The following is a 54,746-nucleotide window of genomic DNA, read 5'->3' on the forward strand; positions in this document are numbered from 1 at the left end:
ACCGCGCCGATCGGGTGGTGCGTCTGAGCGGCAGGGTGATCACGGCGAGTGGCGAGATCGAGGCGCTGGAAGTGCTGATCTATCGCGGCTTTTCCAGTTGCACCACCCATCCCACGGCCTTCGACCCCGACACCTGTGTGTTGCCTGAGGGTGGCGTGATCGATGCGGCCGAGTTGTTGGTTGGCCCTCTGCAGCCCCAGCAGGAGCAGCGGTTGCAGGGGCCGATTCCGGCTCAGGCGTTGCTGGATCCGACCCGGTGGTGTTGAGGGCAGGCTGCTTCAGCGCCGTTTGAGCACAGCCACGCAGCGGCCGCAGAGGCTGGGGTGATCGGCATGCTGGCCGATGTCGCTTTCGTAATGCCAACAGCGTTCGCATTTTTCACCGCGGGCGCGCGCCACCTCGATCACGGCGAGGGGATTGGCGTCGTCGCTGGCCAGCAGTTCTGCCCAGGGTTCGCCACCGAGTTGCAGCTGGGAAACCAGCAGCCAATCACGCAATCCATCCACCTCCGGATCGCCGTGGTCGGCCAGCCAGGTGAGCGCTGACTGGAGCGTTTCGGATCGGGCGTCGACCCGCACCGCTGCCTCCAACGAGGCGCCCAGCTCCTGATGACTACGGCATTCCTCCAGCACTCGGTTCACCGCGCCGCGCAGGTCGCGCAGCTGTTGCATCGGGGCGTTCAAGCTCTCGTCCCGCCAGGTGTCCGGCACCACGGGCCAGCCGCGCCGGAACACCGAGTCTTCAGCCACGGCGTAGGGCAGGTTCTGCCAGATGTCTTCGGCCATGTGGCACAGCACGGGTGCAATCGCTCCGGCAAGGCGTTCGATGATCAACGCCATCACCGTCTGGCAGCTGCGCCGCCGCCGGTCGTTCGGGGCACTCACGTACAGCCTGTCTTTGGCGATGTCGAGGTAGAAGTTGGAGAGATCGGCAACGCAGTAGTTCTGCAGCAGCTGGAAGAAGCGGAAGAACTCGTAGCGTTCGAAGGCTTCGCTGATCTCATCGAGCACCACGGCGGTGCGCTGCAGCATCCAGCGATCGAGCAGTGGCAGTGCTTCCACCGGGATGGCATCGCGGTCGGGATCGAAGTCGTGGAGGTTGCCAAGCAGGTAACGCGCGGTGTTGCGCACCTTGCGGTACACATCGGCCAGCTGGCGCAAAATGCCGGCACCGATCGGCACATCGGCGGAATAGTCGACGGAACTCACCCAGAGACGCAGCACATCGGCGCCGTAGGGAGGTTCCTGTTTCTGGTTCTTGCCACCCTCGATGATCACCATCGGATCCACCACATTGCCGAGGGATTTGCTCATCTTGCGGCCCTTCTCGTCGAGGGCGAATCCGTGGGTGAGCACCGTCCGGTAAGGGGCATGGCCATTCACCGCCACCGAGGTGAGCAGGGAGCTTTGGAACCAGCCGCGGTGCTGATCCGATCCCTCCAGATAAAGATCGGCCGGATAGCTGAGACCATCGCGCTGACTGGCGACGGCGGCCCAGCTGGAGCCGGAATCGAACCACACATCCATCGTGTCGGTGCCTTTGCGCCACTGCGTTGCTTCGCCCTGATGGCTGGGGGGGAGTAGCTCGGATTCGTCTTTCTCCCACCAAACATCGGCACCGTGTTCGGCGATCAGTGCCTGAATGTGGGCGATGGAGTCGGCGTTGAGCAGCACTTCGCCGCTGCTGCGGTGATAAAACACGGGGATTGGCACACCCCAGGTGCGCTGGCGCGAGATGCACCAGTCACCCCGTTCCGCCACCATCGCTTCGATCCGGTTGCGCCCGGAAGCCGGTAGCCACTCCACCGCGTCGATGGCGGCGAGGGCTTCGTTGCGGAAGCCCTCCACGGAGGCGAACCACTGTTCCGTCGCCCGGAAGATCGTGGGTTTCTTCGTGCGCCAGTCGTAGGGATAGCGGTGGCCGTAGCTCTCCTGCAGCAGCAGGGCACCGGCTGCTTCGAGAGCTTCGATGATTGCCGGGTTGGCGTCCTTGAGCACGTTCAGGCCCGCAAAGGGGCCGGCCTCCTCCGTGAGGGTGCCGGCTTCATCCACCGGGCAGAGCACCGGCAGGTCATGCTTGCGGCCGGTGTTGAAGTCATCCACGCCATGGCCGGGTGCGGTGTGCACCAGACCCGTGCCCGATTCGGTGGTGATGTAGTCGCCACCGATCACCACAGGGCTGTGCCGATCCAGCAGGGGATGGCGGTAGGTGAGCCCCGCCAGCAGAGCCCCTTGCACGACGGCTTTCGCCGCCAGCGGGCGCCCGAGTTTGCCTGCGAGGCTGTCGCGCAAGTCGGCGGCCACGATCAGCAAGCGACCCCTGCCGTCATCGGCCAGGCAGTACTCGAGCCGATCATTCACCGACACCGCCAGGTTGGCGGGCAGGGTCCAGGGGGTGGTGGTCCAGATCGCCACTTGCAGGGTGTCCTGAAGGCTGTCCCCATCAGCGGGTAGATCAACGCCTTGGTCCTGCAGTGCCGCACGAAGCTGCTGCGGTGCCTCAACAGCAGGGAACGCCACATAGACGCTTGGGCTGGTGTGACCGTCGGGATATTCCAGTTCGGCTTCCGCCAGCGCGGTGCGGGAGCTGGGGCTCCAGTGCACCGGCTTGAGGCCTCGGTAGATGTGGCCCTTCAGAGCCATGCTGCCGAACACCTCGATCTGAGCCGCTTCGTACTCCTTCTGGAGGGTCAGATAGGGGTAGTCCCAGTCGGCCCAGATCCCCCAGCGCTTGAAGCCAGCCATCTGGCCTTCCACCTGTTTGCGGGCGTAGGCGGCGGCTTTCTTGCGCAGCTTGAGTGGGGTCAGGGCCCGGCGTTGCTCCTGGTCCATCGCCTGAAGCACCTTGAGCTCGATCGGCAGGCCGTGGCAATCCCAGCCGGGCACGAAGCGCACCTGCCGGCCCTGCATCAGCCGGTGCTTGTTGATGATGTCTTTGAGCACCTTGTTGAGGGCGTGGCCCATGTGCAGGGCGCCGTTGGCGTAAGGCGGCCCGTCGTGCAGGGTGAACACCGGACCCGGGTTGCTTAGCCCCAGCTCGAGATCGATGCCTCGCTCGCGCCAGAGGGCTTGGAGTTCCGGCTCGCGCTGGATGGCATTGGCGCGCATCCCAAAACCGGTCTCCAGCAGGTTGAGGGTGTCCTTGTAGGACGGGCGCGCGTCAGCGTCAGGGCGCGTCTGTTCGGTCACGGTGGCGCTGCGGCAACCGGAATTATCCGTCCTTGCTGGCAGCTTCGGTGGATTGCGGCTCCGCTGTGGGTTCCGGATCGTCGGCAACAGACGTCCCTGGGTCTGATGGCGCTCCAGCGGCGGCGTCCTGTGCTGCAGGGGGTTCTTCCGCTTGTTGTTGTTCTGATGGTTCGGGCCTCACCCAGCGCTTGCCGCTGCGGTTGCTTCCCTCCGGACGGTCGGGAGCGGAGGTTGGAGGTTGGAGGCTGGCCAGGGCGCTGCCGGTGTTGCCGGCCAGGCGACGGATGGCAGCCAGCAACTGCTGCAGGCTGGTGCGCCAGCGTTCGCTGGACCGCAGTCGTTGGCGCTCCTCCTCGCCGAGTTGGTGCCAGCGCCCCTGACCAACTTCCACCCCCAATCGGGTGATCAGCAGCGTGGCGCAGACCACGGCCAGCATCGGGGCGCCGCGCAGGCGATCACTGCTGGTCACCAGCACCAGCCCGAGCAGGAGCACCAGGGCTCCCCAGGCGCTGTCGCGGGGGCGGCTCAGCTCGGTGGCGAGCAGGGGCAGCAGCAGCAGGGCCAGACCCGCCAGCAGACAGAGATCCCCTGTGAGGGTGGCCAGCATTCGAACATTCCGCCGCTTGGGTCCATTCTGGGTCGATGCCTAGAGTTCAGCCCTTGCCCATCTGGCGGAATTGGTAGACGCGCTGGTTTTAGGTACCAGTGGCTTCGGTCGTGGGGGTTCAAGTCCCCCGGTGGGCATCACTTGTCTCCTAGGGTCATAACGCTTCTGGCATGTTGAGAGGGTCGCGTCCACCGATGACACAGGCTTCCGTTCAGGCCATGGCGTCGTCCGGCGACACGCCCCCGCAGGCCGTCGCACCACGGCGGTCCGTGCCGAGGGAATTCCTGGATCCTCCTGGGGCCTGGAATCCCACCGTGGCGCTCTTCCTTGGCGGTTACGGCTTGGCTGCCCTCACGGTGTGGGGATGGTTTGTGGGGGGCTGGCCTCTGCCCTTGCTGCTGATCACCGGGTTTCTTGCTTTGCATCTGGAAGGCACGGTCGTGCACGACGCCTGCCATAAGGCGGCCCATCCGGTGCCCTGGATCAACCAGGCGATGGGCCATGGCTCAGCCCTGCTGCTGGGATTCAGCTTTCCCGTGTTCACCCGCGTGCATCTCCAGCACCACTCCCATGTGAACGATCCGAAGAACGACCCGGACCACATCGTGAGCACCTTTGGCCCGCTCTGGTTGATTGCACCGCGTTTCTTCTATCACGAGGTGTTTTTCTTTCAGCGCAAGCTCTGGAAGCGCTGGGAATTAATGCAATGGGGCTTGGAGCGTGCCGTGTTTTTCACGATCATCGTGGCGGCGGTGCGCTTTGGCTTCCTGCCTTTCATCTTCAATTGCTGGTTTGCCCCTGCCCTGATGGTGGGTGTCACGTTGGGGTTGTTTTTTGATTACCTGCCCCACCGCCCCTTTCTGTCGCGCAACCGCTGGTTGAACGCTCGCGTGTATCCGGGGCGAACGATGAACTGGCTGATCATGGGCCAGAACTATCACCTGGTGCATCACCTCTGGCCCTCGATCCCCTGGTTTGAATACAAGCCGGCCTATGAAGCCACCAAGCCGTTGCTGGATGCCAAAGGTTCTCCCCAGCGTCTGGGCCTGTTTGAGACCCGTCACGATCTGGTGAATTTCCTTTATGACATCTTTCTTGGAGTGCGCAGCCACAAGCCCCATGGCAGCAAGATGCGACCTCTGGCCCGGGTGATGCCGAGCCGTCGCATGCGACGTGGGTGGTTGAACTTGTTGCAACGCACGGCTGTGACGCCGTCCCGTCGGGGCTCCTGAATCAATCCGCCAGGATCTTCGGCACCCGGAAGAAATCCCCCTCCCGCTGCGGCGCCTGATCCAGCAATTCTTCGCGCACGTCAGTGGCCACAACGCGATCATCGCGGGTGGCATTGATCACCTCCACGGCGCGGGTGGTGGGGGGAACACCATCGGTGTCCACGGCCTGCAGCTGGTCGACGTAATCGAGGATGCGCTCCAGCTGGCCGGTGTAGGTGGAGATCGTGTCTTCAGGCAGTTCGAGACGCGCCAGCTGCGCCACCTTGCGCACGTCGTCAGCCGTGATCTTGCTCATGCGGCGTTGAGGAAAGTCTCCAGATCTTCGCGCAGGGCGGTGGCGGCCGCGTCGAGCAGTTCAGCGCCATGGTCTGGCGTGGCCAGGAAGGGATCGGATCCCATGCGGCCATCGGGGTAACGCGCACGGAAATCCACCGGACCATGGATGGGCCCGCAGGCAGCTGGCTCCGGCAGGGGGCGCTGCTTGCTCTGCAGGCAGTTGTGCAGATGCAGGGTGAGGGCAATCTCGCTCGGGGTGGCGTGCTGGCCCTCCCGTTCGCCGTAGAGCTCCCGTGCCCGACGCATCACTGGCCCGGCCATGAACCAGTTGGCCAGTTTGCAGCGCAAGCGTGGCGCCACCGCGAGGCCGCGGCTCGCAGCCGTGCCGTAGGCCTGGGCGAAGGCAGCCTTGGCCGTGGCGATGTTGCCGCCGTGCCCATTCACCACAAAGATTCGCTCGAAGCCATGGCTGGCCAGCGACAGCACCAGATCGTGCAACACGCTGAGGAGCGTGCTCGGCTGCAGGCTCATGGTGCCGGCAAAGCCCAGGTGATGTTCGGCCATGCCAAAGGCCTGGGTCGGCGTCACGAATACACCGCTGCGTTGGCCCAGTTCTAGAGCCACCGCTTCGGCGGTTAGGGCGTCGGTGCCGATCGCTCCGGTGGGGCCGTGCTGTTCGGTGGATCCCAAGGGAAGGATCACGCCTTTGCACTGCTCCAGGTAGGCCTCCACGTCGGGCCAGGTCTGAAGATCGAGGCGGATGGCGTCAGTGTTGGTGACGGGACCGGGCAGGGGTGATGTCATCACGCCAGTCTGAATGGCATCAATGGGCGGTGCCGTTGCCGTCGTATTGATCGGTGTTGTAGTAACCGCCCCGGGTGCCGAAGTAGAGCGTTGCCAGCACGAACAGACCACTGCCGAACAGCAGCACGGTGCCCAGGTTGAAACCGGAAAGAGCTGCGTCCATCAGACATCGTCCATCTCGTTGAAGCCTGGCAGGGATTAGGCGCTTGTCACGCTCCCCGTGCGCGGTTCGTCATCGAGATCGCCGCCGATTTCGCTCCCACGCCTGGGCACGTCCAGCCATTGGCGCAGCCAGCCGGTGAGCCAGATGAAAGGCATGGTGTCGGCGAGTGCGGCAAGGGCTTTAAACAGATAGCCACTGGCAATGAACGCGCCGAGCTGAGGCAGCACCGGTTCGCCGGCGCGCACGGGCAGCACGTGGGCGCCGTAGTGGCTGATCAGCACGACCGCACTGGTGTCGACCAGCTGGCTGATCAGCGTCGAGCCGTTGTTGCGAAGCCAGAGCGCTTGGCCATTGGTGCGTTGTTTCCAAAAATGGAAGAGGCGCACATCCACGAACTGGGCCGTGAGATAGGCCGCCATGGAGGCCCCCACCGAGCCGAAGGCGAGGCGTTGAATCTCAAAGAAGGTTGCCTCCGGCGCATCGGCCAGTCCTGGCAGGAGGCCTCCCAGCCAGAGGATCAGCACCACCCAGCCATTGAGCAATAAGCCCACCCACACCACCTGGGCAGCCCGTTGTTCTCCCCACAGTTCGCTGATCAGATCGGTGCAGAGAAACGTGATCGGGTAGGGAAGGGCGCCAACGGCGACCACGATCGGCCAGGAGCCGATGTGCCCGAGTTCGAGAAACCGTGTGAGGCCAAGAATGTTGAGCATCCCGAGGGTGCCGAGGAACAGGCCTGCCAGCACCAGGAAGCAGAGGTCGCGGCGTTGCTGGAGGGTGGCGTTGACGGGCATGGGTTAGCCGAAGGCCACTAGACACGGCCAGAACACCGAACGTCCGAAGGGAGCGATGCTTGAGAAGCGTTCGTTCATGGTTGAACTGAGACAGGCGGGCGGGCTGGACGCGTTGCAGGCATGATCGAGAGCACATGAGCATCTGTCCATCGCTTGCTCAGCCCTCCCCCGCAGCTTCTTCGCCCGCCCCGCCCAGCTGGTCGCCCCCGACCTGATCGGCTGCCGGCTGGTGAAACGCCAACCCGATGGCGAGCTGCTCTGGGGGGTGATTGTGGAAACGGAGGCGTATTCCCAGGAGGAGCCCGCCTGCCACGGCTATCGCCGCCGCTCCCCCAGCAACGAAACGCTCTTTGGTGAGCCTGGGCGGTTTTATGTGTATGTGAGCTATGGCATTCACCACTGCGTGAACGTGGTGACCGATCGCGCTGATTGGGCCAATGGGGTGCTGCTGCGGGCTGTGGCGCTTCCAGGCGAGCCAGAGCGGGTGGCGGCCGGGCCAGGGCTGCTGGCTCGTCGCTTTGGCATCGACCGAGCTCATGACAGCTGGTCCGTCTGTGGTGAGAATGGCTTTTGGTTGGCTCCCCGGCCTTCCGTTCTTGGTCAACCTGAGCTTGTGAGCACCACACGGATCGGCATTGCCCAAGGGCAAGATTGGCCCTGGCGCTGGTACCTCAAGGCCAGTCGGAGCGTCAGCCGGCGGGCGAGCGGCGATCGGATGCCAACGAAGGCAAAGGCCTGGAGCCCTGAGGGGACCAGCGCGGTATGAGCGCCTGGACCCATCGCCACATCCTCGATCTCGCCGCCTTCTCGCGGGAGGATTTCGCTGCTGTGCTCGAGTTGGCGCATCGTTTCCGGGCCCTGCCTGTGACCGGTGCCCGCAAGCTGCCCGCGCTTCAGGGTCGCTTGGTGGCCACCCTCTTTTTTGAGCCCAGCACCCGCACGCGCAGCAGCTTCGAGCTGGCGGCCAGGCGTCTTTCTGCCGATGTCTCGAGTTTTTCGCCAGGCAGCAGTTCTCTGAGTAAGGGTGAATCGCTGCTCGACACCGCCCGCACCTACGTGGCCATGGGCGCGGATGTGCTCGTGGTGCGCCATCAGTGCACCAGTGTTCCCCAGCAGCTGGCGGAGGCTTTGGAGGCGGCCGGTGAGCGCACCGTGGTGCTCAACGGTGGCGATGGACTCCACAGCCATCCCAGCCAGGGACTGCTGGATCTCTACACCCTGGCCCAGGTTTTCGATCCTCTGCACCCTTTGCCCGAGGCCTTGCGGGGCAAGCGGATTCTGATCGTGGGCGACATCCTCCATTCCCGGGTGGCCCGCTCCAATCTTTGGGCTCTGACAGCCTGCGGCGCGGAGGTGGTGCTTTGCGGCCCTCCGAGCCTGGTGCCGCCTCAGTTCGCCGCCTTCGTGGAGGCGCCCCCTCCAGGGCAATCTGGGGATCCGGTGCCGCAGCGGGGCCGGATCAGCGTGATCCATGACCTCGATGCCGCCCTGCCCGGGGTCGACGCCGTGATGACGCTGCGCTTGCAGAAGGAGCGCATGCGCCAGCACCTGCTGACGGATCTCGACCGTTATCACCGCGCCTATGGGCTGAGCCATGCCCGTTTGGAACGCTGCGGCAAACAGGTGCCGGTGCTCCACCCTGGGCCGGTGAATCGGGGTGTGGAGATGACCGGGGCCCTGCTTGATGATCGGCGTTGCTGCCTGGTGGAGGAGCAGGTGCGGAATGGCGTGCCGATCCGCATGGCCCTGCTCTATTTGATGGCGGCGGTGGAGTCTTCAGCCGAATCAGCGCTGGCTTCGCCGGCTTGATCCCCCAGGCCGGACACGTGATTGGAGTAGTAGTCGATCGCTGCTTTGAGGGCGGCATCGGGGGAGGCGATCGAGGGGCCACTGCCGCTCTTCATCGGGAAGGGCGCGTCCGGTGCATCCAGGCCCATGTGCTGGCTCGGCATGCCGGTGAGCAGCATGGAGGCTCGCTGCTGGGTCACCACAGCCACCAGCCACTTGTAGAGAAGCGACACCCGGTTTTCTCGATCCGGCATGAAGGCGAGGTGGGCAGCAGCCCAGAGCAGCCAGCCGATGCCGCCGGAGAATTTGAAGCCGCGCAGGTCGGCCACGGCTGAGACCCGATCGAGCACGGCCATGCTGCCGAAGTCAAACCAGCTGAAGTTGGGTCGGTTATTTCCGGCCACGATCGCGGCGATGTCTTTGCCGACGAAACCGCCGGCTTGGGTGGCGGGCCCTGCCATTCCAGGCAGTGGCTTGCCGTCTTTGGTGTGCTTGTAGCAGCAGAGATCACCGACCACCCGGATCTCCGGATGCCCTTTCACGGAGAAATCGGGCTCCACCACCACACGGCCGCCACGATCGAGCTCACACTCGATTTCCTCTGCCAACTTGCGCCCGAGGTGGGAGGGGCGCACGCCGGCGGTCCAGATCACCGTGGCCGCCTGCAGGCGACGATCACCTTCCGGTGTGCCAACCGTGACCTCCCCTGGACGCATGGTCTGAACGCGTCCCTTGAAGAGCATTTCCACCCCGAGGCCTTCCAGGGTTTTGCGGGCTGCATCCGAGAGCATCTCCGGCATCGCCCGGAGCACCCGATCCCCGGGATCCACCAGCACGATCCGCGTGGTGTCGGGGTTCAATTGCCGAAACTCCCGACGCATGGCGTTGCGCATCAGTTCCGACACGGCGCCGGCCATTTCGCAGCCGGTGGGACCGCCACCCACGATCACCACGGTCTGCAGGAACTGACGCACCTGGGGATCGGGAGTCTGTTCCGCCTGTTCCAGCGCCATCAGCAGTCGGCGGCGGATTTCCTCAGCGTGCTCGAGGATCTTCATCGGCGGCGCGAAGGTGCGCCAGTCTTCATGGCCGAAGAAGGTGCTGCCTGAGCCAGTCGCCAGTACCAAGTGGTCGTAGCTGTAGGCCTTGCCGTTGAAGACGATCTGTTTCCCGGCCGGGTGGATCTGGGTCACCTCGCCGAGCAGCACCTGCACATTGCGCTGACTCCCCACCAGCTGGCGCAGGGGCGTGGCGACATCACCGCGGGAGACCAGTCCGGTGGCCACTTGATAGAGCAAGGGCTGGAACAGGTTGAAGTTGCGTTTGTCGATCAGGGTGATGCGGACATCGGCATGGGCCAGGGCCTTGCAAGCGCGGACCCCGGCGAAACCACCTCCCACGATCACCACGTGGGGGGCATGGCGCAGCCGCTCCTCAGGGGGCTCCAGCTCCAGGAAGAAATGCTCACCAGCCATGGGGCTTCGCTTCGATGCTCTGTCTCCGCAGACTATGGAGAACCGTCCGTTTTGTCTGTGCCCTTCAACTGGGCCCGTCACAGCAGCTTGAAGCCCTCGAGCAGAAGGCCGTAAAGCAGGCCAATCCTGGCCATGTCGAGCATTTGCACACCCAGCACTCCGCGCAGGTTGGGGCGCCAAGAGCGGCGCAGGCGCACCATCACCTCCCAGATCACCACCGTGACCAGCGCGGCGATCGGATCCATCAAGCCATTGGCACCCGTGATGCTGCCAATGGCGTTGCCGAGGAAGAACCCCGTCATCAACACGATCAGCAGCAGTGAGCTCCGCCGCCAGGGGTTCTGCGCCCATTCACTCAGGCGCGTCGTCCACTCTCCAAGGCGGGTTTGCAGCCGGGTGGATTGCAGGCGGGAAGTCATCGACCTGCAAGACGCGCTGGCTGAAAAAGAAAAAGTGGCAGGGAATCGTCCCAAGGATCCCCATCACCCAGCCCGAAGCCCTGCCAACGCTTGTATACACCAAGTGCAGGGAATCTGCTGTCGCCAAACACTACCGATAGGGTTTCGCGATCGATCGATCCGATCACGTCGGGCTGAATGATGGGATTGGCATCAAGAAAGCCTTTGCCGACCGGTTTGGCAAGAGGGCTAGCGCAGGATCTCAGTCTGATTCAGCCTTGGCTTTGCGTGAACCCTTGCCTTCCAGCAGCTCCAGCAACGCTTCCATCTGGGCCATCACGCCGCGCACTTCTCCCGCTTCCGGCAGCAGGCCGTCTTCCATGACACCTTGATGCATCTCGCGCAATTCCTGTCGGATGTAGCGCAGATGACTCACCACCTGTTCCCGTTTGGACTGTGACATTGCTGCGGCGACCCTTCAGCCTCCCTTTTACCAAATTGCGGGTCAGGCCCTGCGACCCGCCCGCCCGAGTTGTCCGGCCAGGGCAATCAACCCGAAGGTGAGCAAGGCCGATGGTCTGGCGATCACGCTCAGGGTCGCCAGACAGCCCAGCCCTGTCAGCCAGGTGGATCGGCGCATCGCAATGGGCGAGGGGAAGGTCATGACTGACCGAAGCGGGCGCGCGCCTCTGTGTAAAAGCTGAGGTCGATCGGATCCTGCTCCGACTCCCGGGCCATCGCTTCGATGCGTTTCCGCACGGCAGGCCGCACGAAGAAAGGCACTTCTCTGAGAGCCTGCTCGGCTTCGCTGGTCCAGTTCATCCGCGCTGACGGATCCTCAATGGAGAATAGGAGATTCGAACTCCTGACCTCTGCGGTGCGATCGCAGCGCTCTACCAGCTGAGCTAATTCCCCGATGGAGGGAATGTAGCGCTGTCCTCCAGGCAAAATGAATGGGATGTCGAGGCTTCGGCTGTTCCATGACCAGCGGTTCAGGATCCAGCGCTGCCATGACGCAGGATCAACTCGACGCTTTTGATGAAGAGGCCGTCGCTGTGCTGGCGCAACGCCTTGAAGAGGACGACTACCCCTCGCCCTTCGCCGGTCTCGACGATTGGCATCTGCTTCGGGCTCTGGCCATCCATCGACCGGATCTGACGCGTCCCTACGTCCATCTGATCGATCAGGAACCCTTCGATGAGGACTGAGCCGTTTGTCCGGGCCTGATCGTTCCGTTGCGGGCGTACTGGCGGGCAGGCGTGTGCTTGTCGCGGCCAGCGGCAGCATCGCTGCCGTCAAGACCCCGCTGTTGGTGAGTGCTCTCGTGCGGGCCGGTGCGGAGGTGCGCTGCCTGCTCACCCCCAGTGCCGCCAGGCTGGTGAGTCCGGTGGCGCTCGCCTGCCTCAGCCGGCATCGCTGTTATCAAGACGCCGACCAGTGGCAGCCGAGCGAACCGCGTCCACTCCACATTGCCCTGGCCGAATGGGCTGAGCTGGTGATCGTGGCTCCCCTCAGCGCCACAAGCCTGGCCCGCTGGACGCAGGGGTTGGCGGATGGCCTGCTGGCCGGGGTGCTGCTGGCCTGCGAGCGGCCGGTGCTGGCGGCAGCGGCCATGAACACCGGCATGTGGACCCAGGCCGCCGTGCGCCGGAATTGGCAGCAACTGCAGGCCGATCCGCGGGTGTGGGCCCTCGATCCTGCCGCGGGTCTGCTGGCCTGCGATCGCATTGGCGAAGGACGGATGGCGTCGCCCGAGTTGATTGAACTGGCCGCCGCCCATGCCCTGATGCAGGCCGACCCGGCCGGGCACCTTCCCAGGGACTGGGCAGGGCGCAGGCTGCTGGTGTCTGCTGGCCCGACCGTGGAAGCGCTTGACCCGGCACGGTTGATCAGCAATCGCAGCAGTGGGCGCATGGGGGTGTTGATCGCGCAGGCGGCTCGGCTGCGGGGCGCTGCGGTCACGCTCGTGCATGGTCCGCTCAACCTGCCGCAGGCCTGGCTGGAAGGGCTGTGTTGTGAAGCGGTCGAGAGCGCCGTGCAGATGGGGCGGGCCCTTGAAGCCAATTGGCCTGAGGCCGACGCCCTGGTGATGGCCGCTGCCGTCGCTGACTGGCGGCGACGGGGTGGTCCGGCGGCGTCGAAAGCCAGCAAAGAGATCACGGCGTCGGCCCTCGTCGGCGACCTGGAGCTTGTGCCCGATCTCCTGGCGACCTTGGTGCACAACAGACGTCGCGACCAGGTTTGCCTCGGGTTTGCCGCCCTCAGTGGCGATGACGCCACACTTCAGGAGCGGGCCAAAGCCAAGATCAGGGCGAAGGGCTGCGACTGGCTGTTCGCCAACCCGATCGATCGGCCAGGACAGGGATTCGGTGCTGCCGCCAATGGTGGATGCTTGCTGGGGCTGGATCGCAGGCCGGGGGCGGAGCCGACCCTGGAATCCATCCCAACGATGGACAAATCAGGCCTGGCTCACGCGTTGCTGGACCGGCTGCTCGAGAGCCTGAATCAGGCCGCCATGCCCGCTGGATCCTGATCGAGCAGTTCGATGAATGTCTTCAGCTGAAGGCGAGGGATGTAGGGCCAACCGCCACTGCGTTCCATCGCCTGAAGCAGGGTGAAGAGCTTGTTGCGGTCTTCGGGAAGACTGCTCCGGAAGGGGCCGTCCTGAATGCTGCGATGCAGGCCCTCAATGCTGCGCAGGATCTCCAGCAGCGCTTCAGGCTGGTCGCTGCACTCTTCGGCAAGGTCCTGCAGGGCGGTGAGCAGGGGGACCAGCCGCTCCTGCAGTGCTCCCAGGGGAGTGGTGGCGTCGGGGCTGGACACGGGATCGCGACGGGTTGTTGAGAGCTGCAAAAGGCTAGCCGGACCTCCGGTTTGACCCCTGTAGGATCCGCCTGATCGGTGGATACCGTCGTCGTCTGGCCAATCGGCTTCCTTTCATGAGCATCCGTCCCCTGCTGGCCTTGGTGCTGGCTCTCTGTCTCACCCTGGTCACTGCATGCAGTGGTGGTGCCCAGGCGGTCGACCGTTCCAATGCAACCCGCTACGAAGACATCGTCAACACGGGCAAGGCGAACGATTGCCCGACCCTGTCTGATTCCGCCCGTGGCTCCATTGCGCTCGACATAGGCGGTTCCTATGAATTGCGCGATGTCTGCATGCACCCCTTACAGGTGTCTGTGAAGGGCGAGCCAGCGAATAAGCGCCAGGAAGCCCAATTTGTAGAGGGCAAGATTCTGACGCGCTACACCTCCAGCCTTGATGAGGTGTATGGCGATCTTGAAGTGAGCGAGGAGGGTCTCAGCTTCTCGGAAAAGGGTGGCATCGATTTCCAGCCGATCACCGTGCTCATTCCAGGCGGTGAGGAGTACCCCTTCACTTTCTCCAGCAAGAATCTTCAGGCCACGGCATCGGGATCCGCCATCACGACCAGCACCGATTTTGAAGGCACTTATCGCACCCCCAGCTATCGCACCAGCAACTTCATCGACCCCAAGGGTCGGGCCCTGACCACCGGTGTCGACTACCCCCAGGGACTGATCGGCCTGGGTGGTGATTACGAGGAGCTGCAGACCGAGAACGTCAAGCGCTACATCGATGGCACCGGTGTGATGAGCCTGTCGATCACTAAGGTCGATCCGGAGACCGGTGAATTCGCTGGTGTGTTCACCGCCATACAGCCCTCCGACTCTGATATGGGTGGTCGCGAAATCGTGGATGTGAAGATCAGCGGTGAGCTCTACGGTCGCCTGGAAGGGGCCTGATGCCCTGATCAGGGTGTCCACTCAGGGATTCAGGGGGGCGCGGCCCCCCTTTTTTGATGACGACCTGGGGTTGTGATCTGGGAGAATCGCGCCGTCTCCTGATTGATCGTCGCGCCTGTCATGACTGCCTCCACCTCCAGTTCTCAGGCATCCGGAGTGATCGCCCCCTATGGCGGCACCCTGGTGGATCTGATGGTGCCCACCACCGAGCAGGCAGCCGTCAAGGCGTCAGCTACTACCAGCATCGAGTGTTCCGATCGCAATGCCTGCGATGTGGAGCTGTTGGTGGTGGGAGGGTTCTCCCCCGAGCGTGGCTTCATGCACCGTGCCGACTACGAGGCTGTGGTGTCGGGGCACCGCACCACCTCGGGCTACCTCTTCGGCCTGCCGATCGTGATGGACACCGATCGAGAGGATGTGGCCATCGGCGACAAGGTGCTGCTCACTTACAAGGGCCAGGACCTGGCAGTGCTCACCATCGAAGACAAATGGGAGCCCGACAAGGTGGTGGAGGCCAAGGGCTGTTACGGCACCACGTCGCTGGAACATCCGGCGGTGCGCATGATTGCCACAGAGCGTCGTCGTTTTTATCTCGGTGGCCTGGTGCAGGGGCTAGAGCTGCCGAAGCGGGTGTTCCCGTGCAAGACGCCGGCGGAGGTGCGGGCTGGTCTGCCAGAGGGAGAGGACGTGGTGGCTTTCCAGTGCCGCAATCCGATCCATCGCGCTCACTACGAACTGTTCACCCGGGCGCTCCACGCCAGCAATGTGAGTGAGAACGCTGTGGTGTTGGTGCATCCCACCTGCGGCCCCACCCAGCAGGACGACATTCCCGGCACGGTGCGGTTTCAGACCTATGAGCGACTCGCCGCCGAGGTGGAGAACCCCCGCATCCGCTGGGCTTACCTTCCCTACGCCATGCACATGGCAGGGCCTCGCGAGGCGCTCCAGCACATGATCATTCGCCGCAATTACGGCTGCACCCACTTCATCATCGGCCGCGATATGGCCGGCTGCAAGTCATCGCTCACTGGCGAGGACTTCTACGGCCCTTACGACGCTCAGAACTTCGCCAAAGAGTGTGCCCCTGAGCTGATGATGGAAACGGTGCCCTCCCTCAACCTCGTTTACACCGAAGAGGAGGGGTATGTGACGGCTGAGCACGCGGAGGCCCGTGGGCTGCATGTGAAGAAGCTCAGCGGCACCCAGTTCCGCAAGCTGCTCCGCAGCGGCGAGGAGATCCCTGAATGGTTCGCCTTCCGTAGCGTGGTGGACGTGCTGCGGGCCGCCTGAGCTCTCAGGAACCCATTAACATTCCTTCATCAGAGGCGAGGCAATCTTGAACAAGCGCTGGCGCAATGTGGGGCTCTACGTGCTCCTCGTCGTGGTCGTGATCGTGGTGGGCACCGCTTTCCTCGATCGACCGGATCCATCCACCGCGGCCCGCACCCTTCGCTACAGCGACTTTGTGGAGGCGGTGCAGGACAACCAGGTCAGCCGCGTGTTGATCTCACCCGATCGGGGCACCGCCCAGGTGGTGGAGAACGATGGTCGCCGCGCTGAGGTGAACCTCGCCCCCGACAAGGATCTGCTCAAGCTGCTCACTGAGCACAACGTGGACATCGCCGTGCAGCCCACCCGGCAGCCCGGTGCCTGGCAGCAAGCAGCAGGCAGTCTGATCTTCCCCTTGCTGCTTCTGGGGGGACTGTTCTTCCTGTTCCGTCGCGCGCAGGGCGGCGGGGGTGGTGGCAACCCGGCCATGAATTTCGGCAAGAGCAAGGCGCGGGTACAGATGGAGCCCTCCACGCAGATCACCTTCGGGGATGTGGCGGGGATTGAAGGCGCCAAGCTTGAGCTCACCGAGGTCGTGGATTTCCTCAAGAACCCCGACCGTTTCACCGCCGTCGGCGCCAAGATTCCCAAGGGTGTGCTGCTGGTGGGGCCTCCCGGAACCGGAAAAACCCTTCTCGCCAAGGCCGTGGCTGGAGAAGCTGGCGTTCCGTTCTTCTCGATCTCCGGCTCCGAGTTCGTGGAGATGTTTGTGGGCGTCGGTGCCAGCCGCGTGCGCGATCTGTTCGAGCAGGCCAAGAAGAACGCACCTTGCATCGTGTTCATCGATGAGATTGATGCGGTCGGGCGTCAGCGTGGCGCTGGTTTGGGCGGTGGCAACGACGAGCGTGAACAAACCCTCAACCAGCTCCTCACGGAGATGGATGGCTTCGAGGGCAATACCGGCATCATCATCGTGGCGGCCACCAATCGCCCCGACGTGCTGGATTCGGCCCTGATGCGTCCTGGTCGCTTTGACCGTCAGGTGGTGGTGGATCGTCCTGATTACAGCGGTCGCCTACAGATTCTCAAGGTGCATGCCCGTGGCAAGACCCTGGCGAAGGATGTGGATCTCGACAAGGTGGCTCGCCGCACGCCCGGCTTCACCGGTGCCGATCTGTCCAATCTGCTCAATGAGGCTGCCATCCTCGCGGCGCGTCGTGAACTCACCGAAGTGAGCAACGATGAAATCAGTGATGCGATCGAGCGGGTGATGGCCGGTCCGGAGAAAAAGGATCGGGTGATGAGTGAACGGCGGAAGCGACTGGTCGCTTATCACGAAGCAGGGCATGCCCTCGTCGGTGCGCTCATGCCTGATTACGACCCTGTGCAGAAGATTTCGATCATTCCTCGCGGTCAGGCCGGTGGCCTCACCTTCTTCACTCCCAGTGAGGAGCGGATGGAATCGGGGCTTTACTCCCGTGCTTACTTGCAGAACCAGATGGCTGTGGCGCTAGGGGGTCGTGTTGCTGAGGAGATTGTCTACGGCGAAGACGAAGTCACCACCGGCGCCTCCAACGACTTGCAGCAGGTGGCTCAGGTGGCCCGACAGATGGTCACCCGCTTCGGCATGAGCGACAAGCTGGGCCCGGTGGCGCTGGGCCGCGCCCAGGGAGGCATGTTCCTGGGGCGCGACATCGCAGCGGAGCGCGATTTTTCGGAAGACACCGCAGCCACCATCGATGAGGAGGTGTCCGATCTCGTCTCGGTTGCCTACAAGCGGGCCACCCAGGTGCTCACGCAGAACCGTTCCGTGCTCGATGAACTGGCGGAAATGCTGGTCGATCAGGAAACGGTCGACGCTGAGGATCTTCAGGAGCTTCTGATGCGTCGGGACGTCCGGGTTGCCGAATACGTCTGATTCAGGCGTTGCCGACCATTCCCGCTGGCGTGCGCGTCAGCGGGAGTTGATCGTGTCGCTTCGAGCCCATCCCCTCTTGATGGTGTTCCGACCCGATCCTTCCGATCTCAGTGCGATCGATCTCTCACGCACTCAACTGTGCGCCTGGATTGATCAGCTCTCCGATCGGGGTGTGCGCCACGTGGAGGTGGCCTGGTCAGACTCCCCCCAATGGCCTGATCTCATTCGTGCTCTGCAGCAGCGTCACCCGCAACTGAGCATCGGTGCCGCTTCGATTCGCTGCCAACGCGCGCTCGAGCAAGCGGCGGAGCTGGGCCTGGCCTACGCGATGTCGCCCTGTCTTGACGACGTCCTCTTGGCGTTGGCTCGGCGCCTCGATCTGGTGCTGGTCCCCGGTGTGATGACGCCGTCGGAGATCCATCGCGCTGTGACCTGGGGATGTGAGCTGGTGAAACTGTTCCCTGCCGCCAGCCTTGGCATCGACTACCACCGCCTGCTGGCGGCGCCGATGGCACCGCTGCCATTCATGATTGCCGCTGGTGGTTTACGGGCCGATGGCTTGAAGGCCTGGCTGGCTGCGGGATATGACGCGATCGCCCTGGGCCGTTCAGCGATCGTGGCTGAACGCCTCGACCCGGCCTTGGACGAGTGGTTGACGTGAGACTTGGATGCTACAGAGGAGATAGACGTCTGTGGTTCTATGTCTCAACTCTCGATTCAATTGAGTGACAAGGCCGATGCCTTGATCGCTCAGCTGCAGAAGGAGATCTTCAATCGACGGCGCAAGAAGGTCACCGCTGCCGGCGTGGTGGAGTCTCTGGTGGAAAGTGGTGCCCGCTCCCAGTCTGATAAGCGCTTTGCCACGTCCTGGGCCAACCTGATCAAAGACATCGAGAAAGCGGCCAAACTGGCTGATGCGCATGGCAGTAAGCCGTCGTCACTCAGCGACGAAGAGTGGGTGCTGGTGTTGAGCCATCGGGCGCGCCTGGGCACAACCTCGGGGGGCAAGAAGGCTGCGAAACGGGCAACAACGCGCAAGCCAGCCGCGGCAAAAACAACTGCTGCGAAAACAGTCGTGGCCAGGAAGTCCTCTGCCCGCGCCGCTGCTGCTGATCAAGCTCCAGAGAGCAAGCCCAGGCCGGCCAGGCGCGCCCGCAAGAGTGCCGCTGCCGGATCTACCAACACCTCGGTCGCCAAGCGCATGGCCAAGGCGGTGGGTCGCCTCGGCACCACTCCTTTGCCGTCCCTCACCACCGGCGGCAACGGCATCAGCTCCCCGGCCCGGAGCTGAGGAGGCTGCATTGGCCGTGCTGGCGGAGCAGATGGTCCGCCAGCACCAGGTTCACCATCGCTTCCACCATCGGCACCGCACGGGGTAACACGCATGGGTCGTGACGCCCTTTGGCGGCCAGGGTGGTGGCCTCGCCGGCGGCATTGATGGTCTGTTGTTCTCGGCGGATCGTGGCCGTGGGTTTGAATCCCACCCGGATCAGGATCGGCTCGCCGTTACTGATGCCCCCCTGGATACCGCCCGAGTTGTTGGTGGCGGTGCGCAACCGGCCGTCCTCGCTGGGGAGGAAGGCATCGTTGTGCTCACTGCCCTTGAGGAGGGTGCCTGCAAAGCCTGAGCCGATCTCAAACCCCTTTGTGGCGGGAAGCGACATCACCGCTTTGGCGAGATCAGCCTCCAGCTTGTCGAACACCGGCATCCCCAGCCCCACCGGCGGGCGTCGCACCACGCATTCGATCACGCCACCACATGAGTCGCCGTCGCGGCCGATCGCCTCGATGCGCTCGATCATGCGCTCGGCCATGGCGGTATCGGGGCAGCGCACGATGGTGGCCTCCACATCGGCCCGCTGCACCTGGGCAGGGTCCACCCTGGCTTCCAGGTCGTGGATGCGGCTCACCCAGGCGATCACCTCCGTGCCATGGCTCCTGTTGAGAAGCTGTCGCGCGATCGCCCCAGCCGCCACGCGACCGATGGTTTCTCGGGCTGAGGCGCGACCGCCGCCGCTGCGGGCCTGAATGCCGTATTTCGCTTGATAGGTGGCATCGGCATGGGACGGGCGGAAGGCCACGTCCATCTCCCGATAGTCCTGGGGGCGTTGGTCTTTGTTGCGCACCAGCATCGCGATCGGTGTGCCCAGGGTCACGCCATCAAGCAGGCCGCTGAGGATCTCCACCTGGTCGGCTTCGTTGCGCGGCGTGGTGATCTTGCTCTGGCCCGGTCTGCGTCGGTCGAGCTCCGCCTGAATGGCCGCAAGATCGAGGGGGAGCCTCGGTGGGCAGCCATCCACGATCACCCCCACGCCACCGCCATGGGATTCGCCAAAGGTGCTGATGCGAAACAGTTGGCCGAAACTGCTGCCCATGGGATCTCTGCGCTGGCTAGAGCGTAAAGACCCGGCCCCTCAGTGTTTGCGGAAACGCATCAGGCCCCAGCTGAGCCGGCCCGCTTCGCCGCCATCCACCCAGTGGCCAAGGCCCGCGTCCATCCGTTCCAGGTAAGTGGGGCTGATGCTCTGGCTCAGTTCAGCCTTGCGCTGTCGCAATTCCTCGCGCACCCGGCTGTAGTGGCGCACCAGCATGCTGGTGCGGTCGTTCCAGATTTCCCGCGCCAGGCCAGCGGCCTCGGCCCACTGCTGATAGCGACCAGGAGAGCCGAGATCGGCGAGATGGATGCGTTGGAGAATGGCGTCGAGGGAGTCGGCGGCCACACCATCGGCAGCCATCGGATCGGTCATCACCATCACACCGCCGGGGCGAAGCACGCGGGCCGCTTCGCGCATCACCTGCTGGCGATCGCCGGAATGGAGAATCGCATCCTGACTCCACACCACATCGGCGCAACCGTCCGGAAGGGGCACCGCTTCGAAGGAGGCATCGTGCACGGTGATGCGCTCCTGCAAGCCGGCCTCCAGATTGAGGCTGCGATGGCGTGAATTTTCGACCTTGGAAATGTTGATTGCATCCACCCGCACCTCGGGATGACGACAGAGGTGCCGGGCGGCACCGCCGTAGCCAGACCCCAGATCCACGATCCGGCAGCCACCAGAGGCCCCGGCGGCGATCGTGTCATTGATCAATGCTTCAAGGGCCTCAACGGTGCGACGGCTGGCCTGGGCGATCGGCTCGTTGTCGGTGGCGTAGAGCCCCACATGGATGTCTTCACCACCCCAGATCTCGGCATAGAAGCGGTCGGCGTCGTCGCTGTCGTAGTACCCGGCGGCCGTGGTGGCCGCCGGCGAGAAAGAGGTCTGGCTCATGGTTCAGATCGCTGTGACGTCGGTGTCGCAGAGGTATTCCTTCTCGGCCACGTGCACGTAGAAGTCGGGATCGTCGTGACCGCGTTGGTAGTCGCCGTAGGTGCTGATGCGCTGGAAGCCCACCTCTCGCATCAGACGACGCACGTAGCCATGACGCAGCGGGAACATGTTGAGGTGATAGGTGCTGCCATCACTGAAGGCGTAGCGGAAACGGGCCAGGCCCTCATCGACGCAGTCGGGGCGCACCTCCACGTCTTTGCCGCAGTACACGTTGCCCTTGCCCTGCTTCACCGCGGCACCGCCCTCAAGCAGCCGGTCGTAATTGCGGTGATCGAGGATCAGGATGCCGTTGTGCTTCAGAACGGCGTAATACTCGGCGAGCGACTTACGACGGTCTCGCTCGCGGAACAGATGGGTGAAGGAGTTGCCCAGGCAGATCACCGCATCAAACTCACCATGGATGTCGCGGTTGAGAAAGCGCCAGTCGGCTTGAGCGGTGCGCAGCAGCTGATTGCGCTCGCGCGCATTGTGGAAGGCGCGCGCCAGCATGTTGGGGCTGCCATCGGCGCTCACCACGTCAAAGCCCTCTCGCAGCAGTCGGATCGAGTGAAATCCGGTGCCGGTGGCCACATCCAGCACCGACTTGGCGCCGTGTTCATGAAGCAGCTTCACGAAGAAGTCACCTTCGGCTTCTTCCCTTGCATCCCAGTCGATCAGCCGATCCCAGCGATCCGCGAATTGTTCGACATACTCCTGTTGGTAGTGATCGGTTTCTCGAACGCTCTCAGGAGATTCTCCGAACCGTTGGGCATCGGCGACTTCGGCTGATGCGTGGTTCCTGGTTGAGGTCATGCTGGTCTCGTCCTGTGTTACGCAGGGATGTCAGCGTTTCCGGCAGCACGATCTGCTTCCGGTGATCGCGCAGGCGACACCCTGACGCCGAATCGCAGCGGATTCTCGCCACCTCCCGAACCTAACCCTCAGAGCTCAGGTTGTCAGCATCGCAGTCAACATCGTTGGATCACGATGCTTCGAGATTCGCTCAGAAGCCAATGCTGCCAATGGGTCTTCCGGGATTGAGCCTCGCCTCGATGGCGTCATCGTTTGCTTGTTCCTGCGGAGTCTGCGTGCAGGTTGCTAAGGTCAAGAAATGGTGAAATGCGGATCCGAGATGCAATCGGAGATCTGTCTTCAGTCTGTCTGGAAAATATTCGGCGGCGCTGCGGATGAGGTGATTGCTCAGCTTCGTGCTGGTGAAGATCCCGCTGGTTTGCATCAGCGCAGTGGTGCGCGTGCTGCTGTGCAGGATGTGTCTCTCGAGATTGGACGCGGTGAGATTTTTGTGGTGATGGGGCTCTCCGGCTCCGGCAAGTCCACCCTGCTGCGCATGCTCAATGGTCTGATCGCGCCCTGTTCCGGGGAGGTGGTGGTGCAGGGGCGTGCCCTGTCGTCGATGACCAGTGTCGAGATCAACGCCATGCGTCGCCGCCAGATGGCGATGGTGTTTCAGTCGTTCGCCCTTTTCCCTCAGCGCAGCGTGCTCGAAAATGCTGCCTTTGGTCTGGAGGTCGCCGGCGTTCCCAGGCGGGAGCGCCATGACAAAGCGCTGCAGGCGCTGGAGAGGGTCGGCTTGGCCCAAGAGGCCCGAAAGCGGCCTCGCCAGCTTTCCGGTGGGATGCAGCAGCGGGTCGGGCTGGCCCGCGCCCTGGCTCTGGATCCACCCATCCTGTTGATGGACGAGGCTTTCTCAGCCCTGGATCCCCTGATCCGGCGCGACATGCAGACCCTGCTTCTCGAGCTTCAGAGCGAGCAGCAGCGCACGATCGTGTTCATCTCCCACGACCTGGACGAAGCAATCCGCCTCGGTGATCGCATCGCCCTGATGCAGGGTGGATGTCTGTTGCAGTGCGACACCGCCGAAAACCTGCTGCATCACCCGGCCAGCGACGCGGTGCGTCATTTCTTCCGAGACGTGGATGTGGCCTCGGTCCTGGCCGTCGAAGCGATCGCGCAGCGACCCTCCCGTCTGGCGGTGATCGCTGCCGATGAGGCCCTGCCTGAGGCGGCCGGCGAGCCCCTCTATGTGCTCGGTCGGGATCAGGCTTTTCGGGGCGTGTTGTCAGAAGCCAGAGGTTGGGTCAGCGTCGAGCGGGGCCCGGCCCTCACCGCCGGGATGCGGGTGCGGGAGGCGATCGAGCTGGTGGCCAGCACCCCCTATCCGCCGCCGGTGCTGGATGACGCGCATCGCCTCGTCGGTGTGATCAGCCCGCGCCAGTTGTTGCAATCGATGGAGGGAGACACTTGATGCTGTCGTTCGCTGCTGCCCATCAGGCCGGGTGGCTTGGCAAGGCCGTGGATGCGGCGGTCGCCTGGCTGCTCACCCATGCCCAGGTGCTTTTTCAGGCGATCAATGGGGTCGTGCTGGCGATCGTGGCGGCCACCGAAGCGGTGCTCCAGTGGCCATCGGCCTGGTTCTTCGCCTTGCTGGTGGCCTTGCTGGGGCTTTGGCGCGTCAATGGCGGCTTCGCCCTGTTCGTGCTGCTCGGCCTCAATCTTGTCTTGTCGATGGATCTCTGGGCACCGATGATCACCACCCTGTCCCTGGTGTTGGCGGCATCGCTGCTCGCTCTGATCGTTGGGCTGCCTCTCGGCATCCTCTCGGCGCGTCACGCCATGGTCTGGCGCCTCGTGCGTCCTGGCCTCGATCTGATGCAGACGATGCCGGCCTTCGTGTATCTGATTCCAGCTGTGATGCTCTTCAGCACCGGCGCGGTTCCCTCGATCATCGCCACGTTGATCTTTGCCATGCCTCCGGTGGTGCGACTCACCCAACTCGGCCTGTCCCAGGTGCCCGCTGATCTGCTCGAGGCTGGCCGATCCTTCGGCTGCAGTGAGCGTCAGCTGCTTTGGAAGGTGCAGATGCCCAGCGCCCTGCCCACCGTCATGACCGGGGTGAATCAAACGATCATGCTGTCGCTCTCGATGGTGGTGATCGCCTCGATGATCGGTGGCGGCGGTCTCGGCGATGTGGTGCTGCGCGGAATTCAGCAGCTCGATGTGGGCCTTGGCTTCGAAGGCGGGATTGCCGTTGTGATCCTCGCGGTGATTCTTGATCGGCTCAGCCAGAGCCTGGCCAATGACGCAACACCGTCCTTGCCGGAGCGGCTCCGCGCCTGGCGTTTGCTCTGGAGGTCGGCATGAGTGGATCCCCGATGCGTCGACGCACTGTGCTGCTGGGAGGACTCGGCCTGGCAGGGGCCTCGATCACCAGTCTGGTGCAGCTCAGTCGGCCCAAACCCGCACAGACCAGGCGGTTGGTGGATGGCGGACCGGGAGGATCGTCGTCGACCGGTCCTCTCGCCTCGTCTGCCAGTGGACGTCCGACGCTGCGCATGGGCTGGTCGCCCTGGGCCGACGCGGAGGTGGTGAGCTTGATCGCTCAGCAGGTGATCCAGCAGGCCTATGACATCAAGGTGGAGAGGGTGCTGGCCGATATCGGCATTCAGTACGCCTCCGTGGCCCGTGGCGATCTCGACATGATGTTGATGGCCTGGCTGCCGCTCACCCACCGTGATTACTGGACGCGGGTGCGCGATCGGGTGGTGGATTTCGGTTCGATGTACTCCGGGCGGCTCGGTTGGGTGGTGCCCGATTACGTGAGCGAGAGCGAGGTGCGCTCGATCCCGAACCTGCGCGATCCCGCGATCGCCTCTCGTTTTGGCGATCAGGTGCAGGGGATCGACCCCGGCTCCGGCCTGAATCAGGCCTCGGAGGAGGCCTTGCGTGTGTACAACCTGCGTGATCTGAAGCTGGTGTCTTCCAGCAGTGCGGCGATGACAGCGGTGTTGGATCAGGCGATCCGTCAGCAGCGCTGGGTGGTGGTCACGAGCTGGACGCCCCACTGGATGTTTGCCCGCTACAAGTTGCGGTTCCTTGACGATCCTGATCGGGTCTTCGGTGGGATCGAGTGGATCCATGCCCTTGGTCGCCAGCAGCTGGATCTGGACATGCCAGAGGTGGCCGGTTTCCTCACGCGGTTCCATCTGCCGGACCGGGAGTTGTCTGATCTGCTGCTGGCCGCCAATGAGACCTCCGCCGAGGCGGCGGTGGAAGCTTATCTCGCCCGCCATCCCGCCAGAGTCCGCTACTGGACCACCGGCGAGATCGGTGCTGCCGGCTGAGGTTGGGGGCGGGGTGCGCTGCCGCCTCGATGTCGCAGGGTCGGCCGTTGATGCAGGGTCGGCGTGCTTTGGGTTGGCCGTGCACCAGCCATCACCAGGTCGGATTGGAGCCCATGGGTGCAGCTGAGCAGGCGTGACCAGCTCGGGAGCTGATGGGCGACGGGGGTGGTCATCAAACCCTGCACACCCGGACGCAGCAAGGTGGCGAAACTTTGCACGGCGAGTTCTTCGCTGTGGCGGTTGTAGGGCAGGCGATTGATCGCTGCGTCGAGGCCGAACTGGCGCACGTGGTCTTCACCGACGCGGCGGTAGAGCACTTCGAGGGTGGGAATCTGTTCGCTGGCCAGGCTGCGGCCCTCGTGCTCCATCAGCCCGCGCAGCACGGTGCCCAGGATCTCGCCGGCCATTTTCTGGAGACCCTCGCTGGGCTGGTTGCCCAACGCCTTGTGTTTGTGGTCGAACAAGCCCAGATCCACCTGGGCGATCCGGCTCGATGCCACATGGCGATACACCTCAGAAAGCAGGCCGATCTCCAGACCCCAGTCGCAGGGAATGCGCAGATTCATGGCCAGATCGCGACGGAAGGCGAACTCCCCGGCCAGCGGGTAGCGAAACGCTTGGAGATAGCTCAGATAGGGCATGGGCCCGAAGATCTGTGCCAGGGCGGTGAGCAAAGGACCCACGAACAGGCGTGTGGCACGACCCTGCAGGGCCTGGGTCTCCAGCGACAGGCGGCTGTAGTAGGCCTTCACGTAGGCGACCCCATGGGATGGATCCAGCAGCGGGCGCAGCATCCGCTCCGGATAGGCCGGCGAGAAGGTGCGGATGTCGGCATCAAACAGGCCGATCACCTCAGCCTCCCGACAGGCCACCCCCAGCCCTTGCCACACGGCCCAGCCTTTCCCGGCTGGACCGGTCACATCCAGACCCAGGCCACGCATCGATTCCAGCAGTTCGCGTACGGCCGGACCATTGGTCCAGTGCACACGCACCGGGAAGGGCATGCCCCTGAAGAACGTCTCGGCGGCTGCGACGTCATCACTGCTATCGGCGGCGAGGGCGATCACCAGTTCATGCAGCCCGCTCAGTTCGGAGAGCACCTCACGGATCAGCCCCAGGGCCGGTCGGCTGAACTCCTCCATCAGACAGGGAATCAGCAGCGCCGTGGGGCAATGCTTGAGCTGGCGCCGGAACTCCGCCAGATCGAGATTGCCGAGGCCGTAGTCATGGATGGTGCTGATCAGGCCCTGCTGAAAATCCATGCGGTGATCAATGCGACAACGGGAGGAAGAGCCCTGGTCCATACCTGTGGCATGCGCCCCAGGTGAGTGATGAGGCAGCCCATGGTCAATGCAGCATTGCCAGCGCTTCTCAAGGAGCTCTACCCCTCGCATTGTTTGGAGGATCTCGAAACTCTGTCGTCGCAATTGCTGCAATCTGCCGGGCACCGGTCAGCGAATGCCCACGGCAGTGCGGCCACGTTGGAGCGTTGGGATGCCGGCACGTGTGTGTTGATCACCTACGCCGATACGGTGGTTGCCGATGGGCAACCGGCGCTGCGGCAGCTGCAAGGGCTGTTGGAGGGGCCTCTCTCCGGCCTTTCCTCCGTTGTGCATGTGCTGCCGTTTCTCAAGGCCACCAGTGATGGCGGCTTTGCCGTGGCCAGTCATGTCGCTCTGGAGGAGCGTTTCGGTGATTGGGACGATCTGGCGGCGCTCGCTGCAGGGCGTCAGCTGATGGCGGATCTGGTGCTGAATCACGTGTCGGCGTCCCATCCCTGGGTGCGTGCGTTTCAGCGCGGTGCGGAGCCTGGGTCACGCTGTGTTCTTGCTGCTGCGGCTGATCCCTGCTGGGAGGGGGTGGTGCGGCCGCGCAGTTCGGCCCTGTTCACCACCTTCGCCACCGAACGCGGCCCGGAGACGATCTGGACCACCTTCGGCTCTGACCAGGTGGATGTGAACTGGCGGGAGCCTGAGGTGCTGATCGGGTTCACCCGTCTGCTCGATCGCTTCTGCGCGCACGGGGTGAGCTGGTTACGCCTCGATGCAGTTGGATTTGTCTGGAAGGAGCCGTTCACCGACTGCATCCATCGGCCTGAGGCGCACCGTTTGGTGGAAGTGCTGCGGTTGCTGCTGGGCGCGCGTTGCCCCCGCGGTGTTGTGGTGACGGAAACGAATGTTCCCGAGCAGGAGAACCTCTCTTATCTCCGCAGTGGCACTGAGGCCCATCTGGCCTACAACTTTCCCTTGCCGCCGCTGTTGCTGGAGGCCTGCATCAGTCAAAAAGCCGACCTGCTGAACCGTTGGCTGGCGCGCTGGCCCCAGTTGCCCGCCGGCAGCGGACTGCTGAATTTCAGCGCCTGTCACGACGGCGTTGGCCTGCGGCCTCTGGAGGGGCTGATGGCGGAGGAGCGTTTGTTGCGTTTGCTCGGCGCCTGTGAACAGCGTGGCGGTTTGGTGAGTCACCGGCGTTTGGCCGATGGCCGTGACGTGCCTTACGAGATCAACATCAGCTGGTGGAGTGCGATGGAGAGTGCCGGCAGGGATCCGGCCCATCGACAACGGGACAGGTTTCTGTTGAGCCAGTTGTTCGTGCTGGCTTTGCCCGGTGTGCCAGCGTTCTACTTACCGGCGTTGCTGGCCACGGCGAACGACAAGGCCCGCTTCAGGCGCACGGGGCATCGCCGCGATCTCAACCGCCCCCAGTTTCAGGCGGAGCGCCTGGAACGGTTACTGGCTGATCCCCAAAGTGACGCCAGTTGCGTGTTGGCCAGCCTGCGCCGGGCGATGGCGCTGCGCCGCACTCAGAACGCCCTGGCTCCGTCGGCGTCGATGACGCTTCTCAGCGGCGGGCGAGCCGATTGCGTGGTGGTGCAGCGAGGGTCGGGTGAGGATGTGCTGCTGGCGGTTCACAATTTCAGCGAGGTCCGTCTCAGCTTGTCGCTGACCAACTTGGCGCAGGCACCAGCCGGGCGTTGCTGGCACGATCTTCTTGCCGATGCTCCCCTCCCGGATGGGCAGCAATGGATCGACCTGGAGCCCTTCGCCGTGCAATGGCTGATCCCACGATGAAGGCCCCCATCAAGACTGCACCGGCCTGGTGGGTGGTCACCGATCTGGATGGCACCCTGATGGATCACCGCTACGACTGGCAGCCGGCCAAGGCAGCGATGCGCGCTTTACAGGATCGCGGCATCCCCGTGATTCCTTGCACGAGCAAGACGGCAGAGGAGGTGCGGCGCTTTCGTGCTGAGGCGGGGTTGCACGATCCCTTCATCGTTGAGAACGGTGGTGCGGTCTGCGGGGAGACGGAGGATGGCGTTCCCTGGGAGTTGGCGCTGGGGGAGCCTGCTGAAGCACTGCGCCCCGTGTTGCGGGAGCTTGAGCGCCTTGTGCAGGAACCGCTTCAGGCCATTGATGCACTGACCGAGGAGCAGGCCGCGGCCCTGTTGGGGCTCACCGGTGAGGCTCTGCAGCGGGCGGCGCGGCGCCGTTGGAGTCTGCCCTTTGTGCCGCCCTCAGCTCTGGGGCGGCAACGGTTGCCCGCCTTGGCCCAGCATCTGGGCGTGGCGGTGGTGCAGGGCAACCGCATGGGGCATCTGCTCGGTGCGCAAGTGAGCAAGGGACGGGCGCTAGCGCATCTCAAAGCCCATCGCAAGGCTCACACGGTTCAGGTGCTCGCCCTCGGCGATTCCCCTAATGACATGCCGCTGCTGGACGCTGCCGATGTGGCGGTGGTTGTGCCTGGAGCGCAGGGCCCCCATGCGGTGTTCGCCGAGGCCTTGGCCTCCGGTCGTTTTCAGCTTGCTCCCGCTCCCCATGGCGCCGGCTGGTCGGCAGCTGTGCATTCGTTGCTGCTCACGGCCTGAGGGCCGTGTGGGTCCCAGATCCCACCTCAGAGCAGATCGTCACTGGCGCCCGCCGGCCACTGGTCTCTGGGGAGGTCTTGAAGCATGTCGAAGTCGGCGAAATCGAAGGCCGGTCCCACGCAGCAGCTCACCAGGGTGTGGGAGCCAAGGCAGCGGGCCGCCTGCCAGTGATTGGCTTTGATCGCCTCGATCGGATGGTCCGCCGTCAGCACAGTGCGGGTGGGGGTACCACCGGTTGACTCGAGCGAGAACAGTTCGAGAGGCGCGCCCTGCAGGTGGATCCACACTTCATCGGCCCCGCGTACGCGATGCCAGCGGCTGATCGCCCCCGCTTCGAGCAGGAAAAGGATGCTGGTGAGCCCATCGCGCCTCGAGCCATCGGCACGGGTCACCTGGTTGCTGCTGCGGTGCATCTCGCGATACCAGCCTCCCTCGGGATGTGGTGACAGCTGCCATCGGCTGATCAGATCGGCGACATCGGTCATGGTGCGTTTGAAGTGCTTGAGGGTGGGATCCAACACAAGGGCCGGACGCAACAAAAAGCCCCCACCGTGTGGTGAGGGCTTTCCGATTCAACTGACGCTGAATCTTTTGGTAGAGACTTCAGCCTCAGCCGATGGCGGGAGCCTGCAGAGCCACGGGGGTGGACTCAGCAGCAGCCAGGTCGAGGGGGAAGTTGTGAGCGTTGCGCTCGTGCATCACTTCCATGCCGAGGTTGGCGCGGTTCAGCACATCAGCCCAGGTGTTCAGGACGCGGCCCTGACCATCAAGGATGGACTGGTTGAAGTTGAAACCGTTCAGGTTGAAGGCCATGGTGCTGACGCCCAGGGCGGTGAACCAGATGCCGACCACAGGCCAGGCAGCCAGGAAGAAGTGAAGGCTGCGGCTGTTGTTGAAGGAGGCGTATTGGAAGATCAGGCGACCGAAGTAACCGTGAGCAGCCACGATGTTGTAGGTCTCTTCTTCTTGGCCGAACTTGTAGCCGTAGTTCTGGGACTCGCTCTCAGTGGTCTCACGCACCAGGGAGGAGGTCACCAGGGAGCCGTGCATGGCGGAGAACAGGGAGCCACCGAACACACCAGCCACACCCAGCATGTGGAAGGGGTGCATCAGGATGTTGTGCTCAGCCTGGAACACCAGCATGAAGTTGAAGGTGCCGGAGATGCCGAGGGGCATGCCGTCAGAGAAGGAACCCTGACCGAAGGGGTACACCAGGAACACAGCAGAAGCAGCAGCCACAGGAGCGCTGTAAGCGACACAGATCCAGGGGCGCATGCCGAGGCGGTAGGAGAGTTCCCACTCGCGGCCCATGTAGCAGAAGATGCCGATCAGGAAGTGGAACACAACCAGCTGGTAAGGACCGCCGTTGTAGAGCCACTCATCGAGGGAGGCAGCTTCCCAGATGGGATAGAAGTGCAGGCCGATGGCGTTGGAGGAAGGCACAACAGCACCAGAGATGATGTTGTTGCCGTAGATCAGGGAGCCGGCGACGGGCTCACGGATGCCGTCGATGTCGACGGGGGGAGCTGCGATGAACGCAACGATGAAGCAGGTGGTGGCAGCCAGCAGGGTGGGGATCATCAGCACGCCGAACCAGCCCACATAGAGGCGGTTGTTGGTGGAGGTGACCCACTCGCAGAAGGACTGCCAGCCATTGGCGCCGGAGCGCTGCTGAATGGTGGTGGTCATGAGAACGGGAAAAGATGCTCCGAAGAGCGGTTACGGAAGGGCAGGGATGCCCTGCCACCAATGAGTGTAACGGAAGATTGCGCTCTGTGTGCGGGCGTTCATGAACTTTGTTGCCGCTCGTCGTCGCCCCATCGCTGCCTCAGCGTCGTGGTGTGGCTGCCGGGTGGATCGCCGGTCATGGCGAGATTGTTAGCGTCCGGCCATGGCCCGTTCCACGCCGTTGACACCTGATTCGCCGTTGTGCCCTGCTGCTGGTGAGCGGGTGTTGTTCGTGCGCCTGCCCTGCAATCCGATCTTTCCGATCGGGCCCATTTATCTGGCCGACCACCTGCACAAGTGCTTTCCGGCTCTCCCTCAGGCGTTTCTTGATCTGGCGGCCCTGCCCGTGCTCGATGTGCAGCGGGTGCTGTTGGCCGAGATCGATCGGTTCCGGCCCACCCTGTTGGTGTTCTCCTGGCGCGATATCCAGATCTATGCCCCGGTGGATGGTCGGGGGGGCAATCCGCTTCAGAACTCCTTTGAAGTCTTCTATGCCCAGAATCCGCTGAAGCGCCTGCGGGGCGCCCTGGGGGGAGCTCGGCTCATGGCCAGCCATTACGGCGAGCTCTGGCGCAATCAGCGTCTCGTGCGTCGGGGCCTGCGACAGGCCCGCCGCCATCAGCCTGCCGCCCGCGTGGTGTTGGGGGGTGGCGCCGTGAGTGTGTTCTATGAACAACTCGGTCGCTCCCTGCCCCGGGGCACGATCGTGTCGCTGGGGGAGGGAGAACCCCTGTTGGAGAAGTTGCTGCGCGGTGAAGCGATCACCACCGAGCGCTGTTACGTCGTCGGGGAAACGCCGCGACCGGGCCTGATTCACGAACAGCCGGAGAGTCGGCCGAAAACCGCCTGCGATTACGACTACATCGCCAGGATCTGGCCCCAGCTCGATTGGTATCTCGAAGGCGGCGACTTCTACGTGGGTGTGCAGACCAAACGGGGTTGCCCTCACAATTGCTGCTACTGCGTTTACACCGTGGTGGAGGGCAAGCAGGTGCGCCTGAATCCGGTGGAGGAGGTGGTGAAGGAGATGCGCCAGCTCTATGACCGTGGCGTGCGCGGCTTCTGGTTCACCGACGCCCAGTTCATTCCGGCTCGCCGCTATATCGAGGATGCCAAAACCCTGTTGCGGGCGATCCAGGCCGAGGGGTTGGAGGGAATCCGCTGGGCGGCCTACATCCGGGCCGACAATCTCGATGCCGAGCTTGCCGAGCTCATGGTGGCCACCGGGATGAGCTATTTCGAGATCGGCATCACCTCCGGCTCCCAGGAGCTCGTGCGAAAGATGCGTATGGGGTACAACCTGCGCACCGTGCTGGAGAGCTGCCGGATGTTGGCGGCGGCAGGGTTCCGCGATCACGTGTCGGTGAATTACTCCTTCAACGTGATCGATGAGCGGCCTGAGACCATCCGGCAGACCGTGGCGTATCAAAGGGAACTGGAGCAGATCTTCGGTGCTGAGCGGGTGGAGCCTGCGATCTTCTTCATCGGGCTGCAGCCCCACACCCATCTCGAGCAGTACGGCTTTGATCAGGGGCTGCTCAAACCTGGTTACAACCCGATGAGCATGATGCCCTGGACCGCCCGAAAGCTGCTCTGGAATCCGGAGCCGATGGGTCGCACCTTCGGCCGCCTCTGCCTGGAGGCGTTTGATCGCAATCCGACCGATTTCGGTCGCACCGTGATGGCGTTGTTGGAGCGGGATTACGGTCTAGCGCCGTTGGATGAAGCTCTGCGTGCTCCTGTTCAGGGGCGGGCGGCCTTGGCTCGGGCGGTGAGCTGACGCTGCACCCCCAGCAGGGCAGCGATGGCGACGATGCCCACCAGGCCGCCGAGCGGGTTGCCACCCGGACCGGTGAGCCAGGTCGGTGAAGCTGGAGACCATGCCATTAGCCCGGCCTGAAGGGCAAACCAGCCCCCCACGAGGCCACCGTGGAGCCCGATGCAGCCCCACAGCGAGCCGCCGTCTAGGCGGCGACGGCTTGCCAGGGTGAGGCCCAGCAGAAAAAGCCCGAGCAGTAGCCCCAGCATCGGCCAGAGACCGAGGTTGAAGCGGGTGTGCACCAGGCTGAAGATCAGGGCTTGGCCAGGCAGGGCCCAGCGCTCGCCGATCAACAGCTCCAGTTCCCCCCAGAGCCAGCCCCGGAACAGCAGTTCTTCGGCAAGGCCCACGCCGAAACACAGCACCAGGGCATTCCAGAGGCTGGCTGGGTCGAGCACGCCGATCCAAGTGCCCCAGGGGCCGGCGAGGCTGATGCCAGCGATCAGCAGGAGCAGAAGCAGGGCCCAGCCCAGGCCTCGCATCAGGGCCTTAACTTCGGCGGTCTGGCGTGCATCGCGGCGAAGCCCAAGGCAGTGCCAGGGCTGAGGGACCCGCCAGCGACTCCGCACCCAGCTCGGCAGCAGACAGAGAAACAGCAGCAGGCTGATCAAGGTTCCGAGCAGATCCAGGCTCCCCCTCGGCAAGTCTGGGATCAGGGCCCCGACCGGTTGGATCAGCAGCCACCCCAGCCCATAGAGGGCTGGAATGAACACCACGGTGGGGAGCCAGCGACGGCGCTGTCCAAGCCAGCTCTCCCAGAGGGAGGGGCGGCGGCTGGGGGCGGTCAGGTCTCGGGCTCCAGCGTGCTGGTGAGGCCCTTGGCCTTCAGGGTTTCGCAGTAGAACTCAGCCGGCTCGAGATCACACACAATCACCAGCCCCACACCGGTGTTGTGGGCTTCGAGCATCACCGCCATGGCGTCCTGCTCGCTGAGCTGTGGCACGACCTGCCGCAGGGTCGTCACCACATACTCCATCGTGTTGACCGGATCGTTGTGCAGCAACACCTTGTAGCGGGGAGACTGTTTCCTCACCCGCTCGGTTTGTTTGTCGAGCACGGCGGCCCCGCCGGGGCTGGGGCTGGAGGTGGAACCCACCATGGCCAGATCGCTGCGGTGCATTGAATGTAAGGCGGCCATCATCCGAGGCGACGGATCCGGGCCATGGCCTCCTCCACGTTGCTGCGGCTGTTGAAGGCGGAGAGACGGAAGTAGCCCTCACCGGCGGCGCCGAAACCACTGCCGGGGGTGCCCACCACATGGGCTTTGTGCAGAAGATGGTCAAAGAAACCCCAGGAGTCGAGGCCCTCGGGTGTCTTCAGCCACACATAGGGAGCATGTTCGCCGCCATGCACCTCGATCCCCGCGGCTGACAACTCGCGTCGAATGATGGCGGCGTTCTCCATGTAGAAGGTCACCAGTGCCTTCACTTCGGCCTGGCCCTGGGGTGAATACACCGCTTCCGCCCCCCGCTGAATGATGTAACTCACCCCGTTGAACTTGGTGCTCTGGCGGCGATTCCACAGGCCCCACAGTTCCACCTCGCTGCCATCGGCAGTCTGGCCCTTGAGCCCCTTCGGCACCACGGTGAAGGCACAGCGGGTGCCCGTGAAGCCCGCGTTTTTGGAGAAGGAGCGAAATTCGATGGCGCAGTCGCGGGCGCCCTCGATTTCGTAGATCGAATGCGGCAGGGAGGGATCCTGGATGAAGGCTTCATAGGCCGCATCGAACAGGATCAGGGCCTTATGGGCGCGGGCGTAATCGACCCAGGCTTTCAGCTGTTCCTTGCTGGCCACCGCGCCGGTGGGGTTGTTGGGGAAGCAGAGATAGATCAGATCCACCGGTTCGCTGGGGATCTGGGCGGCGAAGCCGTTCTCGGCACTGATCGGCAGGTAACGAAGGCCGCCGTAACGACCGTTGTCACCAGCCTCGCCGGTGCGGCCGGCCATCACGTTGCTGTCGACATACACCGGATACACCGGATCGGTGACGGCGATGCGATTGCCCTCTCCGAGAATGTCGAGAATGTTGCTGCTGTCGCATTTGGAGCCGTCGGAGACAAAGATCTCCTCCGCATCCACGGCACAGCCCCGCGCCTGGAAATCGTTGGTAGCGATCGCTTCGCGGAGCCAGCCATACCCCTGTTCGGGCCCATAGCCATGAAAGCCCTCCGGCGTGCCCATCGCGTCGATGGCCGTCTTCATCGCCTCGCGGCAAGCCTGGGGCAGCGGTTCGGTTACATCACCGATCCCCAGGCGGATCAGGGCTGCATCAGGATGCTCGGCGCTGAAGCTCTTCACCCGGCGGGCGATCTCCGGAAACAGATAGCCGGCTTTGAGTTTCAGATAGTTGCTGTTGACCAGAACCACGGGCACAGGGGGGCGTTTCTGGAGGGCATCCTGCTATGCGGTCGGCAGGTCCGGGGAGATCGCTCCATACGATGCGGAAAGCGCTTGCCTGGCCATGACCATTGCGCCCACCAGCCCTGCCTCCGGGACCCCAGCTGGATCGGCGCCGGCTCTGGATCGGTGGCCGCCGGTGGCGTTTGAAGCGCTCGTGTCCGAGGGCATCAACAAGCCCGCGCGCTACATGGGCCATGAGCTGGGGGTGAAGCCTCGCGATTGGATGAACGCCAAGGTGCGTTGGGCCCTCACCTACCCCGAGGTCTACGAGGTGGGGGCCAGCAATCTCGGCCACATCATTCTGTATTCCATCCTCAATGCTGTTCCTGGTCAGCTCTGCGATCGCGCCTATCTGCCCGCGAGTGATCTGGCCACGCGCCTGAGAGATCGCCAGCTTCCCCTGTTCGCGGTGGAGAGTCGGCGCCCTTTGCCGGCCTTCGACATCCTTGGTTTCAGTCTCAGTTACGAGCTGGGGGCCACCAACATCCTCGAGATGCTGGATCTGGCCGGCGTGCCGTTGCGTGCCAGCGAACGGGGCGATCGCCCGTTGCAGGATCCCGAGGCGCCGCCGCTGATCTTTGCGGGTGGACCGACGGCCACCAGCAACCCTGAGCCCTACGCCGCCTTCTTCGATTTCATTGCCCTCGGCGATGGGGAGGAACTGCTGCCCGAAATCGGGCTGGTGGTGGCCGATGCCAAGGCAGCGGGCTGGTCCCGCTCCCGTCTGCTTCGCGATCTCGCCCAGGTGCCGGGCGTATATGTGCCCTCGCTCTATGCCCCCGGCGCCGACGGCGTCACGGTGGAGCCCCTGCATGCCGATCTGCCCCGACGCCTGTTGCGTCGCGTCGCCACCCCCATGCCGCACTACGCCATGGGCCTGGTGCCCCACGTGGAAACCGTTCATGACCGGCTCACCGTGGAGATCCGCCGCGGCTGCACCCGCGGCTGTCGGTTCTGCCAACCCGGCATGCTCACCCGCCCCGCCCGTGACGTGGAGCCCGAGGCCGTGATCGAGGCGGTGGAAACCGGGATGGAGATGACCGGTTACAGCGACTTCTCCCTGCTGTCGCTCAGCTGCAGCGATTACCTGGCCCTGCCGGCGGTTGGGGTGGAGTTGCGCAACCGTCTGGCCGATCGCAACGTGACGCTTCAGCTGCCCAGCCAGCGGGTCGATCGTTTTGATGACGACATCGCCCACATCCTCGGTGGCGGTCGCCAGGCCGGTCTCACCTTTGCGCCGGAAGCGGGAACGCAGCGTTTGCGCGACATCGTCAACAAGGGCCTCACCGATGCGGATCTGCTCAACGGAATCCGCACAGCGATGCAGAACGGGTATCGCAAGGTGAAGCTCTATTTCATGATCGGTTTGCCCGGGGAAACGGATGCCGATGTGCTCGGCATCGCCGAGACCTGCCGGATGCTTCAAGAGCGCTGCCGCGACCTGGGGCGGCTGACTCTGAACATCACGATCAGCAACTTCACGCCTAAGCCCCACACACCGTTTCAGTGGCACAGCGTGTCCACCAGCGAGTTCCGGCGTCGCCAGGAGCTGTTGCGGCACGCGTCCCGGTCGCTCCGGGGGGTGCGGTTCAACTTCACCGATGTGCGGCTGTCAGCGATGGAAGACTTCGTGGGGCGAGGTGACCGGCGCCTGGCCCCCGTGATCGAGGCGGCCTGGCGCGCCGGCGCCGGCATGGATGCCTGGTTTGAGTCGTTGGATCGCACCTATGCCGCCTGGACGGAAGCGATCGCTGCCGCCGGGCTTGAGGGTCGCTACCGGGATCTCGAGCTCGGCGGCTGGAGTGCAGCCGCTGCGTTGGATCGGGAGGATCTGGAGCGGTTCTGCCTCCAGCCGCTGCCCTGGGATCACATCGATACTGGCCTTGCTAAGACCTGGCTGGCCGAGGATCTGCAACGGGCGCTGGCGGCGGCGGTGGTGCCCGATTGTTCCTTCGAGGGGTGCAGCAGCTGCGGGGTGTGTGGACCGGACCTCGGTCACAACGTGGTGGTGCCTCCCCCCCCGGTGCCCGAGCAGCGGCCAACGCTGCCACCGCCGAGTGCCCGGGTCTGCCGCCTTCGCTTCGGCTTCAGCAAAACAGGCGCGATGGCCCTGCTCAGTCATCTTGATTTGGTGCGGATGCTGGAGCGGTCCCTGCGGCGTTCCGGCTTGCCGGTGAGTTACACCGGCGGATTTCACCCCCTGCCCCGCCTGCAGATCGCCCTGGCCCTTCCCCTGGGGGTGGAAGCCTATGGGGAATGGTTGGATCTCGAATTTCTGGAGATGGTGGATCCTGCCGCTGTGATGCAGGTCTGGCAGCGCACGCTTCCCGCTGGCTTCCAGCTGCGCTCGGTGGAAGCGGTGCCTGTCTCCGAGCCCAGCCTGTCGCAACGGCTGGCATCGGCCGAATGGCGATTTTGTCTTCGAGTGGTGTCAGGCGAGACCCTGACGCCCGCGCGGTGGGATGGGGCGATTGATGCCGTGTTGGCCAGGGAGGTGTTGGTGTGGCACGACACCGATAAAAAAGGGCGGCCGCGGCAGCGGGACTGCCGCCCCTCGCTCCTGGCCTTGCGTCGATTCGAAGAGGAGCCGGCCGGCGTCATGCCCTTCGCCCTCGAGGCTGCCATCGATGCCCAGGGGCGCAGCCTCAGGCCAGGTCAACTTCAGCATTGGCTTGCGGAAGCCCTGGCGCTCGAGCTGAGCGTTCACTCCCTCGAGCGCACAGCGTTACGGCTGCATCCCGCCGCCACGCCAGTGCTAGGTTGACATCAAGACGACACCTGATGGGCGTTTTCGCCATCACGACGTCCCGGCTTCTTGCTCCCAGATCCTGAGGACAACGAGGCCCTACCGCCTCCGGTTCCGTCCAATTCGATGGTTGGGTCGGACCTGTTCATAGGAGGTCATCCTCCGATTTCTTTGATAGCGGCTCCAGCCATTGCGGCTCTAGCCCTGGTTGTTTCTTCCCCGTGCAGCGGGCCGGTCGGCCCTTGATCGGGTTCCAGCCCCGACGGGCGCTCACTGACCTTCTCCATGCCCCAGCAGATAGTCATCGCCGAGCAGCTGCGGATCGCCGCAGTGCTCACCGATGAGCGTGTTGATGAACTGATCGTTGCCCAGGGCCGATACCAGATCGGTGACGTGTATCTCGGCACCGTTGAAAATGTTCTGCCTGGAATCGACGCTGCTTTCGTCAACATCGGTGAAAGTGAGAAGAATGGATTTATTCATGTCACCGATCTCGGCCCCCTTCGTCTGAAGAAAGGAGCGGCCGGCATCACCGAATTGCTCGAGCCCCGTCAGCGGGTGTTGGTGCAGGTGATGAAGGAGCCCACCGGCACCAAGGGGCCGAGGCTCACCGGCAACCTGGCCTTGCCCGGTCGCTATCTGGTGCTTCAGCCCAGTGGTCAGGGCGTGAACATCTCTCGCCGCATCAGTGCCGAAGGAGAGCGCAATCGTTTGCGGGCCCTCGGTGTGTTGGTGAAGCCACCCGGTGCGGGCTTGCTGATCCGCACGGAAGCGGAGGGGATCAGCGAGGAGCTGTTGATCGATGACCTCGAGGCCCTGTTGCGGCAATGGGAGGCGATCCAGCGGGCTGCAGAAACGGCCACCCCTCCGGTGCTCCTCAACCGTGATGAAGACTTCATCCATCGCATCCTGCGCGATCACACCGGCCCTGAGCTGGTGCGCGTTGTGGTGGATGACTCCGCTGCGGTGGAGCGGGTGAGCAGCTTCCTGGGTGAGGAGGGCGCCAATGTGCTGGTGGAGTCCCACCCGGAGCCGGGCGAACTTCTCGAGCATTACAAGGTCAATGCGGCCATCCGGGATGCCCTCAAGCCCCGCGTCGACCTTCCCTCCGGCGGCTACGTGATCATCGAGCCCACCGAGGCGCTCACGGTGATCGATGTCAATTCCGGCTCGTTCACCCGTTCGGCCAATGCGCGCGAAACGGTGTTGTGGACCAACTGTGAGGCGGCAGTGGAGATCGCCCGACAGCTGAAATTGCGCAACATTGGTGGCGTGATCATTGTCGATTTCATCGACATGGATTCGCGCCGTGATCAGCTCCAATTGCTGGAGTACTTCACCGCCGCGATTCGCGACGACAGTGCCCGGCCTCAGATCGCCCAGCTCACGGAGCTCGGTCTCGTGGAGCTGACCCGTAAACGCCAGGGCCAGAACATCTACGAGCTGTTTGGACGGGCCTGCCCCAGCTGCGGAGGTCTGGGCCATGTGGCGGTGCTGCCCGGCAAGGATCTGCTGCAACCGTTGGCCACGGCAACGGGCCTGGTGCGCTCGGCTGCGTCGGCCCGGGCGGAGGTGGCGCCTCCTGCGGAGGCTGGATCCGGCCGTCGCCGTCGCGGCGGGCGGGGGCGTGGCGGTTCTGCTACCGCCGCTGACGATGCCATCAGCACCGTCAGTGCCGACTCCAGTTCGGCCGAGGTGGATGTGTCGGATGCCGTAGCCACCCAGGAGCTGCCATCCCGCCGCCAGGATCCTGAGTTGGTGGCTGTGCCGATGACGGATCAGCAGGAGGAGGTGTATGGCTGGTTGGGCCTCAATCCTGCGCTGCTCTTGGATGAGCCGCCCGAGAGTGACAACCTTATGGTGCGGGTCGTTCGTCCCGGTGCCGATCCGGAGGCGGTGTTGGAGGAGGCACGCCAGCACTTGGCTGCTGCGGGCAGTCGGCGGCGGCGGCGTGGCAGTCGGGGCGGCAGCCGGAGCAACGGTCGCGGTACTGGCGCGAACGGTGACGCAAGCGCTGCCGATCGCGCCGGTGGGGAGCGCGACGCTGCCCCTCTGATGGTGGAGATCACGCCGCTGGAGATCACCCCGTTCGACACCAACCCTCTTGAGCCTGCACCGCAGGCGCTTGAACCGCAGGCGCTTGAACCTCAGACGCCTGCACCTCAGATGCCTGAACCCGCCAGCACCATGGCCTCTCCTGCCATCAGCGTCGACGAGGGCGTCGATCCGGATCAGGAGCCTCGCCGCCGCCGTCGCCGCTCCTCGGCGGCCACGGCGGATTGATTCCCTGTCCAGAGCCGCGATGGCGGAATGGACAGCGGGGGTGGATGAAGTCGGCAGGGGCTGTTGGTTCGGTCCGGTGCTGGCGGCGGCCGTGGTGTTGTCGGAGCCTGCAGCGTCGCGGCTGCTGGCCCAAGGGCTCACCGACAGCAAGCGGCTCAGCCAGCGTCGTCGCGCTCAGCTGGTGCCCTTGATTGAAGCGGAGGCCTGCGCCTGGGCCCTGGGGCAGGCGTCGGCACAGGACATTGACAGCGGAGGCATTCGCGCAGCGACCGAGCTGGCGATGCTGCGCGCCCTGCAGCGCCTGCCTCGATGTCCTGATCTGGTGCTGGTGGATGGGGTGTTGCCGCTTCGGCCCTGGCTGGGCCCCCAGGAGACGATCGTGCGAGGTGACAGCCACTGTGCCTCCATTGCCGCCGCAAGTGTGTTGGCCAAGCAAGCCCGCGATGGCCTGATTCAACGTCTGGCTTCCCGTTTTCCTGAGTACGGCCTGGAGCGCCATGCCGGCTATGGCACGGCCCAGCATCGCCAAGCGCTGCTGAGCCACGGCCCCACGCCTCTGCATCGCCACACCTTTTTGCGCAAGCTGTTCAGCGCGAGGCCGGATCCCGGCACCAGGCCCGAAAGTCCGCCACCAGCTGCCGACCGACGCGTCCCTTGATCGTGAGCAGGATGCCGTTGAGGATGGATTCGCCGGTGCTTTCCAGCACCTTGCGAGGAATCAAGCGCAGCAAGGGCGGCTGACTCACCTGCACTCCGAGGGTGGCGAGTCCCTGCAGACCGGAGTCGCTGGCTTCCAGCACCGCTTCCAGGCTCAACTGAAAATCATCCACCAGGCCGAGGCCTTCAAGATCGGCCTCGATCGCCCGCATGATCAGCTGATGGTCGGAATGGATGACCTCCAAGCTCACCACCGGCTTCACCCGCAACTGAAACACCTGCAGGGTGGTGACGGTGTAGCGGTACCGGCCGGGAGACAGCAGGGTCAGCTGCTGAGGATCCAGGAGGGCCTTGACGACCCGGTCCGTTTCCTGGAGGTAGGCCGGCAGTGCCTCCACCTGCTCATAAACAGGAAGATCCAGGTGCTGGCTGGCGCGGAAGGCCAGGGGCATGGGCGGCGTCAGACGCGGCATGATCCTATCGAGTGTCTGTGGAACGAATCGATGCCCACCCGCGTGGCTTTTCTCGGGCCGGAAGGGACCTACGGCGAGCGTGCGGCCCGTGCCATGGTCAGCCTGGAAGGCCTGGAGGCGGTGGAGCTGGTTCCCTGCGCTGGCCTGCGGTCGGTCGTGGAGCACGTGGCCGATGGCCGTTGCGGCGCCGCCGTGGTGCCCGTGGAGAATTCCGTGGAGGGCGGGGTGACCGCCAGCCTCGATGGTCTCTGGTCCCATCCGGAGCTGTGCATTCGCAGGGCGCTGGTGCTCCCGATCCGTCATGCCCTGCTCAGCAGTGGCCGCTTGGAGCAGATCTCGGAAGTGCTGTCCCACCCCCAGGCCCTGGCCCAGTGCAGTGGCTGGTTGGCGGAGCATCTGCCCGGTGCCCTGCAGCTGCCCACCAGCTCCACGGCGGAAGCCGCACGCATGGTGCAAGGCAGCCAGTTTCGAGCGGCGATTGCTAGTCGTTCGCTCGCCACGCCGGGTGCGCTGGAGGTGTTGGCCTATCCGATCAATGACGCCATCGGCAACTGCACCCGGTTTCTCTGGTTGCAACGTGGCGATCGCTGCCAATCGGGTGACGTGGCCAGCCTGGCCTTCTCACTGCATCGCAACGCGCCTGGAGCCCTACTGGAGGCCCTGGGCGCTGTGGCGGCGCTGGGCCTGAACATGAGTCGGATCGAATCCCGACCGTCGAAGCGCGAATTAGGTGAATACGTGTTTTTTGTGGATGTAGAGCTGCCCCCTGAAGACGATGGTCTGCTGCTCAGTGCCCTCACGGAACGGATGTCTCCCTTCTGCGAGCACCTGAGCCAATTCGGCGCCTATCCGAGCACGGAGTTGGAGCCCGACTGATCACGGCGGAACACCCCGAACTGCATCAGCCCTGTGGCGAACGCCCAATGCATCAGGAGGAGTGTTGGCGTTTCCCTCAAGCCCTGCAGCACAGCTTTGGGGCCGAGGCTGAGCACGGCGCCGGGGCGACGCACCCCCTCCAGGATCGAGTCAATCCAGGAGGGCAGGGTCGCTGCGGTCCAGTCGGCGCTGACGATGGTACCGCCGTGGTTGTAGGGACTGGCGTTGAGATTGGCGCAGAAGCCCTTAATGCTGGCGAATTCCGGGTGGGCCCACTGGGTGAGCAGTTGGTGCATCACCTGCCGCTCGAGCCCCGACATTGCGCCGTCAGAGGCATCGCGGCGATTCCAGTCGGCCACGGCGAGAACGCCGCCGGGGCGGAGCACGCGCAACAGTTCATCGGCGTAACGCTGTTTGTCGGGCATGTGAGGACCGCCCTCGACGCTCCACACGGCATCAAAGTGGCCGTCGGCGAGTTGCAGATCGAGGGCATCCATCACCGCAAAGCGGCAACTCAGACCCGTTGGGGTGAGGCTGGTGGCACGGGCCACCTGAGCGGGACTGATGCTGATTCCCAGAACATCAAAGCCGTACTCACGCGCCAGGATCCTGGCGCTGCCGCCAATGCCGCAGCCCACATCGAGGAGGCGCGAGCCGGGGGGCAGCTGATCGAGACCACTCCAGTGCACGAGGGCATGCACGAAATCAGCCTTGGCGGCTCGGAAGTCTCGCCGCCGAGGCGGCTCGCCGTAGTGCCCGAGGTGCACGTGTTCGCCCCAGAGCTGCTCGAGCAAGCGATCGTCGGTCCAGGCGTCATAAGCCGCAGCAACACTGGCGCTGGAGTGATAGGCGCGATTGCGGCGACTCCAGATGGCAAGGCCCACGGCAGCGGCGGCCGTGGGTATGCCAAGGGCCAGCGCGATGCTGGTGGCGTTCAGCATCCCTCTGAATTCGCCAATGTGTCGCGGAGCACTGTCCGCGCCGCCAACTGGCGACGTGTTTCATCGAGCATGGCGAACTCCTGTTCCAGGCGCTCCCGGGTGCTGGTGAGTTCCAGCAACTCCTGTTGTTGATCTGCCACGGGACCTCCCAGGTGGGCGCCGATCCAGAACGACAGTTCCCGAGGCAGATCGGGCAGGTCATCGGGAAGGCTGGCGGGTGATCCGGTCAGTTTCCCGGTCAGTTCCACCACATCCCTGAGGGCGTGATCGACGGAGCGAGTGAGTGATTCGAGGTCGGACTCGGCCGTGACTGGCTCGTCCTCGATCCATGTCACCATTGCCGTGCGGAAGGGGGTCTCGCGCACCACATCCAGCACGCGGAAACGCTGTTGGCCCAGGGTCACGATGTTGCTGCGACCGTCCTCGGCAGTTTGATGCTGCAAAACCTCAGCACAGCACCCCACCGCAGCCATCGCTTGATTCTGTGGATCCCAGCGCACAACGCCAAAACGGCGATCATCTTCGAGCACACTCTTGAGCATCATCCGATAGCGCGACTCGAAGATATGGAGTGGCAGCACCTCACGCGGAAAGAGAACGACATCCGGCAGAGGGAACAGCGGTAACTCTCTGACGGACAGGTCAGCCACGCAGTTTCATTGCAATCACAGCAATCCTAGGCAGCTGACCCGGAGGACGGGGAGGCTCAGAGCTTCACTTCAATGTCGACACCACTGGGAAGATCCAGTTTCATCAGGGCGTCAATCGTCTTCGCCGAGGGGCTGTAGATGTCGATGATCCGGCGGTGGGTGCGGGTCTCGAAATGTTCGCGGGAATCCTTGTCCACATGGGGTGAACGCAGCACGCAATAGATCTTGCGTTTTGTGGGGAGGGGAATGGGGCCGATGGCGGTCGCCGCCGTGTTGTCGGCCGTTTCAATGATTTTGTCGCAGGAGAGATCCAGCATGCGGCGATCAAACGCCTTCAGGCGGATGCGAATCTTCTGCTGAGCAATGGCAGTGGACATGGAAAGCGAAGGAGAGGAGCCCGCCGGTGGCGGAAGCTGTGAATTGTCGAGGTTCGTCTTGAAAACTGTAGGGGATGGCCCTGCCTAGGCAGGACCATCCCTGAGACTCATCGCCGTGCGATCACTCGATGATCTTGGACACCACGCCAGCACCGATGGTGCGGCCACCTTCGCGGATAGCGAAGCGCATGCCCTGCTCAATGGCGACGGGGCAGATCAGTTCGCCGGTCATCTTGATGCGGTCACCGGGCATCACCATTTCCACATCGCTGCCATCGTCAGCGGTGAAGGCGGTGATCTGACCGGTCACATCCGTGGTGCGGATGTAGAACTGCGGGCGGTAACCAGCGAAGAAGGGGGTGTGACGACCACCTTCTTCCTTCTTGAGCACATACACCTCACCCTCGAACTTGGTGTGGGGGGTGATGGAGCCAGGCTTCACGAGCACCATGCCGCGCTCGATGTCTTCTTTCTGAATGCCGCGGAGCAGCAGACCGACGTTGTCGCCAGCCATGCCCTCATCGAGCAGCTTGCGGAACATCTCCACACCGGTGACGGTGGTTTTGCGGGTGTCCTTGATGCCGACGATTTCGATTTCCTCGCCCACCTTGACCTTTCCGCGCTCGATCCGGCCGGTGGCCACGGTGCCGCGACCGGTGATGGAGAACACGTCTTCCACGGCCATCAGGAAGGGCTTGTCAATCTCCCTCTCAGGCTCGGGGATGTTTTCGTCAACGGCCTTCATCAGCTCGTCGATCTTCGCTTCCCACTCGGCGTCGCCTTCGAGGGCTTTCAGGCCAGAGACCTGCACGACGGGGATGTCATCGCCGGGGAAGTCGTAGCTGGAGAGAAGTTCGCGGATTTCCAGTTCCACCAGTTCGATGATCTCCTCATCGTCGACCATGTCGCACTTGTTCAGTGCCACGACCAGGGCGGGCACCCCGACCTGCTTGGCCAGGAGGATGTGCTCCTTGGTCTGAGCCATCGGGCCATCGGTGGCGGCGCACACGAGGATGGCGCCATCCATCTGGGCGGCACCGGTGATCATGTTCTTCACGTAGTCCGCGTGACCAGGGCAGTCCACGTGGGCATAGTGACGGGTGTCCGTCTCGTACTCAACGTGTGCCGTGTTGATGGTGATGCCACGCTCGCGCTCCTCGGGAGCACCATCGATGTCGGCATAGTCCTGTTTCTTGGCCATGCCCTTCTTGGCGAGCACGTTGGTGATCGCAGCGGTGAGGGTGGTTTTGCCATGGTCAACGTGGCCGATGGTGCCGATGTTGACGTGGGGCTTGTTCCTTTCGAACTTCTCGCGAGCCATTGTGGTTAAAGAATCGGGGGTGGAATTAGGGTTGGGTAGAGATCAGGAATTGCCCTGATTCTTGGAGATGATGGCTTCAGCGACGTTGCGAGGAACATCCTCGTAGTGGCTGAATTCCATCGAGAAGATACCCCGACCCTGAGTCATGGATCGGAGTTCCGTGGCGTAGCCGAACATTTCGGCCAAGGGCACCTTGGCCGAGACCTTTGACGTGCCATCGTCAATGGCCTGACCTTCAACCTGTCCCCGTCGGGATGACAGGTCGCCGATGATCGAGCCGAGGAAATCCTCGGGGATCTCGACCTCGACCTTCATCATCGGTTCAAGCAGCACGGGATTGCACTTCTTAACCGCATCTTTGAAGGCCATGGAGCCGGCAATTTTGAATGCCATTTCCGACGAGTCCACATCGTGGTAAGACCCGTCCACCATGGTGACTTTGACGTCGATCATGGGGAATCCAGCGATGACGCCGGATTCGCAGGTTTCCTTCATGCCCATTTCTGAGGGCTTGATGAATTCCTTGGGGACGACACCGCCAACAATTTTGTTGACGAATTCAAAGCCAGACTCGGGTTCGCCGGGCTCCATTTCGATCACGACGTGGCCGTACTGACCCTTGCCACCGGTCTGGCGGGAGAACTTGCCCTCGCCCCGTGCTGAGGCGCGAATCGTTTCGCGGTACGACACCTGCGGTGCGCCGATGTTGGCTTCCACCTTGAATTCCCGCAGCATGCGATCCACAAGGATTTCCAGGTGAAGTTCGCCCATGCCGGCAATCACGGTCTGGCCGGTTTCAGCGTCGGTGTTAACGCGGAAGGTGGGATCTTCTTCGGCGAGGGCAACCAAGGCCTTCGAAAGCTTCTCCATGTCGCCCTTGGTTTTGGGTTCCACGGCCACCGAGATCACCGGCTCGGGCACGAAGAGGGTCTCGAGAACGATGGGATCTTCCGGTGAACAGAGGGTGTCACCGGTGGTGGTGGCTTTCAAGCCCAGAACAGCTCCGAGGTCACCGGCGCGCAGTTCATCCACCTCTTCCCGGTCGTCTGCCTTCAGCACCACCAGACGGGAGATGCGTTCCTTTTCCCCTTTGGTGGAATTGAGCACATAGCTGCCTTTCTCCAACACGCCGGAATACATCCGCACGAAGGTGAGCTTGCCGTAGGGATCGGCCATCACCTTGAACGCCAGGGCACTGAATGGAGCCTTGTCGTCGGAAGGACGCACCGCTTCTTTGCCGTCGGGCAGAACGCCCTGGATGGGGGGCACATCCACGGGGGCGGGCAGGTAATCGACGACGGCGTCGAGCACCAGCTGCACACCTTTGTTCTTGAAGGCGGAGCCACAGAGCATGGGCACCAGCCCGTGCTTCAGGACACCGATTCGGATTCCGTTCTTGAGTTCCTCGTCGCTGAGTTCACCCGTTTCCAGGAACTTCTCGATCAAGACTTCGTCGGTTTCCGCCACCGCTTCCATCAAGGTGTTGCGCCACTCCGCAACTTCATCGGCCATATCTGCGGGGACATCAGTGATTTCGATGTCTTTCCCTAAATCATCTTTGTAGATGTAGGCCTTGTTGGCGACGAGGTCGATGATGCCACTGAGATCCCCTTCCGCACCGATCGGAAGCTGGATCGGAACCGCATTCGCTTTGAGGCGATCCTTGATCTGACCATGCACCTTGAGGAAATCGGCGCCGGTGCGGTCCATCTTGTTGACGAACACCATGCGGGGCACGGAGTAGCGATCGGCCTGGCGCCAGACGGTTTCCGACTGGGGCTGTACGCCACCCACAGCGCAGAACACAGCGATCACGCCATCGAGAACACGCATGGAACGCTCCACCTCGATGGTGAAGTCCACGTGTCCAGGAGTATCAATGATATTGATCCTGTGATCTTTCCAACTGGTGGAGATGGCGGCCGCCGTGATGGTGATCCCGCGTTCGCGCTCCTGGGCCATCCAGTCGGTGACGGCGGCGCCATCGTGCACCTCACCAATCTTGTGCACCACCCCGGAATAGAACAGAATTCGTTCGGTGGTGGTGGTTTTGCCGGCGTCGATATGGGCGGCAATACCGATATTTCTGACGCGTTCCAGGGGAAAGGCGCGAGCCACAGGATACTCCGGGGTGGGGCGTTAAAAGGCGGGTGAGACTCTACAGGTCCGCCCTGAACAGACGAGAGCTGGCAGGGCGACGCTGAGTCAGTAGCGGTAGTGGGCGAAGGCTTTGTTGGCTTCAGCCATTTTGTGGGTCTCTTCCCGCTTGCGAACGGCGTTGCCCGACTCATTTGCCGCATCCATCAGCTCACCAGCCAGCTTCTGGGCCATGCTGCGGCCGTTGCGGGAGCGGGAGAAATTGACCAGCCAGCGCAGGGCCATGGCGGTGCCTCGCTCCTGGCGCACTTCCATCGGCACCTGGTAGGTGGCGCCACCGACGCGGCGGGCGCGGACTTCCACCAAAGGGGTGGCGTTCTTCACCGCGGTTTCGAACAGCTCGAGGGGATCGCCGCCGGTGCGCTCTCCGATCAGGCCGAAGGCGTCGGACAGGATCCGCTGGGCCGTCGACTTTTTGCCGTGCTTCATCAGGCGGGCCACCATCATCGTGGCCAGGCGGCTGTTGAACTGGGGATCGGGAAGGATCGGGCGCTTTTCGGCAGCGTTGCGGCGGGACATGAACCGTTAAGGATGAGGAGGGGATGGACGGGAAATACGAGAACGCGACAGCAGATCAACGGGCTTGCGTGAGGCCCGACTGATCACTCCTTCGGAGTCTTGGCGCCGTACTTGGAGCGCGATTGACGGCGGTCCTTCACACCGGCCGTATCAAGCGTTCCACGGATGATGTGATAACGAACGCCAGGCAGATCCTTCACACGACCGCCGCGGATCAGCACCACGGAGTGTTCCTGCAGGTTGTGACCGATGCCGCCGATGTAAGCCGTGACTTCGAAGCCGGAGGTCAGGCGCACACGGGCCACTTTGCGCAGTGCCGAATTGGGCTTTTTCGGCGTGGAGGTATAGACGCGTGTGCAGACACCACGACGCTCAGGACAGGCCCGAAGGGCCGGCGATTTGGTCTTCGCCTTGAGGCTCTGACGCTCGTGACGGATCAGTTGTTGGATGGTTGGCATCGACGGTCGGGTTGCGGCCGGAGACCCGACCTGATTCGACAATCCACAACCATACCGGGTCGCCTGACCCGCGTTTCAGAGCCGGGTGAAGGCACTACCGCAGGGGCAGCAACGGATGCCGCTGCGGGCGGTCACCAGGAAGCCGCCGCCACTGAGGTCGCCGCGATAATCCAGGCACAGCCCTTCCAACGCTTGGGCCTGGCTGCTGGGCGCGTGCAGGGTGATGCCGTCCGCCCGGGCAATCGGCTGTCCTCCCATCGGTCCCGGTTGCAGGCGGATCACATGCTCTTCACAACTGCCGCTCACCAGGTCGAGGTGCATCTGGCCGGGGGTGCCGGCCGCTGCGGCCTGACGACCCAGCTCTGCAGCGGCGGCAGGGGTGATCAGCAGGTTGGCACCCATGGAATCGTCAACTCAGTTCGCGGTTTTCATCACTCTGGCACCAGCCCCAGGGCGTTCTGCACCCTGGGCGGGAAGGAGCGCCCTGTCATCACCAGTTGGTTGGCGACCAGCAGGGAGGTGGAGCTGCCGCCATCCAGATTCAACGCATCACCGAGGCCGAGTTGCTGGAGGGCAAGGCTGGTCTCCAGCAGGGTGGGATCGCTTCCCCTGGCGCCTTCGATGGTCATCAACCAGAGCCGCTGCTGATCCTGCGCCACGACCGTGCGGGGGGCCCGCAGCGCCATGAATCCCGCACTGAAGCCCTCCTGGCGTCCGTTGAGCACGACCCGGCCGTTGCTGAGCAGCAGTGGACCGCCGCCGAGCACCTGGGACCGTTCACCGAGGGGAGAGGAACTGCTGACCTTGATCTCCACTGCGTCATCCAGGCCTGCCGGCAGCGGGGCGCCGCCCCGGGCGACGATCAGATCGGTGCCGCTGGCCAGGGGGACGCCACGGGCCAGTTCGGCTCTGCTGTGGAGAGCGACGACACGGCCTGCGCGCACGCTCAGCGCCTGCTCTTCGCCACTGAGAGCGCGGTAGTAAGGCCCCCAGGCTCTGGTGTAGCGACTCAGGCCCCGTTGCACGAACCCGCTGTTGAGTAGTCCCAGCCCCCAGCGTTCCCCACTGGCGAGAAGCAGTTCCTGATTGAGGCGCAACCGACCGAACGCGAGGCGCTCGCCGGGATCCCAGCCAATGGCGCCCCGATTCAGGATCGGCCCGGAGAGCCAGGAGCCGTTGAGGCGCACCGCGCCGAGGGGCAGTTGACGCACCCGGTTGAAGAAACCACCGTTCACGGCCACCATCGCGCCGGCCGGTTGGGCCAACTGGTTCAGGAAGCGCAGCCCTTGTTGGGCCTGCGTGGGGGCCAGGGGGAGCAGGCGGAGCCCCTGGCCCTGGGGAACCGCGCCGGCCCGATACACGGTGAGAGGTTTGACGCCGACGGTGACCGTGCGTCGATCGAGCACCAGGCCGCGGCTGATCAGGGATTGGACCGCTGGGCTCATCAGGGCGGTCGCCAGGCGGTCGATGCCCTGGCTGCGGCTGTTTTCACCCCCGGTAGAGACGCCATCGAGAACGATGCGCCAGGGATCGGCCAGGGTGAGGGTGGCGAGAGCCTGGCCCTGGCCGGGTAAGGCCAGTTGGGACCGCTGGCGCTGGATCCGCAGCCCCATGCCGCGCAGTTGGCCGGCCTGGGTGGGCGTCGTGCTGACGCCAAGCACCAGATCATTGCCGAGGCGCTGCACCAGGGCCGGGCCGCTGAGATCCAGAACCAGTCGATTGGCGGTGCTGCCCTTGCCGCGTCGCAGCTGCTGCACCCGGGGCGCGGGGAGGGAGACCCTCAGGCTGCGGCTCGAGCGGCTGGTTTGCACGCCGACGGAGTCCAGCCACCCGGCGACCTCGATGGCCACTTCATCCTCGAGGCTGCGTTGCGGCAGAGAACTGAGCGCCACTTTGCGGCCATACCACTCAAGCTGTTCGCCCCGATCGGACTGGGTGCGCACAAAACCGAACTGACTGATCAGAAGATCCAGCGGTAGCCAGAGTTGCTCGGGCCGCCGGTTGTCGCTTCCGACCCAAAGCCAGGCTGCCTCGAGGTCATGGCCACCGATCCGGATGCGATCGCCGCGCTGCGATGGGGAGAGCCGCACCTCGGCGATGGGGCTGGGTGGTGGCGGCAGATCGACCATCGCGCAGACGCTAACCACGTGGCGCTGACGCTAGCCCGGTCTTTGGGGCTGCACCGTGCCTCCTTAAGATCTGAGATCGCGTCGATGGGTTATGACACACCTCGCAGGCTCATCTTGGCCCTATTGCGACAGCCGCGCTCCGGCTGCTGTGACCGGTGAGAAGGATGCCTGTGGTGTGGGCTTCCTCGCCAATCTTCAGGGTGTTGCCAGCCACTGGCTTTTGGAGCAGGCGCTGCGCGGGCTGGGCTGCATGGAGCACCGCGGCGGCTGCGGCGGCGATGGCGACTCCGGTGATGGCGCCGGTGTGCTCTGCGGCATCCCATGGCCCTATTTGGAGGCGGTTTGGCCTGAGGCGGCAGCCGTTGAAACGCCACGCGGCCTGGGCATGCTCTTCATGCCCACCGATCCGGAGCGGCGCGCTGAGGCGCAGCGTTTTGCGGAACAGGAGGCTGCGGCCCTTGGTCTGCGCTCCTGTGGCTGGCGGGAGGTTCCTGTCGATTCCGTTGTTCTGGGGCCTCTGGCGCGAGAGACCGCGCCCAGCATTGTTCAGTGGGTGTTGTGTGGCGGCAGTGATGGTGACGCCCTGGAGGCGCTGTTGTTCCGCCTCCGCCGTCGGATTGGTGAGCGCGCACGTCAGGCCTGGGGTGCGGAGGCCGCTCGCGATCTCTACATCGCCTCCCTGAGCTCCCGCACGGTTGTTTACAAGGGGATGGTGCGCTCGGAGGTGCTGGCGGCCTTTTACGCCGACCTCCGGGATCCCCGTTTTGCGGTGAGCTTTGCGGTGTATCACCGGCGCTTCAGCACCAACACCCTGCCGCGTTGGCCCCTGGCGCAACCGATGCGCTTGTTGGGACACAACGGTGAAATCAACACGTTGCTGGGCAATCTGAACTGGGCCCGCGCTTCAGAAGCCCATCTTGAGGATGTGTGGGGTGACGCGGCTGCCGATCTCAACCCGGTGGTGAATCCCGCCTTCAGTGATTCCGCCAATCTCGATGCCACCCTCGAGCTGTTGGTTCGCAGCGGTCGTTCGATCACCGACAGCCTGATCACTCTGGTGCCGGAAGCGTTCCGCCATCAACCCGAGCTGGAGGATCGCCCGGCGGTGCGAGCGATGTATGAGTTCAATGCCGGTCTGCAGGAGCCATGGGATGGCCCGGCGCTGCTGGTGTTCGCCGATGGCAAGCGGGTCGGCGCCACGCTGGATCGCAATGGCCTGCGGCCCGCGCGCTACTGCATCACCGACGATGGCTTTGTGGTGATGGGTTCCGAAACCGGCGTCGTCGATCTCAGTGGGAAAACTGTGATCAGTCGCGGTCGACTCGGGCCTGGGCAGATGCTGGCGGTGGATCTTGAGCGCGGCGAGCTGCTGGACAACTGGGCGGTGAAAGAGGATGCGGCGGCCCGCCATCCCTACGCCCAGTGGCTGGAGCAACACCGCCGCAATCTGGCGCCCCAGCCTTGGAGCAACGACCAGCAGCTGGCTGATCTCGATCTGCTGCGGTTGCAGACGGCCACCGGATTCACGGCCGAGGATCTGGAGCTGGTGATCGAAGACATGGCGGGCGCTGCGAAGGAGCCCACCTACTGCATGGGGGATGACATCCCACTGGCGGTGCTCTCTGACAAGCCCCATCTCCTCTACGACTACTTCAAACAGCGGTTCGCTCAGGTCACCAACCCGCCGATCGACCCCCTGCGGGAACAGCTGGTGATGAGCCTGGAGATGCATCTGGGGGAGCGTCGCCCAGCGCTCCGGCCCCAGCCCGAGGCCGCCGCCCTCGTGCATCTCGATTCGCCGGTGCTGAATGAGGCGGAGCTCGAGGCGATTGCCCATCAGGGACTGCCCTGCACCACGCTCTCCACCCAGTTCGATCCCGCCGCCTCACTCGATGGGCTTGAGAAGGCGCTGGATCGGCTTTGCGCTGCGGCATCCGCAGCGGTGGAGGCGGGATCTCAGATTCTGGTGCTGAGTGATCGCCATGGCCTGGCCGGTGCTCCCGCCCATCCAGCGGCCACCGCCGCCTCCCTGCCACCGCTGCTTGCGGTCGGGGCGGTGCACCATCACCTCCTCCGCGCCGGACAGCGTCTGCGGTGTTCCCTGGTGGTGGACACCGCCCAGTGCTGGAGCACCCACCATCTCGCCTGTCTGATCGGCTACGGCGCCAGTGCCGTCTGTCCTTGGCTCACCTGGGAGACAACGCGCCACTGGTTGGCCCATCCCAAAACCCAGAAACGGATCGAGCAGGGCAAGCTGCCCTCCCTGACTGCCGCCAAGGCCCAGGCGAATGTGCGGCTGGCTCTGGAGAACGGTCTGCGCAAGATCCTCTCCAAGATCGGGATTTCTCTGCTCGCTAGTTATCACGGCGCCCAGATCTTTGAGGCCATCGGCCTCGGTGCCGATGTGATCGATCGCGCTTTCTCCGGCACCACCAGCCGGGTGGCCGGGCTTTCACTCCAGGAGTTGGCTCGCGAGACCCTGCTGCTGCACGCTAAGGCCTTTCCCGAGCTCAATCGCAGCAAGCTCGAATTCATGGGCTTCGTGCAATACCGCACCGGCGGGGAGTACCACCTCAACAGTCCAGAGATGGCCAAGGCCCTGCACAAGGCGGTGCATGAAGGACCGGGTTATGACCATTTCTCCACCTATCGCACCCTGTTGGAGAACAGGCCGGTGACGGCGTTGCGGGATCTGCTCGAGTTCAAGCCAGCCACCACGCCGTTGCCCCTCGATCAGGTGGAGAGCGTGGAAAGCATCTGTTCCCGCTTCTGCACCGGGGGCATGAGTCTCGGAGCATTGTCGAGGGAGGCCCATGAGGTGCTGGCGGTGGCGATGAATCGCATCGGCGGCAAGAGCAACAGTGGAGAAGGCGGTGAAGATCCAGCGCGCTTCAAGGTGTTGAACGACGTTGACGCGGCCGGCCACTCCACCACCCTGCCCGCAATTCAGGGACTCCGGAACGGTGACACCGCCTGTTCGGCGATCAAGCAGATCGCCTCGGGGCGTTTCGGCGTGACGGCGGAGTATCTGCGCAGCGGTAGGCAACTGGAGATCAAGGTGGCGCAGGGTGCCAAACCCGGCGAAGGAGGCCAGCTACCTGGACCCAAGGTCGATGCGTACATCGCCTGGCTTCGCAACAGCAAACCGGGCGTGGCCCTGATCTCACCGCCACCCCATCACGACATCTATTCCATTGAGGATCTGGCCCAGCTCATCCATGACCTGCATCAGGTGCATCCCAGAGCCAGGGTGTCGGTGAAGCTGGTGGCGGAAATCGGCATCGGCACCATCGCCGCCGGTGTGGCAAAGGCCAATGCCGACGTGATCCAGATTTCCGGCCATGACGGTGGCACCGGCGCTTCTCCCTTGAGCTCGATCAAGCATGCGGGCAGCCCCTGGGAGCTTGGCCTCACCGAGGTGCATCGCAGCCTTATGGAGAACGGTCTGCGGGATCGGGTGCTGCTGCGCGCCGACGGTGGTTTGAAGACCGGCTGGGATGTGGTGATGGCCGCTCTGCTCGGCGCTGAGGAATACGGCTTCGGTTCGGTGGCGATGATCGCGGAGGGCTGCATCATGGCCAGGGTCTGTCACACCAACAATTGCCCCGTGGGCGTGGCCACCCAGAAGGAGGCCCTGCGCAAGCGCTTCACCGGGCTGCCGGAGCACGTGGTGAATTTCTTCCTCTATGTGGCTGAGGAGGTACGTCAGTTGCTGAGTGTGCTCGGCGTGGCCCGTCTGGAGGATCTAATCGGTCGCAATGACCTGCTCCAACCACGGCAGGTGTCGTTGGAGAAAACCGCCGCGCTCGATCTCACCACCCTGTTGGCACCGGTGCCCGGCCATGGGGAGCGCACCTGGTTGCAGCATGCCGCTGAAGCCCATGGCAATGGCCCGGTTCTGGAGGATCAACTCCTGGCCGATGCCGAGTTGATGGCTGCGATCGAGAGCCACGGTTCGATTCGCCGCAGCCTGGAGATCGCTAACACCGACCGCAGCGTCTGTGCGCGCCTGGCCGGTGAGATCGCCGCTCGCCATGGCAATCGGGGCTTCCGCGGCCAGCTGCAGCTCCATTTCCAGGGTGCTGCCGGTCAGAGCTTCGGCGCTTTTCTAGTGCAGGGCATGGATGTGCGTCTCCAGGGCGAAGCCAATGACTACATCGGGAAAGGGATGAACAGTGGCCGCATCGTGCTGGTGCCGACGGCCGAGGTCCTCTCTCC

Annotated in this window: 54 protein-coding genes and 2 tRNA genes (2 of these 56 running past the window's edge); 24 read left to right on the forward strand and 32 right to left on the reverse strand. The window is 63.9% G+C overall.

The genetic code is table 11. The features are described 5' to 3' along the window. Positions 1–266: the 3' portion of a hypothetical protein gene (locus SynWH8101_RS01795; RefSeq protein WP_130128335.1), read on the forward strand. The gene continues 43 nt to the left of window position 1, outside the view; the window shows 266 of its 309 coding nt (coding positions 44–309); its start codon lies off the left edge, out of view; the stop codon is at positions 264–266. 12 nt (positions 267–278) lie between these two features. Here SynWH8101_RS01795 and ileS read toward each other — a convergent pair whose 3' ends face one another. Both ileS and SynWH8101_RS01805 read right to left on the reverse strand, forming a co-directional pair. Further along, on the reverse strand, positions 279–3,188 hold the full coding sequence (gene ileS, locus SynWH8101_RS01800) for an isoleucine--tRNA ligase (protein WP_130128336.1): 2,910 nt from the start codon (positions 3,186–3,188) through the stop codon (positions 279–281). A gap of 22 nt (positions 3,189–3,210) precedes the next feature. Then, the gene (locus SynWH8101_RS01805) at positions 3,211–3,795 is read right to left on the reverse strand and encodes a Ycf66 family protein (protein WP_130128337.1); all 585 of its coding nucleotides are present in this window, start codon (positions 3,793–3,795) and stop codon (positions 3,211–3,213) included. 55 nt (positions 3,796–3,850) lie between these two features. Here SynWH8101_RS01805 and SynWH8101_RS01810 point away from each other — a divergent pair. Both SynWH8101_RS01810 and crtR read left to right on the forward strand, forming a co-directional pair. Further along, positions 3,851–3,932, forward strand: a tRNA-Leu gene (locus tag SynWH8101_RS01810). Between the two features lie 57 nt (positions 3,933–3,989). Next, positions 3,990–5,027, forward strand: a complete 1,038-nt coding sequence (gene crtR / locus SynWH8101_RS01815; protein WP_370587009.1) for a beta-carotene hydroxylase — start codon at positions 3,990–3,992, stop codon at positions 5,025–5,027. 1 nt (position 5,028) lies between these two features. Here crtR and gatC read toward each other — a convergent pair whose 3' ends face one another. From gatC to SynWH8101_RS01830, 4 genes are read right to left on the reverse strand one after another with little or no spacing between them, the layout of a single operon-like run. Continuing rightward, complete coding sequence (gene gatC, locus SynWH8101_RS01820) at positions 5,029–5,322, reverse strand: Asp-tRNA(Asn)/Glu-tRNA(Gln) amidotransferase subunit GatC (RefSeq protein WP_130128338.1); 294 nt, start codon at positions 5,320–5,322, stop codon at positions 5,029–5,031. After that, on the reverse strand, positions 5,319–6,107 hold the full coding sequence (locus tag SynWH8101_RS01825; RefSeq protein ID WP_130128339.1) for a creatininase family protein: 789 nt from the start codon (positions 6,105–6,107) through the stop codon (positions 5,319–5,321). Before SynWH8101_RS01825 ends, gatC begins: the two co-directional genes overlap by 4 nt. 19 nt (positions 6,108–6,126) lie before the next feature. After that, positions 6,127–6,270, reverse strand: coding sequence for a hypothetical protein (locus SynWH8101_RS13955; RefSeq protein WP_164498747.1), 144 nt, complete (start codon positions 6,268–6,270; stop codon positions 6,127–6,129). A gap of 35 nt (positions 6,271–6,305) precedes the next feature. Next, positions 6,306–7,064 (reverse strand): queuosine precursor transporter, encoded by a 759-nt coding sequence (locus SynWH8101_RS01830; RefSeq protein WP_130128340.1) that lies wholly within the window; start codon positions 7,062–7,064, stop codon positions 6,306–6,308. A gap of 142 nt (positions 7,065–7,206) precedes the next feature. Between SynWH8101_RS01830 and SynWH8101_RS01835 the strand changes: the two genes are divergently transcribed. Together SynWH8101_RS01835 and SynWH8101_RS01840 are read left to right on the forward strand one after the other, a co-directional pair. Further along, positions 7,207–7,830, forward strand: a complete 624-nt coding sequence (locus SynWH8101_RS01835) for a DNA-3-methyladenine glycosylase (RefSeq protein ID WP_130128341.1) — start codon at positions 7,207–7,209, stop codon at positions 7,828–7,830. After that, positions 7,827–8,873: an aspartate carbamoyltransferase catalytic subunit gene (locus SynWH8101_RS01840; RefSeq protein ID WP_130128342.1), complete on the forward strand. Its 1,047-nt coding sequence runs from the start codon at positions 7,827–7,829 to the stop codon at positions 8,871–8,873. Before SynWH8101_RS01835 ends, SynWH8101_RS01840 begins: the two co-directional genes overlap by 4 nt. Here SynWH8101_RS01840 and SynWH8101_RS01845 read toward each other — a convergent pair. The 6 genes from SynWH8101_RS01845 to SynWH8101_RS01865 all read right to left on the reverse strand — a co-directional run bounded on the left by SynWH8101_RS01845 (position 8,816) and on the right by SynWH8101_RS01865 (position 11,640). Next, positions 8,816–10,327, reverse strand: coding sequence for an NAD(P)/FAD-dependent oxidoreductase (locus SynWH8101_RS01845; RefSeq protein WP_130128343.1), 1,512 nt, complete (start codon positions 10,325–10,327; stop codon positions 8,816–8,818). The two genes, SynWH8101_RS01840 and SynWH8101_RS01845, sit on opposite strands and share 58 nt — an antisense overlap. Before the next feature lie 77 nt (positions 10,328–10,404). Beyond that, positions 10,405–10,746 (reverse strand): DUF565 domain-containing protein, encoded by a 342-nt coding sequence (locus SynWH8101_RS01850; RefSeq protein WP_130128344.1) that lies wholly within the window; start codon positions 10,744–10,746, stop codon positions 10,405–10,407. 241 nt (positions 10,747–10,987) lie between these two features. Continuing rightward, on the reverse strand, positions 10,988–11,188 hold the full coding sequence (locus SynWH8101_RS01855; RefSeq protein WP_007100711.1) for a hypothetical protein: 201 nt from the start codon (positions 11,186–11,188) through the stop codon (positions 10,988–10,990). Positions 11,189–11,230: 42 nt separating this feature from the next. Continuing rightward, on the reverse strand, positions 11,231–11,389 hold the full coding sequence (locus SynWH8101_RS13960) for a hypothetical protein (RefSeq protein WP_165380877.1): 159 nt from the start codon (positions 11,387–11,389) through the stop codon (positions 11,231–11,233). Beyond that, positions 11,386–11,547, reverse strand: coding sequence for a PCP reductase family protein (locus SynWH8101_RS01860; protein WP_130128345.1), 162 nt, complete (start codon positions 11,545–11,547; stop codon positions 11,386–11,388). The genes SynWH8101_RS13960 and SynWH8101_RS01860 overlap by 4 nt, the downstream gene beginning before the upstream one ends. Positions 11,548–11,567: 20 nt before the next feature. Then, positions 11,568–11,640, reverse strand: a tRNA-Ala gene (locus SynWH8101_RS01865). Positions 11,641–11,705: 65 nt separating this feature from the next. On the opposite strand from SynWH8101_RS01865, the gene SynWH8101_RS01870 reads away from it, so the two are divergent. Next, positions 11,706–11,933 (forward strand): DUF2555 domain-containing protein, encoded by a 228-nt coding sequence (locus SynWH8101_RS01870; RefSeq protein WP_130128346.1) that lies wholly within the window; start codon positions 11,706–11,708, stop codon positions 11,931–11,933. Positions 11,934–11,986: 53 nt separating this feature from the next. Beyond that, on the forward strand, positions 11,987–13,258 hold the full coding sequence (gene coaBC / locus SynWH8101_RS01875) for a bifunctional phosphopantothenoylcysteine decarboxylase/phosphopantothenate--cysteine ligase CoaBC (RefSeq protein ID WP_254428010.1): 1,272 nt from the start codon (positions 11,987–11,989) through the stop codon (positions 13,256–13,258). Here coaBC and SynWH8101_RS01880 read toward each other — a convergent pair. Continuing rightward, positions 13,231–13,548 (reverse strand): hypothetical protein, encoded by a 318-nt coding sequence (locus SynWH8101_RS01880; protein WP_165380899.1) that lies wholly within the window; start codon positions 13,546–13,548, stop codon positions 13,231–13,233. The genes coaBC and SynWH8101_RS01880 overlap by 28 nt on opposite strands. Before the next feature lie 116 nt (positions 13,549–13,664). On the opposite strand from SynWH8101_RS01880, the gene SynWH8101_RS01885 reads away from it, so the two are divergent. The 5 genes from SynWH8101_RS01885 to SynWH8101_RS01905 all read left to right on the forward strand — a co-directional run bounded on the left by SynWH8101_RS01885 (position 13,665) and on the right by SynWH8101_RS01905 (position 18,967). Next, the gene (locus SynWH8101_RS01885; RefSeq protein ID WP_130128349.1) at positions 13,665–14,489 is read left to right on the forward strand and encodes a photosystem II manganese-stabilizing polypeptide; all 825 of its coding nucleotides are present in this window, start codon (positions 13,665–13,667) and stop codon (positions 14,487–14,489) included. A gap of 120 nt (positions 14,490–14,609) precedes the next feature. Continuing rightward, entirely contained in the window at positions 14,610–15,779 is a 1,170-nt protein-coding gene (sat, locus tag SynWH8101_RS01890; protein WP_130128350.1) for a sulfate adenylyltransferase, read from the forward strand. Between the two features lie 46 nt (positions 15,780–15,825). After that, the gene (gene ftsH3 / locus SynWH8101_RS01895; protein WP_130128351.1) at positions 15,826–17,676 is read left to right on the forward strand and encodes an ATP-dependent zinc metalloprotease FtsH3; all 1,851 of its coding nucleotides are present in this window, start codon (positions 15,826–15,828) and stop codon (positions 17,674–17,676) included. Beyond that, entirely contained in the window at positions 17,660–18,337 is a 678-nt protein-coding gene (locus SynWH8101_RS01900; RefSeq protein ID WP_130128352.1) for a bifunctional 4-hydroxy-2-oxoglutarate aldolase/2-dehydro-3-deoxy-phosphogluconate aldolase, read from the forward strand. Before ftsH3 ends, SynWH8101_RS01900 begins: the two co-directional genes overlap by 17 nt. Positions 18,338–18,376: 39 nt before the next feature. Continuing rightward, positions 18,377–18,967 (forward strand): hypothetical protein, encoded by a 591-nt coding sequence (locus SynWH8101_RS01905; RefSeq protein ID WP_130128353.1) that lies wholly within the window; start codon positions 18,377–18,379, stop codon positions 18,965–18,967. On the opposite strand, the gene aroC is transcribed toward SynWH8101_RS01905, so the two are convergent. Genes aroC through SynWH8101_RS01920 form a run of 3 tightly spaced genes read right to left on the reverse strand, consistent with a single transcriptional unit; the run spans position 18,945 to position 21,797 of the window. Next, positions 18,945–20,051 carry a chorismate synthase gene (gene aroC, locus SynWH8101_RS01910; RefSeq protein WP_130128354.1) on the reverse strand — a complete coding sequence of 369 codons (1,107 nt, stop codon included), beginning with the start codon at positions 20,049–20,051 and terminating at the stop codon, positions 18,945–18,947. The two genes, SynWH8101_RS01905 and aroC, sit on opposite strands and share 23 nt — an antisense overlap. A gap of 39 nt (positions 20,052–20,090) precedes the next feature. Further along, positions 20,091–20,945, reverse strand: a complete 855-nt coding sequence (locus tag SynWH8101_RS01915) for a methyltransferase domain-containing protein (protein WP_130128355.1) — start codon at positions 20,943–20,945, stop codon at positions 20,091–20,093. A 3-nt stretch (positions 20,946–20,948) separates the two neighbouring features. Next, complete coding sequence (locus tag SynWH8101_RS01920; protein ID WP_007100698.1) at positions 20,949–21,797, reverse strand: class I SAM-dependent methyltransferase; 849 nt, start codon at positions 21,795–21,797, stop codon at positions 20,949–20,951. 319 nt (positions 21,798–22,116) lie between these two features. Here SynWH8101_RS01920 and SynWH8101_RS01925 point away from each other — a divergent pair, with 319 nt between their 5' ends. From SynWH8101_RS01925 to SynWH8101_RS01935, 3 genes are read left to right on the forward strand one after another with little or no spacing between them, the layout of a single operon-like run. Continuing rightward, entirely contained in the window at positions 22,117–23,250 is a 1,134-nt protein-coding gene (locus SynWH8101_RS01925) for a glycine betaine/L-proline ABC transporter ATP-binding protein (RefSeq protein WP_130128356.1), read from the forward strand. Further along, the gene (locus SynWH8101_RS01930) at positions 23,250–24,146 is read left to right on the forward strand and encodes a proline/glycine betaine ABC transporter permease (RefSeq protein ID WP_130128357.1); all 897 of its coding nucleotides are present in this window, start codon (positions 23,250–23,252) and stop codon (positions 24,144–24,146) included. The genes SynWH8101_RS01925 and SynWH8101_RS01930 overlap by 1 nt, the downstream gene beginning before the upstream one ends. Continuing rightward, positions 24,143–25,126, forward strand: a complete 984-nt coding sequence (locus SynWH8101_RS01935) for a glycine betaine ABC transporter substrate-binding protein (protein ID WP_165380900.1) — start codon at positions 24,143–24,145, stop codon at positions 25,124–25,126. The genes SynWH8101_RS01930 and SynWH8101_RS01935 overlap by 4 nt, the downstream gene beginning before the upstream one ends. Here the strand turns inward: SynWH8101_RS01935 and SynWH8101_RS01940 are convergent. Continuing rightward, the gene (locus SynWH8101_RS01940; protein ID WP_130128358.1) at positions 25,090–26,388 is read right to left on the reverse strand and encodes a glycosyl transferase; all 1,299 of its coding nucleotides are present in this window, start codon (positions 26,386–26,388) and stop codon (positions 25,090–25,092) included. The genes SynWH8101_RS01935 and SynWH8101_RS01940 overlap by 37 nt on opposite strands. 81 nt (positions 26,389–26,469) lie before the next feature. Between SynWH8101_RS01940 and SynWH8101_RS01945 the strand changes: the two genes are divergently transcribed. After that, entirely contained in the window at positions 26,470–28,197 is a 1,728-nt protein-coding gene (locus tag SynWH8101_RS01945; RefSeq protein WP_130130295.1) for an alpha-amylase family glycosyl hydrolase, read from the forward strand. Continuing rightward, a complete protein-coding gene (locus SynWH8101_RS01950; RefSeq protein WP_130128359.1) occupies positions 28,194–28,994 on the forward strand; it encodes an HAD-IIB family hydrolase in 801 nt (266 codons plus the stop codon). The genes SynWH8101_RS01945 and SynWH8101_RS01950 overlap by 4 nt, the downstream gene beginning before the upstream one ends. 26 nt (positions 28,995–29,020) lie before the next feature. Here SynWH8101_RS01950 and SynWH8101_RS01955 read toward each other — a convergent pair whose 3' ends face one another. Continuing rightward, complete coding sequence (locus tag SynWH8101_RS01955) at positions 29,021–29,530, reverse strand: cupin domain-containing protein (RefSeq protein WP_370587010.1); 510 nt, start codon at positions 29,528–29,530, stop codon at positions 29,021–29,023. A 73-nt stretch (positions 29,531–29,603) separates the two neighbouring features. After that, positions 29,604–30,683 carry a photosystem II q(b) protein gene (psbA, locus tag SynWH8101_RS01960; RefSeq protein ID WP_007100687.1) on the reverse strand — a complete coding sequence of 360 codons (1,080 nt, stop codon included), beginning with the start codon at positions 30,681–30,683 and terminating at the stop codon, positions 29,604–29,606. Positions 30,684–30,885: 202 nt separating this feature from the next. On the opposite strand from psbA, the gene SynWH8101_RS01965 reads away from it, so the two are divergent. Continuing rightward, positions 30,886–32,502: a photosystem II high light acclimation radical SAM protein gene (locus SynWH8101_RS01965; RefSeq protein WP_130128360.1), complete on the forward strand. Its 1,617-nt coding sequence runs from the start codon at positions 30,886–30,888 to the stop codon at positions 32,500–32,502. On the opposite strand, the gene SynWH8101_RS01970 is transcribed toward SynWH8101_RS01965, so the two are convergent. The 3 genes from SynWH8101_RS01970 to SynWH8101_RS01980 all read right to left on the reverse strand — a co-directional run bounded on the left by SynWH8101_RS01970 (position 32,466) and on the right by SynWH8101_RS01980 (position 34,908). Beyond that, positions 32,466–33,257 carry a CPBP family intramembrane glutamic endopeptidase gene (locus SynWH8101_RS01970; RefSeq protein WP_130128361.1) on the reverse strand — a complete coding sequence of 264 codons (792 nt, stop codon included), beginning with the start codon at positions 33,255–33,257 and terminating at the stop codon, positions 32,466–32,468. The genes SynWH8101_RS01965 and SynWH8101_RS01970 overlap by 37 nt on opposite strands. A gap of 68 nt (positions 33,258–33,325) precedes the next feature. Next, positions 33,326–33,661, reverse strand: a complete 336-nt coding sequence (clpS, locus tag SynWH8101_RS01975; RefSeq protein WP_174719487.1) for an ATP-dependent Clp protease adapter ClpS — start codon at positions 33,659–33,661, stop codon at positions 33,326–33,328. Between the two features lie 17 nt (positions 33,662–33,678). Then, positions 33,679–34,908, reverse strand: coding sequence for an LL-diaminopimelate aminotransferase (locus tag SynWH8101_RS01980; RefSeq protein ID WP_130130298.1), 1,230 nt, complete (start codon positions 34,906–34,908; stop codon positions 33,679–33,681). Positions 34,909–35,002: 94 nt separating this feature from the next. On the opposite strand from SynWH8101_RS01980, the gene SynWH8101_RS01985 reads away from it, so the two are divergent. From SynWH8101_RS01985 to SynWH8101_RS01995, 3 genes are all read left to right on the forward strand, one after another. Beyond that, positions 35,003–37,705, forward strand: a complete 2,703-nt coding sequence (locus SynWH8101_RS01985; RefSeq protein ID WP_254428011.1) for a TIGR03960 family B12-binding radical SAM protein — start codon at positions 35,003–35,005, stop codon at positions 37,703–37,705. A 267-nt stretch (positions 37,706–37,972) separates the two neighbouring features. Beyond that, the gene (locus SynWH8101_RS01990; RefSeq protein WP_130128363.1) at positions 37,973–39,970 is read left to right on the forward strand and encodes an Rne/Rng family ribonuclease; all 1,998 of its coding nucleotides are present in this window, start codon (positions 37,973–37,975) and stop codon (positions 39,968–39,970) included. Positions 39,971–39,989: 19 nt separating this feature from the next. Continuing rightward, entirely contained in the window at positions 39,990–40,628 is a 639-nt protein-coding gene (locus SynWH8101_RS01995; protein ID WP_130128364.1) for a ribonuclease HII, read from the forward strand. On the opposite strand, the gene SynWH8101_RS02000 is transcribed toward SynWH8101_RS01995, so the two are convergent. Then, complete coding sequence (locus tag SynWH8101_RS02000; protein ID WP_130128365.1) at positions 40,558–41,079, reverse strand: DUF1997 domain-containing protein; 522 nt, start codon at positions 41,077–41,079, stop codon at positions 40,558–40,560. The two genes, SynWH8101_RS01995 and SynWH8101_RS02000, sit on opposite strands and share 71 nt — an antisense overlap. A 51-nt stretch (positions 41,080–41,130) precedes the next feature. Between SynWH8101_RS02000 and pheA the strand changes: the two genes are divergently transcribed. Further along, positions 41,131–41,976 carry a prephenate dehydratase gene (pheA, locus tag SynWH8101_RS02005; protein ID WP_130128366.1) on the forward strand — a complete coding sequence of 282 codons (846 nt, stop codon included), beginning with the start codon at positions 41,131–41,133 and terminating at the stop codon, positions 41,974–41,976. Here the strand turns inward: pheA and SynWH8101_RS02010 are convergent. From SynWH8101_RS02010 to fusA, 5 genes are all read right to left on the reverse strand, one after another. Further along, positions 41,946–42,917 (reverse strand): methyltransferase domain-containing protein, encoded by a 972-nt coding sequence (locus tag SynWH8101_RS02010; RefSeq protein ID WP_130128367.1) that lies wholly within the window; start codon positions 42,915–42,917, stop codon positions 41,946–41,948. The genes pheA and SynWH8101_RS02010 overlap by 31 nt on opposite strands. Beyond that, the gene (locus tag SynWH8101_RS02015; RefSeq protein ID WP_130128368.1) at positions 42,911–43,567 is read right to left on the reverse strand and encodes an LON peptidase substrate-binding domain-containing protein; all 657 of its coding nucleotides are present in this window, start codon (positions 43,565–43,567) and stop codon (positions 42,911–42,913) included. The genes SynWH8101_RS02010 and SynWH8101_RS02015 overlap by 7 nt, the downstream gene beginning before the upstream one ends. 56 nt (positions 43,568–43,623) lie before the next feature. Continuing rightward, the gene (gene rpsJ, locus SynWH8101_RS02020; RefSeq protein WP_006042265.1) at positions 43,624–43,944 is read right to left on the reverse strand and encodes a 30S ribosomal protein S10; all 321 of its coding nucleotides are present in this window, start codon (positions 43,942–43,944) and stop codon (positions 43,624–43,626) included. 121 nt (positions 43,945–44,065) lie between these two features. After that, the gene (tuf, locus tag SynWH8101_RS02025) at positions 44,066–45,265 is read right to left on the reverse strand and encodes an elongation factor Tu (RefSeq protein ID WP_007100675.1); all 1,200 of its coding nucleotides are present in this window, start codon (positions 45,263–45,265) and stop codon (positions 44,066–44,068) included. A gap of 42 nt (positions 45,266–45,307) precedes the next feature. After that, complete coding sequence (gene fusA / locus SynWH8101_RS02030; RefSeq protein ID WP_254428099.1) at positions 45,308–47,329, reverse strand: elongation factor G; 2,022 nt, start codon at positions 47,327–47,329, stop codon at positions 45,308–45,310. Here fusA and SynWH8101_RS14360 point away from each other — a divergent pair. Then, entirely contained in the window at positions 47,252–47,419 is a 168-nt protein-coding gene (locus SynWH8101_RS14360; protein WP_254428136.1) for a hypothetical protein, read from the forward strand. The genes fusA and SynWH8101_RS14360 overlap by 78 nt on opposite strands. Before the next feature lie 51 nt (positions 47,420–47,470). On the opposite strand, the gene rpsG is transcribed toward SynWH8101_RS14360, so the two are convergent. The 4 genes from rpsG to SynWH8101_RS02050 form a co-directional block, all read right to left on the reverse strand. Continuing rightward, positions 47,471–47,941 carry a 30S ribosomal protein S7 gene (gene rpsG / locus SynWH8101_RS02035; RefSeq protein WP_007100673.1) on the reverse strand — a complete coding sequence of 157 codons (471 nt, stop codon included), beginning with the start codon at positions 47,939–47,941 and terminating at the stop codon, positions 47,471–47,473. 83 nt (positions 47,942–48,024) lie between these two features. After that, entirely contained in the window at positions 48,025–48,399 is a 375-nt protein-coding gene (gene rpsL / locus SynWH8101_RS02040) for a 30S ribosomal protein S12 (protein WP_007100672.1), read from the reverse strand. Between the two features lie 75 nt (positions 48,400–48,474). Continuing rightward, on the reverse strand, positions 48,475–48,801 hold the full coding sequence (locus SynWH8101_RS02045; RefSeq protein WP_130128370.1) for an AIR synthase: 327 nt from the start codon (positions 48,799–48,801) through the stop codon (positions 48,475–48,477). Positions 48,802–48,830: 29 nt separating this feature from the next. After that, positions 48,831–50,528 carry a phosphodiester glycosidase family protein gene (locus SynWH8101_RS02050; RefSeq protein WP_130128371.1) on the reverse strand — a complete coding sequence of 566 codons (1,698 nt, stop codon included), beginning with the start codon at positions 50,526–50,528 and terminating at the stop codon, positions 48,831–48,833. A gap of 91 nt (positions 50,529–50,619) precedes the next feature. Between SynWH8101_RS02050 and gltB the strand changes: the two genes are divergently transcribed. Beyond that, positions 50,620–54,746, forward strand: partial view of a glutamate synthase large subunit gene (gene gltB / locus SynWH8101_RS02055; protein ID WP_130128372.1) — the 5' portion only. 481 nt of this gene lie beyond the right edge of the window; the window shows 4,127 of its 4,608 coding nt (coding positions 1–4,127); the start codon lies at positions 50,620–50,622; its stop codon lies off the right edge, out of view.

It is taken from the genome of Synechococcus sp. WH 8101 (genome assembly GCF_004209775.1).
Classification (GTDB): Bacteria; Cyanobacteriota; Cyanobacteriia; order PCC-6307; family Cyanobiaceae; genus Synechococcus_C.

What these genes read in the sequence shown, in the direction of transcription:
- gatC (WP_130128338.1), bottom strand. Translation starts at nt 5,322, where the DNA reads ATGAGCAAGATCACGGCTGACGACGTGCGCAAGGTGGCGCAGCTGGCG.
- SynWH8101_RS01990 (WP_130128363.1), top strand. Translation starts at nt 37,973, where the DNA reads ATGCCCCAGCAGATAGTCATCGCCGAGCAGCTGCGGATCGCCGCAGTG.
- SynWH8101_RS01885 (WP_130128349.1), top strand. Translation starts at nt 13,665, where the DNA reads ATGAGCATCCGTCCCCTGCTGGCCTTGGTGCTGGCTCTCTGTCTCACC.
- SynWH8101_RS01930 (WP_130128357.1), top strand. Translation starts at nt 23,250, where the DNA reads ATGCTGTCGTTCGCTGCTGCCCATCAGGCCGGGTGGCTTGGCAAGGCC.
- SynWH8101_RS01850 (WP_130128344.1), bottom strand. Translation starts at nt 10,746, where the DNA reads ATGACTTCCCGCCTGCAATCCACCCGGCTGCAAACCCGCCTTGGAGAG.
- SynWH8101_RS02010 (WP_130128367.1), bottom strand. Translation starts at nt 42,917, where the DNA reads ATGCTGAACGCCACCAGCATCGCGCTGGCCCTTGGCATACCCACGGCC.
- pheA (WP_130128366.1), top strand. Translation starts at nt 41,131, where the DNA reads ATGCCCACCCGCGTGGCTTTTCTCGGGCCGGAAGGGACCTACGGCGAG.
- rpsL (WP_007100672.1), bottom strand. Translation starts at nt 48,399, where the DNA reads ATGCCAACCATCCAACAACTGATCCGTCACGAGCGTCAGAGCCTCAAG.
- aroC (WP_130128354.1), bottom strand. Translation starts at nt 20,051, where the DNA reads ATGGGCAGCAGTTTCGGCCAACTGTTTCGCATCAGCACCTTTGGCGAA.
- rpsG (WP_007100673.1), bottom strand. Translation starts at nt 47,941, where the DNA reads ATGTCCCGCCGCAACGCTGCCGAAAAGCGCCCGATCCTTCCCGATCCC.
- SynWH8101_RS01965 (WP_130128360.1), top strand. Translation starts at nt 30,886, where the DNA reads ATGGCCCGTTCCACGCCGTTGACACCTGATTCGCCGTTGTGCCCTGCT.
- SynWH8101_RS01935 (WP_165380900.1), top strand. Translation starts at nt 24,143, where the DNA reads ATGAGTGGATCCCCGATGCGTCGACGCACTGTGCTGCTGGGAGGACTC.
- SynWH8101_RS02045 (WP_130128370.1), bottom strand. Translation starts at nt 48,801, where the DNA reads ATGGGTGCCAACCTGCTGATCACCCCTGCCGCCGCTGCAGAGCTGGGT.
- SynWH8101_RS01860 (WP_130128345.1), bottom strand. Translation starts at nt 11,547, where the DNA reads ATGAACTGGACCAGCGAAGCCGAGCAGGCTCTCAGAGAAGTGCCTTTC.
- psbA (WP_007100687.1), bottom strand. Translation starts at nt 30,683, where the DNA reads ATGACCACCACCATTCAGCAGCGCTCCGGCGCCAATGGCTGGCAGTCC.
- SynWH8101_RS01825 (WP_130128339.1), bottom strand. Translation starts at nt 6,107, where the DNA reads ATGACATCACCCCTGCCCGGTCCCGTCACCAACACTGACGCCATCCGC.
- clpS (WP_174719487.1), bottom strand. Translation starts at nt 33,661, where the DNA reads ATGCACCGCAGCGATCTGGCCATGGTGGGTTCCACCTCCAGCCCCAGC.
- crtR (WP_370587009.1), top strand. Translation starts at nt 3,990, where the DNA reads ATGACACAGGCTTCCGTTCAGGCCATGGCGTCGTCCGGCGACACGCCC.
- SynWH8101_RS01830 (WP_130128340.1), bottom strand. Translation starts at nt 7,064, where the DNA reads ATGCCCGTCAACGCCACCCTCCAGCAACGCCGCGACCTCTGCTTCCTG.
- SynWH8101_RS01905 (WP_130128353.1), top strand. Translation starts at nt 18,377, where the DNA reads ATGTCTCAACTCTCGATTCAATTGAGTGACAAGGCCGATGCCTTGATC.
- SynWH8101_RS01985 (WP_254428011.1), top strand. Translation starts at nt 35,003, where the DNA reads ATGACCATTGCGCCCACCAGCCCTGCCTCCGGGACCCCAGCTGGATCG.
- tuf (WP_007100675.1), bottom strand. Translation starts at nt 45,265, where the DNA reads ATGGCTCGCGAGAAGTTCGAAAGGAACAAGCCCCACGTCAACATCGGC.
- SynWH8101_RS01805 (WP_130128337.1), bottom strand. Translation starts at nt 3,795, where the DNA reads ATGCTGGCCACCCTCACAGGGGATCTCTGTCTGCTGGCGGGTCTGGCC.
- SynWH8101_RS01950 (WP_130128359.1), top strand. Translation starts at nt 28,194, where the DNA reads ATGAAGGCCCCCATCAAGACTGCACCGGCCTGGTGGGTGGTCACCGAT.
- rpsJ (WP_006042265.1), bottom strand. Translation starts at nt 43,944, where the DNA reads ATGTCCACTGCCATTGCTCAGCAGAAGATTCGCATCCGCCTGAAGGCG.
- SynWH8101_RS01915 (WP_130128355.1), bottom strand. Translation starts at nt 20,945, where the DNA reads ATGAGCCAGACCTCTTTCTCGCCGGCGGCCACCACGGCCGCCGGGTAC.
- sat (WP_130128350.1), top strand. Translation starts at nt 14,610, where the DNA reads ATGACTGCCTCCACCTCCAGTTCTCAGGCATCCGGAGTGATCGCCCCC.
- SynWH8101_RS01870 (WP_130128346.1), top strand. Translation starts at nt 11,706, where the DNA reads ATGACCAGCGGTTCAGGATCCAGCGCTGCCATGACGCAGGATCAACTC.
- SynWH8101_RS01995 (WP_130128364.1), top strand. Translation starts at nt 39,990, where the DNA reads ATGGCGGAATGGACAGCGGGGGTGGATGAAGTCGGCAGGGGCTGTTGG.
- SynWH8101_RS02050 (WP_130128371.1), bottom strand. Translation starts at nt 50,528, where the DNA reads ATGGTCGATCTGCCGCCACCACCCAGCCCCATCGCCGAGGTGCGGCTC.
- SynWH8101_RS13955 (WP_164498747.1), bottom strand. Translation starts at nt 6,270, where the DNA reads ATGGACGCAGCTCTTTCCGGTTTCAACCTGGGCACCGTGCTGCTGTTC.
- SynWH8101_RS02000 (WP_130128365.1), bottom strand. Translation starts at nt 41,079, where the DNA reads ATGCCCCTGGCCTTCCGCGCCAGCCAGCACCTGGATCTTCCTGTTTAT.
- SynWH8101_RS01845 (WP_130128343.1), bottom strand. Translation starts at nt 10,327, where the DNA reads ATGGCTGGTGAGCATTTCTTCCTGGAGCTGGAGCCCCCTGAGGAGCGG.
- SynWH8101_RS01920 (WP_007100698.1), bottom strand. Translation starts at nt 21,797, where the DNA reads ATGACCTCAACCAGGAACCACGCATCAGCCGAAGTCGCCGATGCCCAA.
- SynWH8101_RS01925 (WP_130128356.1), top strand. Translation starts at nt 22,117, where the DNA reads ATGCAATCGGAGATCTGTCTTCAGTCTGTCTGGAAAATATTCGGCGGC.
- SynWH8101_RS01945 (WP_130130295.1), top strand. Translation starts at nt 26,470, where the DNA reads ATGGTCAATGCAGCATTGCCAGCGCTTCTCAAGGAGCTCTACCCCTCG.
- SynWH8101_RS01855 (WP_007100711.1), bottom strand. Translation starts at nt 11,188, where the DNA reads ATGTCACAGTCCAAACGGGAACAGGTGGTGAGTCATCTGCGCTACATC.
- SynWH8101_RS01940 (WP_130128358.1), bottom strand. Translation starts at nt 26,388, where the DNA reads ATGGATTTTCAGCAGGGCCTGATCAGCACCATCCATGACTACGGCCTC.
- SynWH8101_RS13960 (WP_165380877.1), bottom strand. Translation starts at nt 11,389, where the DNA reads ATGACCTTCCCCTCGCCCATTGCGATGCGCCGATCCACCTGGCTGACA.
- SynWH8101_RS01840 (WP_130128342.1), top strand. Translation starts at nt 7,827, where the DNA reads ATGAGCGCCTGGACCCATCGCCACATCCTCGATCTCGCCGCCTTCTCG.